Genomic DNA, 57671 nt, shown 5'->3' with positions numbered 1-57671 from the left:
TTGGCCGCCATCTCCTCGGCCAGCTCGGCGCACTCCTCCAGGTGGCGGCGGGCGGTGTCGAGGTCGCCGAGGAAGTCGGCGAAGCGGCCCAGCTCCAGGTGGGCCCTGGTGACCCCCCACAGGTGGCCGAACCGGGCATAGACCTCGATGGCCTCCTCGCCCCTGGTCAGCGACTCGCGCCGCTGGCCGTGGAAGGCGGCGACGCCGGACAGCAGCAGCCGCGCCGACGCCTCGATCAGGCCGTTGCCGACGAGCAGCGCCAGCTTCAGCGCCTCCTCCCCGCGCTCGGCGGCCAGGGCGACGTCGCCCTTGGTGCCCTCGTACATGCCGGCGATCACGAGGGTGAACGCCAGCATGAAGTCGTCGCCGGTCGCGCGGCGCAGCTCAAGGGCGCGGGCGGCCGACTCGCCGCAGGCGGCGGCGTCCTGCTGCTCGTAGGCCAGGTTGGCGTGGTGGAGCAGGGCCTCGGCGGACAGGTCGCCGAGAGTACGGGCGGCGGGCAGCGCGAGCAGGCTCTCGTACCAGCGGCGGCCCTCGGTCAGCTCGCCGAACCCGGCCCACAGCGGCATGTAGCCGCACGCGAGCCGCAGGCCCGGCTCGGCCAGACCGGACTCGACGGCCCAGGACAGGGCCTCGCGGGCGTTGCCGAGGAGGCCCTGGAGCGCGAGCAGCCGGGCGTAGCGCTCGGGCCAGGTCAGGCCGGGCGTGGCCCACACGTCGCGGCCGTGGTGGTGGGCGAGGTCGGCCAGGCCGTGCAGCAGCCGGTCGCGCAGGTGCCGGGTCTCGCCCGCCGACTCCAGCTTCCCGGCGGCGAACTGGCGGGCCGACTCCAGCAGCCGGTAGCACGAGCTGCCCTGGTCGAACAGGACGAGCGACTTGTCGACCAGGCCGCTGAGCACGTCGAGGACGTGGGCGGCGGCCAGGCTCCGCCCGGCGCAGACGGACTCGGCCAGGTCGAGGGTGAACGGCCCGCTGAACACCGCGAGCCGCCGGAAGAGCACCTGCTCCTGCGGCGCGAGCAGGTCGTGGCTCCATTCGAGGGTGGCCAGCAGGGTGCGCTGCCGGGCCGGCGCCGTACGGCCGCTCGCCGTCAGCAGCCGGAACCGGTCGTTGACCCGGTCGGAGATCTGGCGGGGGGACATCGCGGCGGTCCTGGCCGCGGCCAGCTCCAGGGCCAGCGGCAGGCCGTCGAGGGCCTGGCAGAGCCGGGCGATGTCGCGGGCGTTGGCGCCGGTGACCGCGAGCCCCGACCCGGCCGCCCGCGCCCGGTCGAGGAAGAGCTGCACGGACTCGACCCGCTCGACCTCCTCGGCCGCCTCCGCCGGGCCGGGCACCGCCAGCGGCGGCACCCGCCACACCAGCTCGCCGGGGATCTTCAGCGGCTCCCTGCTGGTGACCAGCAGCCGCAGGTCCTCGCAGGAGGTCAGCAGCCGCTCGGCCAGCTCGGCGCACGCCTCGACCAGATGCTCGCAGTTGTCCAGGACGAGCAGCGGCTTCTTGCCGCGCAGGAAGTCGACCAGCGTGTCCAGCAGCGGCCGCACGCCCTCCTCGTGCACGCCCAGCACCTTGGTGATCTCGTGGACCAGCAGGTCGGCGCGGGTCAGCCTGGACAGCTCGGCCAGCCAGACCCCGTCGGGGAAGGACGGGACCAGCCGGGTGGCGATCTGCAGCGCGCACCGGGTCTTGCCGGTGCCCCCGACGCCGCTGAGCGTCAGCAGCCTGACCTCACCGACCAGCCCGCACAACTCCTCCAGATCCCGCTCCCGCCCGATGAACCTGTCGGGCTCGGCGGGCAGGTTGTGTCTGAGCAACGTCACCATGATCCTCATGTGTCTGGACCCCAGGATTGGCACCCAGTGTGACACCGCCCTCACGAGCTGTCAGAGGTTTGCCCCAAGCGCGGGACCGGGGGCACCGACCGGGACGATCCGCAACCGCGCGTCGATCAGCAGGGTGACGTCGTGCTCGGCGATGATCCTGCGGCATTCGGCCGGGTCGGGCTCGTGCGCCGCGACCAGCCGGGCCCCCGCGCCGAGCACCATGTCGTACGCCCGCAGGTCGGCCCCGGCGACCAGGACGACATCGGCCGCGCTCACCCTGCGGGCGGTGGTGAGCCGGGCGGTGGGCTCGATCGGCCCGTCGGCGCCGAGCAGGCTGTCGAAGCCGGCCGTGCCGGGGATGCCGGTGAAGGAGTAGACCTGCCGGATGTCGGCCTCCAGGGCGATCGCGTCGGCGTCGTCCCGGTCGGTGATCATGATGCGGGCGCCGGCGGCGGCCGGTCCGCCGGGGATGGACACGACCACGCCGCCCGCGGCGAGCACGGCGTACCCGGCGACGGGGAGGTGGCAGCCGCCGCGCAGCAGCACGACCACGGGGTCGCCGGGGCGCAGGCCCCGCCGGCGCAGGCCCTGGGCCGCCTGGCGGGCGCGGACGGCCAGCGTGCCGTACGTGAGCGTGGCGCCGCTCGCGGCCTCGGCGACCGCCACGCGCGGGCCGAGAGCGGCCGCCCGCAGCAGGACCGTCTCCGTCCAACCAGTCATGGCTCAAGGGTAGGAAGGGGGCGGGCGGGCGGCATGGTCCAGAGTGTGTAAGCGGATGTGTAATCCCGTCGCGCCCATACCCGATCGCGCATGGCTTGAGCCCGCGCGGGGGCGGCGCGCGTACCTCCTGACGGCAGATCCCGGTTCCGGTTTCGGAGGTACGTCATGCATCGCAGAGTCGTCCTGCTGTCCGTCGTCGCGCTCGCCGTGGCGGGCGCGCCGGTGCCCGCGCAGGCGGGAACCACGTCCGCCCCCGGGCCCGTGGGCTGGTCGGGGGCCGGCACGTCGTCCGAGCGCAGGACCGTCACGGAGTACTGGACGCCGGAGCGCATGCGGGCGGCCAGGCCGCTCTCCGCGCCCGCGCCGCGCCGCAGGACGTCCTCCGACGGGCCGACGCAGGGCTCGCCGTGGGCGTCCCGCGGCGTCACGGGCTCCCGCCGGATCACGACCTCCTCCTGGACCGGCGGTGGCGGCGCGGCCGCCGCCACGGGCGCCGGGGGCACGGCGGCGGCCGGCCGGCAGGCGGCGCCGGTGCAGAACAGTCCCGGCCAGGCGTGGGCCGACGGGGGCGGCGTCGTCCGCACGGTCGGCCGGGTGTTCTTCACCACCGCCGAGGGAGGTACGGCCTCCTGCTCGGGCACCGCCGTGACCAGCGCCAACCAGAGCGTCGTGATGACCGCGGGCCACTGCGTCAAGCTGAACGGCGCCGCCCACCGCAACTGGGTGTTCGTCCCGGGCTTCGACGACGGCCGCCGCCCGTTCGGCACGTGGGTGGCCACCCGGGTGCTGACCACCCAGCAGTGGAACACCAACGAGGACATCAACTTCGACGTCGCCGCCGTCGTGGTCGCGCCCTTACAGGGACGCACGCTCACCGACGTCGTCGGCGGGCAGGGGGTGGCCTTCAACCAGCCCACCGGACGGCAGATGTTCTCCTTCGGCTACCCGGCCGCCGCCCCCTTCGACGGCTCTGACCTGGTGTTCTGCAGCGGGAAGGCGTTCAAGGACCCGGTCAGGACGCGCGACCAGGGGCTGCGTTGCACGATGACCGGCGGGTCGAGCGGCGGGCCCTGGTTCGAGGGGTTCGACACCTCCACCGGGCTCGGCTGGCTGAACTCCGTCAACAGCTTCAAGTACGACTTCGCCCCCGACTTCATGTTCGGCCCCTTCTTCGGCAACGAGGCCATGGCCGTCTACCAGGCCGCACAACGCTCCGGCGCCGCCTGACGACCCCTTACTCCTCCGGTTGATCCGTTTTGGTCCCCCCAACCGGTATTCCGGCCGCACGGCGGACGCTCTGATCCGGCGCACGAACGCCATCACGCCGCCAGGCGACTACCGGGGGACCACGGTGACCCACGCCCACGCCGCTCTCCACCACCGCACCCACACCCAGACCCACCCCCACGCCCATCGCCCCTTCCGTGAGCGGCGAGTTGCCCGTGCCCTTCCCAGTACCGGCGCTCCGGCCGCCGGGCCGCTGCCTGAACTTCCCCTGTGCCGTGTCCGGGGGCCGCGGGCGGGCGGCTCGTGAGCGCGGTGGACGCGGTCGTGCCCCGGCCGGTGGCGGTGCTGCGGCTGCTGGCGGGGCGGGGCGCGTTCAGGGCCGGTACGCAGGTGGCCGCGGCGGCCCCGGCGACCGTGTGGGACGGGTCCACGTTCGGCCACTTCGCCGCCGCCCTCGGGCTGTGCGGCTGGCTGCTCCTGGTCGCGGACGCGCCGGAGAAGGCGGCGCTGAAGACGCTGGCGCGGGTCAGGCGGATCGGCCCGGCGGTCTCCCGGCCGGCGGTGGCGATGGCCGCCGCGCCGGTGGCGGTGCTGCTGGCGGTGCTCGTTCCCGTGGCGGTGACCGCGCCGCTGTCCGTGGCGACCCTGTATCTCGCGGCCGGGGCGTGGTCGGCCTGCACGGGCCTGCTGATGGCGGTCTCCGGCCTGCACCGCGTGCGCGGGCGGCCCGTGCTGGACACGATGGCGTTCGGGGCGAGCGGTGGCGTGGTGCTCGCCGTCACCGCCGCCACCCTGTGGATCGGCTGGCCGCCGCAGACACACCTGCTGCTCGTCCTGGCCGGGACGGTCGCGGTGACCTGCGCGGCCCTCGCGGCGCTCCCCCGCGACTGGCTGCCGCTCCTTGGAACGGGTGCCGCCCGTGGGCGGCGGTTGCTGCGTCCCCTGGCTCGGGCCACCTGGCTGCTGGGGGTGGCCGACCTGTGTGACGCGCTCTGCTTCGCGGCCGTGTACCTGGTGCTCGGCGTCTCCGGGCGGTCGGGGCAGAGCGGCGTGCTGTACCTCGCGCTGCTTCCGGCGGTCGCGGTCTGCCAGCTCGCCATCTACCTGCTGCGGGTCGCGCAGCCCGCGACCTCGCGGCGGCTGCGCGGGCCCGCCGGGCGGGCCGGGCGGGCCCGCGCGGTCCGGCTCCTGGGCCGGGTCGAGCGGGCGGGGGCCGCCGTCGCCGTCGCGTGCGCGGTCCTGCTCGGGTGGGCGCTGCCGGACGGGCGCGCGCCGTCGCCCGGGGTGATGGGCGGGCTGGTCCTCGTCGTTCTGGCGCTGTTCCTGACCGTCATGTACGCGGCCTACCTGGTGGAGAACACGAACAACGACGTGCTCGCCGTGACGTCGGCGGGCGCGTTCGCCGGGCTGGTGGCCACCGGGTCGCTGGCGGCCGTCGTCGTGCCGTGGGCGGGGGCCGCCGGTGGCGTGGTGGCGCTCGCCCTGGGCGTCCCGGTGAAGGCCCATGTGATGCGCCGGATGCTCATCTCGCGGAACTCGGAGTGACGACATGGACGTACTGGGCATCTCCCGGGCGCACGACTCTGCGGCGGCGCTGGTGCGCGACGGCGAGATCGTGGCGTTGGCCGAGGAGGAGCGCTTCACCCGCGTCCGGCACGACGGCCGGCTCCCCCGGCGGGCGGTCGCGTACTGCCTGGAACAGGCGGGGATCGGGCTGGACGAGGTGGACCACGTCGCCTTCCACGGGCCGCGGGCCGGTTCCCCTCCCGATGGGGAGGTCAGGGAGGCCGCCGGGCACACCGGGCCGGTCGGGTACGGGGTGCACCTCGTGGAACACCACCGGGCGTACGCGGCGGGCGCGTTCTACGCGAGCCCGTTCGACTCCGCCGCCGTGCTCACCATGGACGCGGCCGGCACCTGCCTGGCCGTGGCCGACGGCGCGCGGATCAGGCACCTGCGGCACGTCGGCCGGCCCCATTCCCTGGGCGCCCTGTACGCGGCGGTCACCGGCTACCTGGGCTTCCGTCCCGGCAGGGACGAGGACAAGGTGATGGCCCTGGCCGCGTACGGCGACGACACCTACCTCCAGCCCTTCGCCGACCTGCTGCGCCTGACCCCGTACGGCGGCCACGAGCTGGACCTGAGCTGGTTCGAGCCGCACGGGGACGGCGGGCGGCACGCGGTCTCGGCGAAGTTCCTGGACGCCTTCGGCCCGCCGGGACCGCCTGCCGTCGAGACCCCCACCCAGCACTCCGCGGACGTCGCCTTCGCCCTCCAGGCCACCCTTGAGCGGGCCGCGCTGCACCTGGCCCGCTGGCTGCGCGAGACGACCGGTTCGACCCGGCTCGCGGTGGCCGGCGACGCGGCGATGAACCCGATGCTGAACGGCCGCCTGCTGGCCGAGTCCGGCTTCGAGGAGCTGTCGGTTCAGCCGGCCGCCGCCTCGCTCGGCGCGGCGCTGGAGGTGAGCGTCGGCCTGTACGGGCGTCCCCGTCCGGCGGGCGGTCAGCTCTTCGCCGGGCCCGGGTTCACCGAGGAACGCATGGAGAAGGCGCTGCGCGACGCGGGCGTGGACTACCGGCGGCCCGGCGACATCGCCCGGCACGCCGCCGCCCGGATCGCCGACGGGCTGATCGTGGGCTGGTTCCAGGGCCGGGCGGAGTGCGGGCCGCGCGGCCTGGGCAACCGGTCGCTGCTGGCCGACCCGCGCGACCCCACCTCCGCCACGCGCATGAACGCGCGGGTCAGGCGGCGGGAGCCGTTCCTGCCGCTGGCGTCGTCGTGCCTGGCCGAACGGTCCGGGGACTACTTCGCGGACGGCCGTCCCTCGCCGGTCATGTTGGTCGGGTTCGACGTGCTGGACCACCGGCGCGGCGAGGTGCCCGCGATCACGCACGTGGACGGCAGCGCCCGCGTCCAGACGGTGAGCCGCGCCGGCAACCCGGACTTCCACGCGCTGATCACCCGCTTCGAGGAGCTGACCGGCGTGCCGATGCTGGCCGGCGCCTCCTTCCGGGACGACGACGAGCCGATCGTGTGCACACCCGAGGACGCCGTCGCCTGCTACCTCAGGACGGGCGCGGACGCGCTGGCCCTCGGCCCGTTCTGGGCCGGGAAACGGCGGTCCGGCGAACCGGAACTCCAGCTGGAGGAGGCCCGATGAGCGGCACGAGGTCCCTGGTGGTGCTCGGGGCGGCGGACGGCTCGCTGTCCACCTACCGGGCGGCGTCCGGCATGGGCCTGCGGACGATCGCGGTGGACCGCTCGGCCGACGCGCCCGGCGTCGCGCTCGCCGACGAGTACCTGCCGGTCAGCACCCACGATCCTGACGCCGTCACCGCCGCGCTCGCCGGACGTGCCGACCTGGCCGGCGTGGTGGCCCCGTCCAGCGACGTCGCGGTGCCCGCGCTGCGGGCGGTGGCCGAGGCGTACGGGCTGCCGGGCCGGCTGTCGGAGACGGCGGCGCGGGCCTCGGTGGACAAGTGGGTGCTGCGCGGCCTCCTCGACGACCTGGGCGTGTCCTCCTACCCCTGGATCGTCGGCGACGACCCGGCCGACCTGGCGACGCGGGCGCGGGGGCTGCGCTTCCCCGTGGTCGTCAAGCCGGCCGACGCCCAGAGCGGGCGCGGGGTGAGCAGGTGCGCCGCCCCCGGCGACGTGCTCGCCGCCGCCGAGGAGGCCCGGCGCAGCTCGTACGGCGGGCTGGTGATGGTCGAGGAGGAGATCCGCGGCAGGTTGTGCAACTGCGAGTGCGTCGTGGACGACGGGCGCGTGGCGTTCGTCGCGACCAGCCTGCAGGAGGTGAGCCCGCCGCCGCTGGTGCTGACCATGAGCCGCCGGATGCCGGCCGGGCTGCCCGGCGAGGTCCTGGACACCACGCGCTCGATCATGGACAAGGTCTGCGCCCGCCTGGACTACCGGCGCGGCCCGCTGAACCTCGACCTCATCGTCACCCCGGACGGCCGGCCGTACGTCATCGAGCTCGGCCTGCGGACGGGCGGCAACGGCACCGACGACATGGTGCGGTCCTGCCACGGCGTCGATCCGGTGCTGGCCGCCGTGCGGGCGGCGGTGGGCCTGCCGATCGAGCTGCGGCCGCATCCGCCCCGGCCGGTCCTGTGGCAGGTGCTGACCGCCGGGCGCGCGGGCGAGCTGGTGTCGGTGTCCGGCGTGGAGGAGGCCAGGGCCCTGCCGGGGGTGGCCGAGCTGGTCCTGCTGGCCCGCCCCGGACAGCGGGTACGGCCCTACCGCGACGTCTCCGACCGGCTCGGCTGGTTCGTCGTGCACGCGTCCGGCCCGGCGGAGCTGGAGGCGGCCGCCGCCGCCGTGACGCGGACGCTGCGCTTCGAGGTGCGGGGCGATGGACGGCGTTGACGTGGCCCGCCCGGCCGGCGAGGAGGGCGATGTACGGCGTTGAGGTGGCGCGCTCGATCAACGAGGTCGGCGCCGGGGAGTGGGACGCGCTCGCCGACGGCGTGCCCTTCGTGCGGCACCACTGGCTGGTCCTGGCCGAGCGCGTGCTGGCCGAGCACCGGCCCCGCTACCTGCTGGTCCGCAAGGACGGCGGGCTCGTGGCCGCGGCGGTGTGCGCGCTGGAGCACCGGCTGCACAACCCGGTGCTGGAGTCCCGGTTCGGGCGGCTGACCAGGCGGTGGCCGTTCCTGCAGGTCCAGGCGCCGATGACGGCGACGTCCGGGCTGCTGGGCGGTGAGGGGCCGCAGCGGCGGGTCCTGCTGCGGGCGGTGCGGTCGCTGGTCAGGCGCGAGCGGCTGCTGTTCTGCGTGGTCGACCACCTGCCGTACGCCGCCGGGCAGCCGGGCTACAGCCGCCTGGGCTGGCTGCCGGAGACGCTGCTGGACCTGACGTGGCCGTCGTACGAGGCGTACCTGGACCATCTGCCGCGCAAGAGGCGGGCCGAGATCCGGCGGACGCAGCGCCGGGCCGAGCGGGAGGGCATCGAGGTCCGGCCGCTCCTCGCCGGGCCCGGCGGGGAACTGGGCCGGCTGCTGGACCGGATGGTGGCCGCGGTGGACCTGCGCCACGGGCCGCACGTCTTCTACCGGCCCGGCCTGTTCCCCGAGGCGGCCGGCGTCCTGGGGGCGGACCTGACCGTCCTGGCCGCCTACCGGCACGGCGCGCCGGCGGGCTGCGTGGCGCTGTTGCGCGACGGCGACGAGCTGGTCGCCCGGTGGATCGGGCGCGACTACGCGCGTACGGAGGGCACCGCCGTCTACCACGCGCTGCTCACGGCGTGCGTACGGGCCGCCGTCGGCTCGGGCGCGCGCAGGCTGCGGCTCGGCGGCGCGGCGTACGAGACGAAGAAGCAGTTCGGGGTGCGGCTGGAGCCGCGCAGCCGGTTGTTCGCCGCCCGCAGCGGGATGGTCACCAGGTTCGTGGGCGGGCTGGGCCACCGCCTGGACCCCCCGCAGCTCCCGCCCCCCAGCACGTGACCCGGAAAGGACGAGGGCCGGTGCGCGCCTCCTATCTCCCTTCGCTGACCCTGGACGAGTACCTGCGCCTGGTCGCGACCGTCCACCCGCAGGTGCACGCCGTGCTGGACTTCGACCGGCCGGGCGCGGCGCGGGCGCTCGGCGTGCTCGCCGCGACCAGCAGCGAGTTCGACTCCGACCACGGCGGGCGGGGCGACTCCTACCGCCGCGCCCAGCAGGACGCGCTGGTGCGCTGGACCGGCATCCGGGCGCTCCTCGGCCTGCTCACCCCCGATCCGGCGGACGGGCCGCCGCTGCTGCTGGACGTCCTCGGCGGGGACGGGACGGTCGCGCGGGCGGCCGCCGGGCGGCTGGGCAGCCTGGACGCCAAGCCGCTGATCATCACCGGCGACCTGTCCGGCCAGATGGTCGACCGGGCCCTGGCCCAGGGGTTGCCCGCGGTGCGCCAGGCCGCCCAGTTCCTGTTCCTGCGGGAGGGGTCGGTCGGCGGGGTGCTGCTGGCGTACGGGACCCATCACATCGACCCGGCCGACCGGCCGGGCGCGGTGGCCGAGGCGGCGCGGGTGACCCGGCCGGGCGGCCGGATCGTGCTGCACGACTTCGACGACTCCGGCCCCATGGCGGGGTTCTTCGCGCGGGTCGTGCATCCGCACGCGGCGGGCGGGCACGCCTACCGGCACTTCACCCGGACCGGCCTGGCCGCCCTGTTCGCGGACGCGGACCTGCCCGTACGGGTGCTCGACCTGTACGACCCGCTGATCGTCCGGGCCGGGAGCGAGGCGGCCGCCAAGGAGCGCATGTGCCGCTACGTCGCCGACATGTACGGCCTCGGCGCGTACTTCGCCGCCCTGGGGGACGTCGAGGCGGCCTGGCGGGTCCTGGAACGGCACTTCGACCACAGGACGCACCGGCACACCCCACCCCGCCCGGTCGTCTACCGGCGTGACGGGCACTACGTGGCGGAGCTCCCGAGGACGGCCCTGGTCGCCCTGGCCACGAAACCCACCGGGCGCCCCTCGGCGGGGGGCGCGTGAACCTGGCCCTCAGCGCTCGCGGTGGTCCGCCTTCCCAGCGGTCAGCCCTCCCGGCCCTCAGCGTTCCCGGCGCTCAGCCTTCGTGGTCAGCCCTCCCGGCGCTCAGCCCGCGGTCAGCGCTCGCAGGGCTTCGGGGGTGCTCGCCTGCGAAGACGCGCAGTTGGAGGGCCAGCGTGGCGTAGTAGCCGACCAGCGTGGTCAGCTCGAACAGGCCGCGCTCGCCGAGCGCCGCCGTGACCGCCCGGTAGTCCTCCTCGCTCAGCGTCCCCGCCCCGGTCAGCTCGCGGGCGGCGTGCACGGCGGCGCGTTCGGCCGGGTCGGCCAGGTCGGGCGGCCGCCCCTCGCGCAACGCGGTCAGCTCGGCGTCGGTCAGGCCGCAGGCCCGGCCCACCGCCTCGTGCGCGGCGCGCTCGAACTCGCTGCCCCAATGGGCGGCCACCACGAGGATCGCCAGCTCCCTGGCCCGGCCGGGCAGCACCGAGCCGTAGCGCACCGCCGCGCCCAGCGCCTGGAGCGCGCCGCCGACCGGCGGGCTCAGCAGCATGGCGTTGAACGGGCCGCGCAGCCGTCCGCGCTCGTCGGCGAGGGGGAAGACCTGGGGGCCCGCCGCCCGGGGGCCGCCCGTGATGGCGCGGTAGACCTCAGCCTGGGCGTCGTCGAGGTCCTCCGGGGGCAGGGCGGGCAGCCGGGCGGTCATGCGGTGCTCCTGTCTCGGCGACGGCGCGGTCACCCGGCCTCCGCGACCGGCGGACCTGCGGCGACGTCTGCCCCCGGCTGCCGGTGAGGCGGTTAGCCGTGGCCGGATCACGGAACATCCTAGGTCTCTAGCCGCGCGGCCGTCTTGGAGCCATGACCATGGAGTTCGCCACTTCCCACAGCCACCGTCCGCCGGGGCGTGCCTCGTGACCAGGACGGGGGTGTCCGGCCCGCTGCTGGTCGTGCTCGGCCTGCTGTCGGCGGTGGCGCCGCTGGCCACCGACATGTACCTGCCCGTGTTCACCGACCTGGCGGCCGACCTGGGGACGGGGGCGGCCGGCGTGCAGCTCACGCTGACCGCGTTCCTCACCGGGCTGGCGCTGGGGCAGCTCGTCATCGGGCCGCTGTCGGACCGGTTCGGCCGCCGCGGGCCCATCCTGCTGGCCACCGCGGCGGCCCTGGTCGCCTGCGTCCTGTGCGCGCTCGCGCCGGACATCCGGACGCTCGTCGCCCTGCGCTTCGTGCACGGGTTCGCCGGGTCGGCGGGCATCGTCATCGGCCGCGCGGTGGCGGCCGACCTGACGACCGGCCGGGCGGCGGCGCGGATCTTCTCGCTGCTGGCCTCCGTGGTCGGCGTCGCGCCCGTGGTGGCCCCGCTGATCGGTGGCGCGCTGTCGCCCGCCGGCTGGCGCGTGGAGTTCTGGGTGATGGCCGGGATCTCGGCCGTGATGCTGCTCGGCTCGGCGCTCGTCGTGCCCGAGACGCTGCCGCCCGGACGCCGGCACGCGGGCGGCCTGGCCGCCACCGGGCGCAACGTGCGGCGGCTGTTCGCCGACCGGGGCTATGTCGGTTACGTCTTCTCCTTCGCGTTCGGCTTCGCGGGGCTCATGGGGTACATCTCGGCCTCGCCCTTCGTCGTGCAGAACGTGCTGGGCCTGTCCACCCCCGCCTACACCGTGACGTTCGCGGCCAACGCGCTGGGCATGACGCTGACCGGCCTGGTGGGGGCCCGCCTGCTGCGCCGGTTCAGCCCGGAGGATCTGCTGCGGGCTGGGCAGGGGGCGGTGCTGGGGTTGTCGGCCGTCCTGCTGGTGATGCTGGGGGCGGGGCTGGGCGCGGTGGTGGTGCTGCCCGTGCTGTTCGTGCTGGTCAGCTCGTTCACGCTGATCATGGGGAACGCGGCGGCGCTGACGGTGGGACGAGCCCCGTACGCGACCGGCACGGCGGCGGCCGTGATGGGCGCGTTGCAGTTCGCGCTCGGGGCGCTGGTCTCGCCCCTGGTCGGCCTGGGCGGGGAGGACACCGGGCTGCCGATGGGGGGCACGCTGGTGGTCAGCGCGCTGCTCGGCATCGGCGCCCGCCTGCTCACCAGGGGCCTGCCGGAAACCGGCCCCGCCACCGCCGAGGCCCCCGCCCGCGGGTGAGACGGTCGGGGGTTCTTCGCGGTCGAGGGCCCCACGGTCGGTGGCCTTCGCGTTCAGGGCCTTCGCGGTCGGGTCAGGGGGCCGGGTGGGTGTGCAGGGCGGTGAGGAGCCAGTCGAGGGCCGGGGCTGAGGAAGCCGGGGGCGGCCAGGCGTTGATCACGGCGAGGAGCCGGAGGTAGCGCTCCCTGCGGGGGTCGTTCGCCGCTTCCAGCCTGGCCAGCAGCCGCCGCCGGAGCGCGGCGTCGTCGGGGAGGCGCAGGAGGCGCGCGTACTCCCCGGCGACCGCCGCCACGACCGGTGCGGCCTCGGGCCCGGCGGGGTCCACGCCCGCCGCCAGCGCCGCCCCCGCCCGGCCCAGCCCCAGCGACACGGCATCCCGCCGCACCCCTCCCCCGCCGTCGGCGGCACGGTCGGACGCGTGGGACGTGGTCAGGTCGCGCATCGCCGTCCGGAAGGACGGGTCCGCCATCAGCTCGGCCAGCTCCACCCACGCCTCCACCTGCTCCGGCTCGGCGTCGTCCGGCAGTTCCGGGGTCATCGACACCCTGGCTCCCGCGAGCCCCGGCTCCACGTCCGGGACGGCGGCGTCCAGGAAGTCGCCGACCAGGCGGCGGCGTTCGTCCTGCGACAGTTTCGCGAGTCTGTGCATGAGCTCCATCTCCTTGGGCCCCGAGCCGCGCCGGGCCACCGCCGTCAGCACCGCGTGCCGCAGCCGCAGCGTGCGGATCCGCACCGCCAGCGCCTCGGCGTGCGCCGCCGCGACCTGTGCGAGCGTGAGCTCCCGGTCCACGACCTTCCTGACCGTGGCCAGGTCCACGTCCAGGTCGCGCAGGGTGCGGACGAGGTCGAGGCGGGCCGCGGCGGCGGCGTCGTAGAGGCGGTAACCGGCCGGGCTGCGTTCCACCGGCGGCACGATCCCCTGGTCGGAGTAGAACCTGATGGTCTTGACCGATAGCCCGGTCCGCCGCGCCAGATCGCCGATCGTGTAGAGGGTGCCGCCGTCCATGCCTCCACCTTCGCGTCTCCCCTTGGTGGAGGCTCAAGCGCCTCCCTCGTTGCGCGGCCCCGGCCGCTGACCGTAGTGTCAGCCTCGGATCGTGACTGGCGTGATCGTAAGGTGGGACTGACCACCGGGGAGCGGTCCTGGACGTCGCCGCGCGCCTGGGTGCCCTCACTTAGACGGCTCGGGAGAAGTCATGGCTGAAGAGCACCCCCATTCCTACGGCGACCACGACGCTGCAACGGTGTCGGCCGCCTACCGCAACGCGCTCGACGTGATCGCCGCCGTGGAGCCGGGCGTGGCCGGCGCGATCCGCGCCGAGCTGGCCGACCAGCGCGCCTCACTGAAGCTCATCGCGAGCGAGAACTACGCCTCCCCGGCCGTCCTGCTCACGATGGGCACGTGGCTGTCCGACAAGTACGCGGAAGGCACGATCGGCCACCGCTTCTACGCCGGCTGCCAGAACATCGACACCGTCGAGCAACTCGCGGCCGACCACGCCAAGGCCCTGTTCGGCGCCGAGCACGCCTACGTCCAGCCCCACTCGGGCATCGACGCCAACCTGGTGGCCTTCTGGGGCATCCTGGCCCACAAGGTGGAGGCCCCGGCCCTGGCCGCCGCCGGCGCCCGGCACGTCAACGACCTGTCGGAAGACGACTGGGAGACCCTGCGCAAGGCCCTGGGCGACCAGCGGGCCCTCGGCATGTCGCTGGACGCGGGCGGTCACCTGACCCACGGCTTCCGTCCCAACATCTCGGGCAAGATGTTCCACCAGCGCTCCTACGGCACCGACCCGGAGAGCGGCCTGCTCGACTACGACGCGCTGCGCGAGACCGCCCGCGAGTTCCGGCCGCTGGTGCTGATCGCCGGGTACTCGGCCTACCCGCGGCGCATCGACTTCTCCCGCATGCGGGAGATCGCCGACGAGGTCGGCGCGGTCCTGATGGTGGACATGGCGCACTTCGCCGGGCTGGTGGCGGGCAAGGTGTTCACCGGCGTGCACGACCCGGTGCCGTACGCGCACGTCACCACGACCACCACGCACAAGTCGCTGCGCGGGCCGCGCGGCGGCCTGGTGCTGTGCCAGCGGGAATACGCCGACTCGATCGACCGGGGCTGCCCGATGGTGCTGGGCGGCCCGCTCGGCAACGTCATGGCGGCCAAGGCCGTCGCCCTGGCCGAGGCCCGGCAGTCCGCGTTCGCCGACTACGCGCGGGCGGTGGCCGCCAACGCGGTCGCCCTGGCCGAGGGCCTGGTGCGCCGGGGCGTACGCCTGGTCACCGGCGGCACCGACAACCACCTGGTGCTGCTCGACGTGTCCACGTACGGGCTGACCGGCCGGCAGGCCGAGTCGGCGCTGCTCGACGCAGGGATCGTCACCAACCGCAACGCGATCCCGCGCGACCCCAACGGCGCCTGGTACACCTCGGGCATCCGCGTGGGCACCCCGGCGCTCACCTCGCGCGGGTTCGGGACGCAGGAGTTCGACCAGGTCGCCGAGCTGATCGTCGGCGTGCTGACCGACACCACGCCGTCGGCCACCTCCAAGGCCAAGTACGACCTGCCGCAGAGCACCGCCGAGAAGACCCGCGCCGCCGCGGCCGAACTGCTCGCCGCCCACCCGCTCTACCCGGGCCTCGACCTGAGCTGAGCCTTTCGGCCGTCCCTCCGCTCCGGCCTCGGCCGGGGCGGGCCCCTCACCGCGGGTCGCGACGGGCCTGCCGTGCGAAGTAGGCGGACGCCATCCGGGTGTGGATGGGGAACGCCAGCTCGGCGGGGCCGTCGATGACCAGCCATTCGGTCGTCTCGTCCGTGGCCTCCATCGGCGGCAGCCCGGACGCGGTGACGCGCGGGCCCAGGCCGAAGATCAGCACGGTGCCGTCCGGGGCGCTGACCACGTCGAAGAGCGTGACGTCGGCGGCCTCGGCCACCACGCCGGTCTCCTCGCGCAGTTCCCGCACCGCCGCCTGCTGCCAGGACTCCCCCACGTCGATGAACCCGCCGGGCAGGGCCAGCTCGCCGCGGTGCGGCTCGACGTCCCGGCGTACCACGAGCAGGCCGTCGTCGACGGGCAGCAGCGTCACCGCGACCGGCAGGGGGTTGAGGTAGCTGGTGTTCCCGCAGGCCGCGCAGGTGCGGGGCCAGGGCTGGGCGGGGGCGAAGGCGGCGCCGCAGAAGGAGCAGTACGCGTTCCTGATCACGCCGCGATCCTAGAGCCCCCCTGGAAGAACCCGCGGCCTCCCGCCCGGCGGCGGGGTCAGCTTGCGACCGCGCGGTCCGCGCGGCCGACCAGGGGGTTGCCGCGGTGGGGCTGCCAGGCGGCGCGCAGGACGCGCAGTTCCTCCCGCACCCGGGCCGAGGAGATCCGCCGGATGTCGTCGCTCAGGTCGAGGACGGTGGCCGCGGCCTGGTCGACCTCGCCCGCGCGCAGAAGGGAGTGGGCCGCCCGCAGCCCGATCAGGGCACGGGTGCGCAGCTCGACCGGCCGCCTGGCCCGCATGGACGCGGCGAAGTGGCGGGCGGCGGTGGCGTGGTCGCCGAGCTGGGTGAGGGTCAGGCCGATCTGGTGTTCCAGGGACTCGCGCCGGTAGTTGCCCGTCCACTCCGACTCGGGCGCGGAGTCGGCGCGTTCGAGCTGGGTCTCGGTGCGGCCGAGCAGCCGGAGGGCGTCCCAGCGGGTCCCGGCGGCGGCGTGGGTCTCGGCGCGCATGCCGGTGATCCACGCCTGGGTGCGGGCGGGGCCGTGCCCGGCCAGCGCGGACGCGGCCGCCTCGGCCAGGGCCAGCGCGTCGCCGTCGTGGCCCAGTTCGGCCGCCTGGACGGCCATGCTGCGCAGGGCGGTGGCGCGCAGCAGCAGGTCGGCGGCCTCGTCGGCGAGGCGCACGCTGCTGATGTAGTAGCGCTGGGCCAGGGCGTGGGCGCCGGCGTCCATGGCCATGTAGGCGGCCAGGTAGCTCAGCTCGGCGGCGGCGGCGAACAGGTCGGGCCTGTGGCGGCCGGTCGTACCGTGCAGGAGGGGGGTGACCTCGCGGGACAGGTAGGCGGCGACCGCGGCGCGGCCGTGGCCGCCGCCGTAGAGGTCGTCCAGGTCGGCGAAGGCGCGGGTGGTGGCGCGGATGCGTTCGACGTCGCCCGCGCCCGCCCGGCGGGCCCCCGCGCGCCCCGCTGGATGACGCGCCGGACGACGTCCCGACAGAACGGATAAGCCGGATAAACCGGATAAGGCGGCCAGGGTGAACGTGCGCCGGTTGAGCAGGTCGTCCTCCCCCAGCACGGCCAGCCGGGCGACCGGGTCGCCGCGCCAGGGGTCGTCGGACCACGGCCACCCGCCCGGCTCGGGCCACCCCAGATGCGCCGGGCGCAGGTCGGGCCTGCCCAGGCGGCGGCGGAACGCCTCGATCGCCGCGCGCACCGCCTCGGGGCGCGGGATCGTGCCGGTCAGCCAGTGGCCGACCGCCGAGCGGTCGTAGTGCACGCGCTCGCCACTCTCGGCGGCGACGGCGTTGACGTGCCGCGCGGTGGCCGCGTGCGTCCACCCCGCCTGCTCGATCAACGCCGCGAGCGCCCGGTTGACGACTGGGAGGGTACGCCGGGGCGGCATCTCGTCTTCACATCGCTTCACATCGCGGTGGCCTCGACGGTCCGCCGGCCATGGCTCATCGTCAAGGGTGCGGACCGTGGCCCCCGGGTGACGGTCCTGAGCCGGTTGCGACGAGGGAGGTCTGATGGACGGGCTGGACGGCGAGGACCGGCGCGAGACCGGGCTGGAGGAGGCGGCGCACGAGGAGCTGACGACCGCGCTGGCGGGCCGCCCGCTGGTGTGCGTCGAACGGTTCAGCACGGCGTTGCGCACCGGTTACACCGGCCCGGCCTCGATCGGGGCGCTGCGCCCGGCTCTGAGCATCGGCTGCTACTCGGCCTGGGACCCGGCGCTGCCCGGCATGGTCGTCGCCGCCGAGGACCGCACCAGGACCCGCTCGGTCGCCGAGCGGCGCGCCTGGCTGCCCCGCGTCCGGCACGAGGCCGCCCGGCACCTGCTCAAGCTGGACCGCCCGCCGGTCGTCTTCACCTGGTACGACAACGCCCGGCTGCGCGAGCTGGCCGGCCCCGGCGGCGTGGTCGCGGCCATCGACGCCGACGTGCGGGCCGCGATCGAGGCCAAGCATCTGCTGGACGACCTGCTGCGGGCGGCCGGCGTGCCGGCGGTGGCCCGGGTCCCCTGCGTGCACGTCGAGCGGCTGCCCGGACTCGCCGAGCTGCGGCGCGCGGTCGGCACCGAACGGGTCGTGGTGCAGGCGGGCGGGCGGGCGGACCGGCACGGCACCGTCGTCGTCGCCGACGAGAGGGACATGCCCCGGGCTGCCCGCCTGCTGGGGCCGTACCGGGTGGCGGCGTACGTGCCGGGCTGGCCGTGCACGATCGCGGTGCTCAGCGTGCCCGGCGGCGACGGCGGCGTCCGGGTGTACGCCGACCGCCCCGCCCACACCTCGGCCGGGATCGCCGAGCTGGGCGCGGGGCCGATGCGCAGCACGGGCGACGACTGGTCGCGTCCCTGGCCGACGCCCGCCGCCGCGCTGCTCGTCGAGTGCGCCGAGCGCATCGCGTCCTGGGCCTGGCGCAGGTACGGCGCGGCCGGCCTGTTCAGCGTGGAGGCCATCCTCACGCCGGACGAGCGGGTCTACCTGTCGTCGGTCAAGTGGCGGCACCACGAGGGCACCGAGGTGTCGTCGGTCAACCAGCAGGCCGCCGGGCTGCCCCCGTTCGTGCTGGCCCACCTGTCGGTGATGCTCGGCGGGCCGGTGACCTGGCTGGGGGACGCGCACGAGTTCAACCAGCGCACGCTGCTGCGCGCGGCCCGGCCGGGCGGCCCCTTCCACGTCAGGGTCCGCCTGGACCGCGACACCCCCGTACGCGTGGTCGCCGCCCAGGGCTCCGGCGTCTACCGTCTGGACCGGTCGGGACACCTGCGGTGGGTGCGGCGGGGGGCGCACCCGTCCGACGCGCGGGCGGGTCAGGGCGAGTTCCTGCTGGCCAACCTGCCCGAACCGGACGTCGTCTGCCATCCGGGGGCCGACCTGGCCACCGTCGAGGGGGTCGCCGAGGGCGCGGCGCACCCGTTCGACGGCCCGGACGCCGTCTCCCCGGCCACCCGGCGGATCGTCGCGGCCGTCGAGAACCTGTTCGACGAGGTCAAAGAGCCCTGATCACGAGATTTCGACGAGCTGCCCGCAGGACCGATGAGTTCGCGCGCCCGCGGGAGTCCAACCCGGCGTCACCCCGATTCCGAGGAAGGACCCACACCGATGAGCACCACGCACATTCTCGACATCCCGGGCGGCCGCCTGCGCTACCACGTCCGCGGCAGCGGCCCCCTGCTGCTGCTCGTGGGCGCGCCGATGAACGCCGAGGCCTTCGTCCCGCTGGCCGAGGAGCTGGCCGGGGAGCACACCGTCGTCACGCACGACCCGCGCGGCGTGTCCGGCAGCACGCTCGACGACCCCGACCAGGACTCCACCCCGGCCCTGCGCGCCGACGACGCGATCGCGATCATGGACGCGCTCGGCGCCGAGTCCGCCGACGTGCTCGGCAGCAGCGGCGGCGCGGTGACCGGCCTGGCCCTGGTCGCCCGCCACCCCACCCGCGTGCGCACGCTCGTCGCGCACGAGCCGCCCGTGCTGGAGCTGCTGCCCGACGTGGCCCAGCGGCGCGCCGAGGTGGACGACATCATCGAGACGTTCCGCCGGGAGGGCCCGGGGGCGGCGTTCGGGAAGTTCATGGCCACCGCGGGCTTCGAGGGCGGCGAGGACGCCCCGCCCCCGCCGCCGAGCGAGTCGCCCGAGCAGGACCTGGCCGACGCCGCCCACTTCTTCCTGCACGAGCTGCGCGGCACCACCCGTTACGTCCCCGACGTCGCGGCGCTGAAGGCCGGACCGGCCCGGGTCGTCGTGGGCATCGGGGCCGAGTCGGGCGGCCTGCTCACCTACCGCACCTCGCAGGCGCTGGCCGACCTGCTCGGCACGCCGCCGGTCGAGTTCCCCGGCGAGCACGGCGGCTTCGTCGACCGGCCGAAGGAGTTCGCCGACGTGCTGCGCGAGGTGCTGGCCCGCTGACGCGGCGGGCCCACGGCGGCGCGCTCAGCCGCCGGAGGTCGCACCGGCCGGGAAGCCGCCGGTCGCGATCGGCCCCCAGCGGTCGATCGAGATCCGGATCAGCGACTTGTTCTGGCGGCGCATGGCCTCCCGGTACTCCTCCCAGTCGGGGTGCTCGCCGGCGATGCACCGGTAGTAGTCCACCAGCGCGTCGAGGGCCTCGGGCAGGTCCAGGACCTCTCCCCGTCCGTCCACCTGGACGTACGGGCCGTCCCAGTCGTCGGACAGCACGCACATCGACACGCGCTCGTCGCGCCGCACGTTCCGGGCCTTGGCGCGCTCGGGGTAGGTGGAGACCACGATCCGGCCCTCGCCGTCGAGGCCGCACGAGACCGGCGAGAGCTGGGGACGCCCGTCGGCGCGGGTCGTCGAGAGCAGGCCGTGATGCCGGGGGCGGAGGAAGTCGAGAAGTTCGGGCAGGTCGACGCGGCGGGCGGTCGCGATCCTCGGAGCCATCTGGGACGCCTTTCCTGTGCGGTGCCGGCTTCTCCTGTGCGGTGCCGGATTCGATCCTGCCATCCGGCGCGGGCCCCGCCTTCCGGGGCCCGGCCGAACGGCCCTAGGGTGTGGTTCGCCGACATGTCCCCGTACGTGCCCGAGGAAGGGAGCGGAATGCCGGAAGTCCGTCCGCTCCGGCCGGGCGATCCCGAGAGGATCGGCGACCACCGGCTGCTCGGCGTGCTCGGCTCCGGCGGGCAGGGAGTCGTCTACAAGGGCGTCGACGGCACAGGCCGCGAGGTCGCGGTCAAGCTGCTGCACAGCCACCTGACCCAGGACGACGCCGTCACCCGGGGCCTCCTGCGCGAGGCCGAGGCGGCGCGCCGGGTGGCCGCCTTCTGCACCGCCGCCGTGCTGGACGTGGGGGTGGCCGACGGGCGGCCGTACATCGTGAGCGAGTACGTCGCGGGCGACACCCTGCAGAGGCTCGTCCGGGAGTCGGGGCCGCGTACCGGGGGCGCGCTGGACCGGCTGGCGATCTCCACGCTGACCGCGCTGGCCGCCATCCACGAGGCCGGCATCGTGCACCGCGACTTCAAGCCGGGCAACGTGCTGATGGGGCCCGAGGGGCCGATCGTGATCGACTTCGGCATCGCCAAGGCGCTGGGGGCGACGACGATGGCCTCGGCGCCGATGGGGACGCCGGCGTACATGTCGCCGGAGCAGTTCGCGGGTGAGCGGGTCGGGCCGGCGTCCGACGTGTTCAGCTGGGCGGGGACGATGGTGTTCGCGGCCACCGGTCATCCGCCGTACGCCGGGGAGACGGTCGCCGCCATCCTGCACAAGGTCATGAGCGGCGTACCGGACCTGACGGGCCTGCCGGCCCGCCTGGTGGAGCCGATCCGGTCCTGCCTCGCCAAGGACCCCGCCGCCCGCCCCACCCCCGCCGCCCTCCTGCGCCACCTCATCAGCGCCCCCGGCACCCCCCACCCGGCCTCCCTCCAGACCCCACCACCTCCCCCCGCCCCGCCGAGCCCGCCGCACACACCCGCCGCGCCCGCCGCCCCTGGCCCGGCGCACTCCCCGGCGACGGCCCCTCCCCCCGCGACCGGGGCGACGGTTCCCCCTGCCGGGGCGACGGGCCCGGGGACGGTTCCGCCGCCCGGGACCGGAGCTGCGGGCCCGGGGACGGTTCCGCCGCCCGGGGCCGGGGCTACCGGGCCCGCGTTTCACGGGGAGATGACCAGGCCGGGTGCGTATCGGCGGGTCAGCCGGCGGGCCGTGATGGTCGGCGGTGCGGCGGCCGTGGCCGCCGCGGCCACGTCCGCGTTCCTCCTCCTGCGCCCCGCGAACAGCCTCGCCGACGACCCGCCCCCCGGCCCCACCGGCGACCCGACCGGCCTCCCGGCGTCGGGCACGCCGACGGCCCCCGCGACGGCCGCGACGAGCCCCGCGCCCGGCACGTCCCCGACAGCGGACCCGACTGCGGACCCCACCGGATCTCCCACGGGGTCCACCGGCCCGACCCCCGCGGCCGAGCCGTTCGGCGCGCCGGTCAGGGAGCCCGTGCCGCTGCCCGCCGGCAGTGGCGAGCCGGCCGTCCTGGCCGCCGCCGGCTCCACCGTCGTCTGCGGCACGTCCAAGGGCGTGGCGCTCGTCTGGGACCTGGCCGCGGCGCCCGCGACCGTCCTCAGGCTCGGCGACGGAGGCGCCGCCGCGACCGCCGTGGCCTGCGGCGACGGCAGGGCCGCCACCGGGCACCGCGACGGCGGGACGCGGCTGTGGAACCCGGCGGGCGGCGTCCTCGGCAGGGTGAGCGCGGCCGACCCCGTCATCGCCGTCACCACCGCCGGACGCGGCGTCGCGGTCACCCAGAAGTACGACAGCCTCAAGGACCTGCACAGCGTCGTACGCCTGTGGGACATCGCCACCGGCCGCCAGATCGGCCCCGCCGTCACCGACCACTTCCAGGGCGTCAACGGCCTGGCCTTCGGCCGGCTCGGCGGCGACGACGTGCTCGTCACCGGCGACGGCAGCAACCGCGTCCGGGTACGCCGCCTGTCTGACGGAAAGGTGACACACACCTACAAGACCGGCGAGATCGGCGGCATCGAGCTGCTCGCCTGCGGCGAGCTGGACGGCCGTCCCGTCCTGGTCTCCACCCACCTGGACGCCACCCTGCGCGTCTACGACCTGGCCACCGGCAGGCGCAGGAAGAAGTGGACGTTCAGCCGCCGCAGCCCCGACGACCGGGGGACGTCCTCCCTGGTCGTGGGCGCGCTCGGCGGCAGGCCCGTCGCGGTCGTCGCGCACGCGCCGGGTGGCGGCGAGACGGTCGTCCGCGTCTGGAACCTGGCCGACGGCAAGGTCATCGGGGAGCTGGGCCCGGGGCCGGGCGCCGAGATCCGGGCCTTGGCGCTGGCCGAGCTGGAGGGCCGTCCCGTCGTCGTGGGCGCCGGCGGCGACGCTCTCCTCAGCGCGTGGAGCCTCGGTCCCGCCTGACGCTCATCTGCGTTTAAGAATCGCGGCCTAGGGTTCGGGCTGTGCTGACGGACGAAGCGGTGGAACCCGTGCGGACGCGTCCGCGCCGGGTGTGGCGGCGGCGGCTGGCGACGGCGGTCGCGGTGCTCTTCGCGGCGGGGACGGCGGTCCGGCTCGGCGGCCTGGAGTCGGGCTTCCTGCTGGTCCCGCTGGTGTCCTTCACGCCGTACTTCGGGATCGCGGCGCTGCTGATGCTGGGGGTGGCGGCGCTGGCCCGCAGCAGGGCGGCGGTCGCGGTCATGCTGGCGGTGTGCGTGTGCCTGGCCTGGCTGGTGCTCCCGCGCGCCCTGCCCGGCGGGGCGGACGCCGCGACCGGCCGTCCGCTGCGCGTGCTGACCGCCAACCTCAACGGCGGCCGCGGCGACGCCCGCACGATCGTCGACCTGGTGCGCACGCTGAACGTGGACGTGCTGAGCCTCCAGGAGCTGACCTGGTCGGAACGCGACCGGCTGACGGCGGCCGGGCTGGAGACGCTGCTGCCGTACCAGGTCACCAAGCCGGAGACGTGGGGGCCGGTGGGCAGCGGCGTGTACGCGCGCTACCCGCTGACCGAGCGTACGGGCGTGTTCCAGCCGGTCGGGCACCACATGCCGGTCGTGGAGGCGGCGTTGCCCGGCGGTTCGGTGGAGGTGGTGGTCGTGCATCCGGTGGCGCCGGTGCCCTCGACCGTGCCGGAGTGGGAGGCGGGGGTCGGGACGCTGCCGCCCGCGTCGTCCACGGGCGCGCCGCGGATCCTGGCCGGGGACTTCAACGCCACGCTGGACCACGCCGTGTTCCGGCGGCTGCTGGGCACCGGCTACACCGACGCGGCGGCGGCCACCGGCAACGGGCTGGTGCCCACCTGGCCGATGCGCCGGATCCCGCCGCTGGTCGCCATCGACCACGTGCTCACGGACGGGCGCACGCGGGCGGTGGACGCGCGGATCCTCGACCTGCCGGGCTCGGACCACCGCGCCCTCTTCGCCGACCTGCGCGTCCAGAGCTGACCCGGCCGAACTCCGGCGCCCGGGACAGGCCGGACGCGGTCCCGCGCCCGGGCAGGCCGGGCGCAGGACAGGCACGACCCCGACCCCGACCCCGCCCCCGACCCCGGCCGCAGGCGGGGGCAGGGGGCCGGGGCGGTCAGGCGAGCCAGGCCGCCGTGTCGGCGGGCAGGCGGTCGCCGTCCAGGGCGCCGCTGGCCAGCAGGACCGTGTCGTGGGCGGGCAGCGGCACCTGGCCGGGGCCCAGGTTGACCACGCAGGTCAGGCCGGAGTCCCGGGTGAAGGCGAGCACGTCGGGGCCCAGGTCGAGCCAGGTGAGCGTGCCGTCGCCGAGCCGCTCGGCGCGGATGCGCAGCCCGTTCCTGTAGAGGTTGAGCATCGAGCCCAGATCGGCGCTCTGGGCCTCGACGGTGAGCTTGTTCCAGGCGTCCGGCTGCGGCAGCCACGGCGTGGCCGTGCCGAACCCGAACGGCGGCTCGTCGCCCGACCACGGCAGCGGCACCCGGCACCCGTCGCGCCCCTTCACCGTGTGGTTCGAGCGCCGCCACATCGGGTCCTGGCGCAGCTCGTCGGGGATGTCGTCCACCTCCGGCAGGCCCAGCTCCTCGCCCTGGTAGATGTAGATGCCGCCGGGCAGCGCCATGGCCAGCAGCGCCGCCGCACGTGCCCGGCGGTAGCCGAGCTCCAGGTCGGAGGGGGCGCCGTCCCTGCGGTCGCCGTGGTCCCAGGAGGTGTCGGCGCGGCCGTACCGGGTGACGACGCGGGCGACGTCGTGGTTGGACAGCACCCAGGTGGGCGGGGCGCCGAGCGGGGTGTGGGTGGCGAGGGTCTGCTCGATCACCTGGCGCAGGCCGGCGGGCTCCCAGGGGCAGGCCAGGAACGGGAAGTTGAAGACGGTGTGCAGCTCGTCGTGGCGCAGGTAGCGGGCCAGGCGCTCCTGGTCGGGCAGCCACACCTCGCCGACCAGGACGCGGTCGTCGTACTCGTCGTTGATCAGGCGCCAGCTCCGGTAGACGTCGTGGACCTCGTCCAGGTCCTCGTACGAGCCGGTCAGGCCGTCGGGCTTGGTGAGCAGGGCGGCGGAGTCGATGCGGATGCCGTCCACGCCGCGGTCGTACCAGAAGCGCAGCACGTCGTGGAACTCGCGGTGGACGTCCGGGTTGGTCCAGTTGAGGTCGGGCTGCCCGGGGTCGAACAGGTGCAGGTACCACTGGCCGTCGGGCACCTGGGTCCAGGCGGGGCCGCCGAAGATCGACTGCCACTCGCCGGGCTCGTCCCGGAACCAGAACCGGTCGCGCACGGACGGGTCGCGCAGCGCCTCCCGGAACCACTCGCTCGCGGTCGAGCTGTGGTTCGGCACCACGTCGATGATGATCCTGATGTTCAGCTCGTGCGCCTCGGCGATGAACTCCTCCGCCTCGGCCAGGGTGCCGAACACGGGATCGATGTCCCGGTAGTCGGCCACGTCGTACCCGCCGTCGGCCAGCGGCGACGGGTACCAGGGGTTGAGCCAGATCGCGTTCACCCCGAGCGTCGACAGGTACGGCAAACGTGCCCGCAGCCCCGCCAGGTCGCCCACGCCGTCACCGTTGCCGTCGGCGAAGCTGCGCAGGTAGACCTGATAGATCGCGGCTCCCCGCCACCACGTTTCGGACATGCTGAAGACAACTCCTTGCCATAGGTGGAGGCACTCAGCCCTTGAGGCTGCCGGCGGTGAGTCCCGCCATGATGTGCCGCTGGAAGATGAAGAAGACGATGATCGTCGGGATGCTGGCGATCACCAGGCCGCCCATGACCTGGTCCTGCGACACGGCCCCGGCGGTCTGGGCCAGGCCCACGCTGAGCGTCATCTTCTCGCTGTCGCTCATGACGAGCAGCGGCCAGATGAAGTCCTTGAACGAGGTGACGATCGTGAAGATCGACGTCACGCCGAGGATCGGGCGGGAGACCGGCAGCACCACCGACCACAGGATGCGGAACGGGCCGCCGCCGTCGATCTGGGCGGCTTCGAGCAGCTCGCGGGGGATGGAGTCGAAGAACCTCTTGAGCAGGAAGATGTTGAAGCCGTTGGCCGCGGCGGGCAGCCACAGGCCCCACGGGTTGTTCAGCAGGTCCCAGCCGAAGATCGGCACGTCGTGGATGGCGAGATAGGTGGGGATGAGCACGACCATCGGCGGGATCATCAGGGTGGCCAGCATCGCGCCGAGGATGACGTTGCCGAGCGCCGGGCGCAGCTTGGACAGCGCGTACGCGGCAGTGACGTCGACCGCCATGGTGATCAGCCAGCCGCCGCCGGCGTACACGACGGTGTTCCGCAGCAGCGTGCCGATGTCGAACAGCTCCCACGCCTCCAGGAACTTCCCGAAGTTCAGCTTCTCGGGGAAGAGCGTGGGCGGCACCTGGGCGAACTCCTCGGCCGACTTCAGCGCGCCGGTGATCATCCAGTACATCGGCAGCAGGAAGACGACCGTGAACGTCACGACCGTCGCGACCAGGACCGTCCAGTAGACGCGCCGCCCCCACCGGCTGTTGAGCTGGTGCGGGGAGATGATCGTGCGGAACTGCACCTCGATGCGCCGGGGCGGCCGCCGCCGTGCCCGGCGTCCTGCCGAGGAGGGCGCGGCGGGGCGTTGCAGGGTGGCGTTCGACATGGTCAGCTCTTCTCCTCGCGGGTCAGCCGGAGCTGCACGGCGGCGAAGGCGAGCAGGACGACCATGAGCATCATCCCCAGCGCGCCGCCCGCGCCGTAGTTGCTGTAGGTGAACGCCTGCTGGAACATCAGGAAGGCGACGGTGGCGGTGGCGTTCTCGGGGCCGCCGCCCGTCAGCAGGTACGGCTCGATGAAGACCTGCATGGTCGCGACGATCTGCAACATCAGCATGAGCAGCAGGATCAGCCGGGTCTGCGGGATCGTGATGTGCCTGATCCGCTTCCACACGCCGGCGCCGTCGAGCTCGGCGGCCTCGTAGAGGTCGGGCGAGATGTTCTGCAGCGCGGCGAGGTAGATCAGGGTCGCCGAGCCCATGTTCATCCAGGTCGAGACGAGCACCAGGCAGAGCAGCGCGGTGTCGGTGGAGTAGATCCAGTTGAGGCCGGGCAGCGAGAAGAATCCGAGGATCTGGTTGAACAGGCCGACGTCGGGGTCGTAGAACCAGCGGAAGAGCAGCACCGCGACGGCCGGGGGCAGCATGACCGGCAGGTACACCACGAACCGCAGGTAGGCCCGGCAGTGGCGGAGCTCGTTGAGCAGGATCGCCACCGCGAACGGCAGCCCGTAGCCGAGCACCAGCGCGAGGACGGTGAAGGTGAGCGTGTTCAGCCACGCGGGCCCGAAGGCGGGGTCGGCGAAGGCGGTCCTGAAGTTCTCCAGGCCGACCCACTCGGGCTCGTTGACCAGGTCGGTCTTCTGGAAGCCGAGGATGAACTCCTGGACGATGGGATACCAGGAGAACAGTACGAAGCAGAACAGCGCCCCGACCATGAACCCGTAGGCCGTCAGGTTCCTCCGCAACGCCCGGCGCAGCGGCGAGGGCGGCCTCGGCCGTCGCGCGGTTCCGGCGGTGGCAATGCTCATGGGGTGTCTCCGATCACCGACTCGACGTACCGGGGCGCCGGCGGACGCGGCGCCCCGGTCTCACGTTCCGCTCAGCCCTTGCTGGCCAGCATGGCGTTCGCCTTGGTCTCGGCGTCCGCGAGGAGCTGGTCGACGTCGGCGTCCTCGCGGCTCAGCACGGCCGACATGGCCACGTCGAGGATGGCGTAGAGCTCCTGGGCGTGCGGCGGCTCCATCTTGGGCGGGATGGTGGCCGAGGCGTCCACGTACGGCTGGTAGTTCTCCACCGGCAGGGTGGCGCTGGCCTTGCGGCCGTCCTGGATGGCCTTGCCGGTGGGCGAGGCGCCGTAGACGTCGTTGTCCGGCACGCCGACCGGGTTGCCGAGCGCCTTGCCGCGGGCGAAGTCGAAGCGGCCCTTGTCGACGGTGTTGAACCGGAAGTCCACCCAGGCCAGACCGGCCTTGACCTGCTCGGGCGTGGCCTTGGGGTTGACGAAGAACGCCTCGCCGCCGCTCAGTGACGCCTTGGCCTCGGGGAAGCCGGTGATGCCGTAGTCGGTGGAGGCGCCCTTGAACTTGTTGACCACGTCGGTGACGACGTCGGGGGCGCCGAGCATCATGCCGACCTTGCCCGAGCCCATGGCCTGCATGAGGGGCTCCCAGGCGTTGAACAGCTTGGCGCCGGTGCTCTTGTCCACCCAGCGCAGGTCCTTCAGGAACTGCAGCACGGCCTTGCCCTCGGGCGAGTTGAACGCGGCGGTCTTGCCGTCGGCCGAGACCATGTCGCCGCCGCGGCCGTACAGGGCCTGGTTGAAGTGCCAGCCGCCGGTGTTGCCGCCGGAGTACTCGCCGTAGCCGATGACGCCGCCGCCGAGCGCGGCGATCTTCTTGGCCGCCTCGCGGACCTCGTCCCAGGTCTTGGGCGGGGTGTTGGGGTCGAGCCCGGCCTTGGTGAACAGCGCCCGGTTGTAGACCAGGCCGACGCTGTAGTGCACGTTGGGGACGCCGTAGACCTTGCCGTCCTTGGTGACCAGGTCGCGGACGTCCTGGCGCAGGTCGTTCCAGTTCTTGATCTCACCGGTGTACTGCGTGATGTCGAGGCCCTGGCCCTTGCCGATCACGTCGGCGTAGTTGGTGACCGGCACCACGAACACGGTCTCCATCTGGCCGCCGGCCATCTTCGGCCCGAAGGTCTTGGGATCGAAGCAGGGCTGCTGGTCGGTGCTCTTGACCGTCACGCCGGGGTGGGCCTGCTGGAACGCGGCCACGTCGTCGTCCCAGGCCTGACGCTCCTTGGGCGCGGACTTCGCGGGCTGGCAGGCGACGGTGATGTTCACCTGCGCGGCACCTGAGGCGCTGTTCTGTGCCTGGGGCTTGGTGTCGTCGTCACTGCCGCAGGCCGCGGCGCTCATGCTCAGGCCTGCCGCCAGGAGCAGCCCCACAGTCCTGCGATAGTCCGATCTCTTCATCGATCTGACCCTTCCGAAGCTTGACGAAGCCGGGGGACGGTGAGGCGCCCCGCTGTGCGCTCACAATGGCAGATCGCTCAGATGTCCGCAATGTTTCGACATGGGATTGCAAGATAACGACTAGGTCACCGGAAGCCGCCTTCAGAGGGGGTCGCGCACCCGTCCCGTCGAGGCTCTGACCACCAGCTCCGGGTCGAACAGCAGCTCGTCGGCGGGCACCACGTGCTTGTCGATCTGCGCGATGAGCAGGTCGACGGCCGCCCGGCCCATGGCGTCGATCGGCTGGCGGACGGTGGTCAGCGGCGGGTCGGTGCAGTTCATCAGGGCCGAGTCGTCGAACCCGACCACCGAGACGTGCTCCGGCACCGACAGGCCGGCCCGGCGCACGGCCCGCACCGCGCCGAGCGCGAGCATGTCGCTGGCGCACACGATGCCGGTCACGCCCTTGGCGACCAGCCGGGCGGCGGCCGCGTGGCCGCCCTCCAGCGAGTACATGCTGTGCTCGACCAGCGCGGGATCGACCTGGTCGGCCACGGCGGCGAGCTTGCGCCGGGACGGCATGTGGTCGCGCGGCCCGAGCACCAGGCCCACCCGCTCGTGGCCCAGGCTGCGCAGATGGCCGAGGGCGATCTCGGCGGCCACCACGTCGTCGGCCGACACCTGCGGGAACCCCAGGTGCTCGACCGCGGCGTTGACCAGGACGGTGGGCAACCCGCGCTCGGAGAGCAGCTCGTAGTGCCCGTGGGAGGCGTCGGCCTGGGCGTAGTGCCCGCCGGCGAAGACGACGCCGGAGACCTGCTGCGAGAGCAGGAGGCTCACGTAGTCGGCCTCGCTGACCCCGCCGACCGTGCGCGTGCACAACACGGAGGTGAAGCCCTGCTGGGCCAGGGCGCCGCCGACGACCTCGGCGAACGCGGGGAAGATCGGGTTCTGCAGCTCGGGGAGCACCAGGCCGACCAGCCGGGCGCGGTCGCCGCGCAGGCGGGTCGGGCGCTCGTACCCGAGGACGTCGAGCGCCGTGAGCACGGCCTCCCTGGTGGCCTCCGACACGCCGGGCTTGCCGTTGAGCACCCGGCTCACGGTCGCCTCACTCATGCCGACCTTCTTGGCCACGTCTCCGAGTCGTCGGGTCATGCGCAAACTATACGACCAAATCCGCAAACACTTGCAACAGCTTGCGCCCTGCCTTGCAGCCACTGTCCACGAGAACCGCGAGTCGCGCAGGGCTCTTGAGCTGGCTCCTTCAGGACAGGCGGGATGCCAACCCACAGTCGATTATTTGCGAAATGAAGTAGAAACATTGCGTATTTCTATTGGTCAACTTAAGGTGCGGGCAACCCTCCCAGCCTGACGAGAGGTGACACCCCCCATGAAGCGCAAGCCTTCCCTCTTACGACCGCTCGCGGCGGCCGTCGCGGTCGCCCTGGCGATGATCGGCTGGACGGCCCTTCCGGCCGCGGCCGCGGGCCCGAACCTGGCGGCCGGGAAGCCCGTCACGGTCAGCAGCAGCACCGACGTGTACGGCGGCGGCAACGCCACCGACGGCAACCAGGCCACCTACTGGGAGAGCGCCAACAACGCCTTCCCCCAGTGGATCCAGGTGGACCTCGGCTCGGCCGTCAGCGTGAACCAGCTGGTCCTGAAGCTGCCCTCCACGTGGGAGTCCAGGACGCAGACGCTGACGGTGCAGGGCGGCACCGACAACCCGCCGACCACCACCCTCTCGGCCTCGGCCGTCCGCACGTTCGCCCCGGCGGCGACGATCACCTTCACCGCGGCGACCGTCCGGTACGTCCGGGTGACGGTCACCGCCAACACCGGCTGGCCCGCCGCCCAGGTCTCGGAGTTCGAGGTGTACGGCCCCGGCTCGGGCGACACCCAGGCCCCGGCCGCGCCCGGCGACCTGGCCTACACCGAGCCCGCCAGTGGCCAGATCAAGCTGACCTGGACCGCCGCCACCGACGACGTGGGCGTGACCGGCTACGACGTCTACGCCAACAACGCGCTGCGCGCCAGCGTCGCCGGGAACGTGCTGACCTACACCGACAACCAGCCCGGCACGCTCACCGTCTCCTACCACGTCAGGGCCAGGGACGCGGCGGGCAACCAGTCGCCTCCGAGCAACACCGTCACCCGGACCGGCAGCGGCGGGGGCGGCTCCAACCTGGCCGCCGGCAAGCCGATCACCGCCTCCTCCTACGTGCACACCTACGTCGCCGCCAACGCCAACGACAACAGCGTGACGACGTACTGGGAGGGCGCGGGCGGCAGCTACCCGAACACGCTCACCGTGCAGCTCGGCGCGAACGCCGACGTGTCCTCGGTCGTGGTCAGGCTCGACCCGGCGGCCGTGTGGAGCACCCGTACCCAGACCTTCCAGGTGCTCGGCCGGGAGCAGGGGGCCTCGGGGTTCACGAACCTGGTCTCCTCGGCGTCGTACACGTTCAACCCGGCCTCGGGGAACACGGTGACGGTCCCGGTCGGCGCGCGGGTGGCCGACGTGCGGCTGTCGTTCACGGCCAACACCGGGGCCCCGGCGGGACAGGTGGCCGAGCTCCAGGTGATCGGCGTGCCCGCGCCGAACCCGGACCTGACCGTGACCTCGCTGTCCTGGACGCCGCAGGCGCCGGTGGAGACCGACGCCGTCACGCTGTCGGCCGTGGTGAGGAACGCCGGCAACGCGCCGTCGGCCGCGACCGACGTCGCCTTCTCCCTCGGCGCCGCCAAGGTCGCCACCGCGAACGTGGGCGCGCTGGCCGCCGGCGCCTCCGCGACCGTGACCGCGAACATCGGCGCCCGGGACGCCGGCAACTACCCGGTCACCGCCAAGGCCGACGACGCCGGGACCGTCATCGAGCAGAACGAGTCCAACAACTCCCTCACCGGCCCGTCCCCGCTGGTGGTCAAGCCGGTGGACACCTCCGACCTCGTCGCCTCGCCGGTCTCCTGGACGCCGGGCAACCCGGCCGGCGGCAGCACGGTCACGTTCTCGGTCGCGATCAAGAACCAGGGCACGGTCGCCTCGGCGGCGGGCGCGCACGGCGTCACGCTGACCGTCGCGAACGAGGCGGGCACGGTCGTCAGGACCCTCACCGGCTCCCACAGCGGCGCGATCGCCGCCGGCGCCACCACCGCGCCCGTCGCCCTGGGCACCTGGACGGCCGCCAACGGCAGGTACACGGTGAAGACCGTCATCGCGAACGACGCCAACGAGCTGCCGGTCAAGCAGGCCAACAACACCAGCACCCAGCAGCTCTTCGTGGGCCGCGGCGCGAACATGCCGTACGACACCTACGAGGCCGAGGACGGCGTGACCGGCGGCGGCGCGCAGGTCGTCGGCCCGAGCAGGGACGTCGGCACGGTGGCCGGCGAGGCGTCGGGCCGCCGCGCGGTGACGCTGAACCAGAACGGCTCCTACGTCGAGTGGACCACCAAAGCCGACACCAACACCCTGGTCACCCGCTTCTCCATCCCGGACGCCCCGGGCGGCGGCGGGACGAACTCGACCCTGAACATCTACGTCGACGGCGCCTTCCACAAGGCCATCGACCTGACCTCGAAGTACGCCTGGCTGTACGGCGCGGAGGCGAGCCCCGGCAACTCGCCCGGCGCCGGCCCGGCCCGGCACATCTACGACGAGGCCAACGTCATGCTGAACACCACCGTCCCCAAGGGCAGCACGATCAGGCTGCAGAAGGACCCGGCCAACACCACGACCTACGCCATCGACTTCGTCAGCCTGGAGCAGGTCTCCCCGGCCGCGAACCCCGACCCCGCGCACTACGCCGTACCGGCCGGGTTCTCCCAGCAGGACGTGCAGAACGCCCTGGACAAGGCGCGCCAGGACAGCAACCTGACCGGCGTCTACCTGCCCGCCGGCACGTACCAGACGACGGGCAAGTTCCAGGTGTACGGCAAGGCCGTCAAGGTGGTCGGCGCGGGCCCCTGGTACACCAGGTTCGTCTCGCCCTCCGGCCAGGACGGCACCGACGTCGGCTGGCGCACCGAGGCGTCGTCGAACGGCTCGACGTTCGCCGGGTTCGCCCACTTCGGCAACTACACCTCGCGCATCGACGGCCCCGGCAAGATCTTCGACCTGTCGAAGGTCTCGAACATGACGATCGACAACATCTGGGTCGAGCACCAGATCTGCATGTTCTGGGGCACGAACGTCGACCACGTCACGATCAGGAACTCGCGGATCAGGAACACCTTCGCCGACGGCGCGAACTTCACCAACGGCAGCACGAACAACCTGATCACCAACGTCGAGACCCGCGCCACCGGCGACGACAGCTTCGCGCTGTTCGCGGCGATCGACAACGTCAACGCCGACCAGTCGGGCAACGTCTTCGAGAACATCAGCTCGCTGCTGACCTGGCGGGCCGCGGGCGTCGCGGTGTACGGCGGCCAGAACAACGTCGTGCGCAACGCCTACATCGCCGACACCCTCGTCTACTCGGGCATCACGATCAGCTCGCTCGACTTCGGCATCCCGATGCGGGACTTCGGGCCGGGCCAGACGAAGTTCGAGAACATCTCGCTCGTGCGCTCCGGCGGGCACTTCTGGGGACAGCAGACGTTCCCGGCGCTGTGGATCTTCTCCTCGTCCAAGAAGTTCACCGCGATCCGGGTGACCGACGTGGACATCGTGGACCCGACCTACAGCGGGATCATGTTCCAGACCGGCTACTCCAGCCCGAGCACGCCACTGAACCCCGTCACCGACACGGTGTTCACGAACGTGTCGATCTCGGGGGCGCGCAGGAGCGGTGACGCCTTCGACGCCAAGTCCGGCTTCGGCATCTGGGTGAACGAGCTGCCCGAGCCGGGACAGGGCCCGGCGGTCGGCTCGGCCACGTTCAACGGTCTGCGGCTGAGCGGCAACGCCACCGACATCCGCAACACGACGAGCACGTTCACGCTCAACGTGAACTGAGCCGTCCCGACGTGCCGTTCGGGTCCGCGGGGGCCCGGACGGCACGTCCGCGATATGACCAAAGTGGTATGGAAGCCGCGTGGACAACTTTAAAGTTTCTTTACATAATCCGATGAACCCGCTGGTCGCGGGCCCGCGCTCGGGCGACGAAAGGGTTGTCCACCATGAAGCGAACGCGCCGTCTCCTCGTCGTGCTGCTGGCCTCCGTCCTGGCGGCACTGGGCGTCCTCGTCGTCCAGACCTCCGCCCAGGCGGCCAACCTCCTCACCAACCCGGACTTCGAGACCGGGTCCCTGTCGCCGTGGTCGTGCACCGGCGGGCTGGGGTCCGTGGTCTCCACCCCGGTCCACTCCGGCACCAAGGCGCTGGCCGCGGCGGCCAGCGGGTCCGACACCGCGCAGTGCACCCAGTCGGTGTCGGTGCGGCCGAGCACGACGTACACGCTGAGCGCCTGGGTGCGCGGCAGCTACGTCTACCTCGGCGTCACCGGCGGCTCCTCCTCGTGGACCTCGTCGGCGACGGCGTACACGCAGCTCAGCGTGTCGTTCACGACGACGGCGAACCAGAGCACCGCCGTCATCTTCCTGCACGGCTGGTACGGGCAGGGCACCTACTACGCCGATGACGTCAACTTCGACGGCCCCGGCGGCACCGCCACCCCCACAGTCACCCCCACAGTCACCCCGACAGTCACCCCGACCGTGACGCCGACGGTGACCCCCACCGTGACCCCGACCGTCACGCCCACCGTGACGCCCACGGTCACCCCGACCGTGACCCCGACCGTGACCCCCACCGTGACGCCCACCGACACCACCTGCCCGACCAAGCCGCGCCCGGCCGGCAAGGTGATCCAGGGCTACTGGGAGAACTGGGACGGCGCCATCAACGGCGTGCACCCGCCGCTCGGCTGGATCCCGATCACCGACCCGCGCATCAAGCAGCACGGCTACAACGTGATCAACGCCGCGTTCCCCGTCATCCGCTCCGACGGCACCGTGCTGTGGGAGGACGGCATGGACGCCACCGTCAAGGTCGCCACCCCGGCCGAGATGTGCCAGGCCAAGGCCGCGGGCGCGACGATCCTCATGTCCATCGGCGGCGCGGCGGCCGGCATCGACCTCGGCTCCAGCGCCGTCGCCGACCGCTTCGTGGCGACCGTCGTGCCGATCCTGAAGAAGTACAACTTCGACGGCATCGACATCGACATCGAGACCGGCCTGACCGGCGGCGGGAGCATCACCCAGCTCTCGGCCTCGCAGTCGAACCTCATCCGGATCATCGACGGCGTGCTCGCCCAGATGCCGGCCGGGTTCGGCCTGACCATGGCGCCGGAGACGGCGTACGTGACGGGCGGCAGCGTGACGTACGGGTCGATCTGGGGCGCGTACCTGCCGATCATCAAGAAGTACGCCGACAACGGCCGCCTGTGGTGGCTGAACATGCAGTACTACAACGGCAGCATGTACGGCTGCTCCGGCGACTCCTACTCCGCCGGCACCGTGCAGGGCTTCACCGTGCAGACCACCTGCCTGAACAACGGCCTGACCATCCAGGGCACGACGATCACCGTCCCCTACGACAAGCAGGTTCCCGGCCTGCCCGCGCAGCCGGGAGCCGGCGGCGGGTACATGGCGCCCTCGCTGGTGTCGCAGGGCTGGAACGCCTTCAACGGCCAGCTCAAGGGCCTGATGACCTGGTCGATCAACTGGGACGGCTCGAAGGGCTGGACGTTCGGGGACAACGTCAGAGGTCTGCAGGGTCGCTAGGGACAGGACGCGGCGGCCTCCCGGCGCGCCAGGGGCGCCGGGAGCGCCGCCGCGTCCGCAAGGTAACGCCAGGTAACGCTTGGCTGTGAATCCGTCCCACTGGTTTGCCGCGTTTGCGGGTGCATGGAAGCCTCTAGGCAAAAAGCGCCGAGGACCAGGTGGGGATTCAGGTGTCAAGAGTTAGCGGGGGGACGGTGTCGCGGCGTTCCGGCCGGTTGACCGCCTGCGTGATGGGGTTCGCCGCCCTGGCCGTGCTGGCCGCCGGATGCTCCCTCGGCGCCACCGCCGGCCAGGAGACCACCGGCGCACAGCCGCCGCAGGCGTCCCCGCCCGCCGCCACCGCGAAGGCCCAGAAGCCGCCGCCCGTGGAAGCCGACTGGCCGCGCTGGGGGCTGACCCACACCGGCGTCAGCGCCAACAACATCACCCCGCGCCTGGAACAGGACGTCGCCCGCGCGCTGTCCGAGACGCCGATGCTGCAGAACCAGCACATCATGGGCTTCGGCGCGCTCAACCCCGAGCCGCGCCGGGGCGACTACTTCTGGGAGGACCTCGACAGCCGGACGAACTTCATGCGGGAGTCCGGCGGCACCGGGATCATCACGCTGTGCTGCGCCCCCGACTGGATGAAGGGCGGCCCCGAGGGCCCGACCGAGGAGTCGGCCTGGAAGGAGCACCTGGAGGACGCGCCGTACCCGGAGTACTTCGACGAGTTCGCCAAGCTGGCGGCGACCGTGGCCGAGCGGTACCGGGACGTGAAGTACTTCATGGTCTGGAACGAGTTCAAGGGCTTCTGGCGTGACCACAAGAAGCCCGCGGACTACAAGGGCTACACCCAGCTGTACAACAAGGTGTACGACGCGGTGAAGGCGGTCCGTCCCGACGCCAAGGTCGGCGGCCCGTACCTGGGCTTCGACAGCGACAGCAAGGGCGACACCGAGCTGCGCGGCCCGTGGGGGGCGGTCAACCAGCACGCCCTCGACGCCTTCGAGTACTGGTTCAAGAACAAGAAGGGCGCCGACTTCGTCGTCGTGGACGGCGCCTCCCCCACCGAGACCCACGAACTGCTGCCGGACGCGTTCGGCGCCCTGGCCAAGTTCAGCGCGATCACCAAGTGGCTGCGCGAGAAGACCGGCGACCTGCCGGTGTGGTGGTCGGAGTGGTACTTCGTGCCCGAGGACGGCACCGTCTGGGACGAGCCCATGCGGCTGGCCGTGCAGGCCGCCTCGATGATGGAGTTCGCCAAGAGCGGCGCCAGCACGGCCCTGTACTGGAACCCGCAGGCCAAGGACGGCGAGTGCAGGGCCTGCATGTGGGAGCCGCGCACGGGCGCGCTGATGCCGACGGGCAAGCTGGTGAGCGACTTCACCCGGTGGTTCCCGGCGGGCGCGCAGATCGACCCGGTCACCTCCTCCGACCCGCGGGTGCGGGTGCTGGCCCAGCCGCAGCGGCTCCTCGCGGTCAACACGGTCGACAAGCAGGTCACCACGACGGTGGACGGCAAGGAGCTGACGCTCAAGCCGTACGAGATCAAGTGGAGCGACCGCTAGCTGTTCTGCCCCGTGCGGTGATCATACGGGCGTGATGGCGGTCCGGTATGACGGCCGCCATTGATCCGGCTGACTCGCCTTGACACGATGCGCAAGATTCCGAGTAAATCTGCTGAGGGAACTTGCGCATGTTGAAGCTCCGACCAGGGCTGAGCGCGCTCGTCGTGATCGCGACGCTCGGCCTGACCACCCCGCCCTCGACGGCGGCCCCGCTCGGCGCGCCCGCCTGCGCGCCCGACACGACCGTCACCACCGACTCGGGCCAGGTGTGCGGGATCGCGGGCGAGGGCCTGCGCTCCTGGCTCGGCATCCCGTACGCCGCGCCGCCCGTCGGCGACCTGCGCTGGACGCCCGCGCGCCGGCCCACACCGTGGCCCGGCGTGCTCTCCGGCACCGGGCGGGGCAGCCCGTGCCCGCAGGCGGAGCTGCTCGGCTCCCCCTCCGAGGACGAGGACTGCCTCAAGCTCAACGTCGCCGCCCCCGCCGGGGCGCGGAAGCTGCCCGTCATGGTGGAGTTCCACGGCGGCGGCTTCCGGTACGGCTCCCCGTCCGACGGCTCCTACCTGGCCAGGGCGGGGAACGTGGTGCACGTCGGCGTGGGCTACCGGCTGGGCGTTCTCGGATTCCTGTCACACCGGGCGTTCGGCCCGAACGCCGGCAACTACGCCCTGTCCGACCAGCAGGAGGCGCTGCGCTGGGTCCGGCGCAACATCGCCCGCTTCGGCGGCGACCCCGCCAACGTGACGATCTTCGGGGCCAGCGCCGGCGGGTCCAGCGTCTGCGCGCACACGGCGTCGCCGACCGCCAAGGGCCTGTTCGAGAAGGGGATCGTGCAGAGCGGCGAGTACAACTCGCTGCTCGGCGCGAACACCTTCTGGCAGCCGCAGGACTGCAAGGCCGAGCTGCCCACGCAGGCCGAGGCGCAGGCCCAGGGCGCCAGGTTCGCCACCGCGCTCGGCTGCGAGCAGGCCGCCGACCCGGGCGCGTGCCTGCGGGCCCAGCCGGTCAAGGCGCTGCTCGACCAGTCCTCCGACGGGCTCGGCCCGGACCGCGGGACGATCGCGCCCATCGTGGACGGCCGCACCCTGACCATGTCGCCGTCGCGGGCGTTCGCCAAGGGCAGGGTGAACAGGGTCTCGCTCATGCACGGTGTGGGCCGCGACGAGGTCCAGCTCCCGTCCGCCGACACCCCGGCCGAGTACGAGACCCTGGTCCGCCAGCAGTACGGCGCCCTCGCCCCCGAGGTTCTCGCCCGCTACCCGCTGGCCAGGTTCCCGGCGCCCGCGGCGTTCATCGCGTACCGGACGATCGTGGCCGACAGCAACTCGGTCTGCCCGGCGCTGCTCAACGACGAACGGCTGGCCGCGCACCTCCCGGTGTACGCCTTCCAGGTGGACAACACCGACGCGCCCCCGCTGTTCTTCCTCGACCAGACCAAGCCGAACGGCGCCTTCCACGTCAGCGAGATGCCCTTCCTGTACTCCGACGTCAAGGACCTGGACGCCAACCAGCGCTCCTTCGGCGCCCAGCTCGTCGCCCAGTGGACGGGCTTCGCCCGCACCGGCGACCCGACCGCGGAGGGGACCCCGCTCTGGTCCCGCTACACCCGCGCCGACCCCGCCGTCATGTCCCTGGCCCCGGCCGGTGACAGCCAGCTGACGCGGGAGATCGCCAGGCAGCACCAGTGCGCGTTCTGGAACAAGGAGGCGACGTCATGATCCGGCTGTTGACCGCGCTCTGCCTCGCGCTGTTGCAGGGGCCCGCCCCCGCGCAGGCGGCGGCCGGGGGCGACTGGCCCATGTGGCAGCAGAGCCCGCTGGGCTGGCGGCACAACGCGGCCGAGCGGGCGATCAACCCGCGCACGGTCGGCGGCCTCGCGCTGAAGTGGGCCTTCGCCTACCCCAAGGAGGCCGGCACGCCGCGCAGCCAGCCCGCCGTCGTGGGCGACACCGTGTACTTCGGCTCCCCCGAAGGCAAGCTGTACGCCAGGGACGCCGCCACCGGCGCCGCCCGCTGGGAGTTCGACCTGACGACCGTCGGCACCGGCCGCACCCAGGTCCAGGACGGCCCGGCCGTGGCCAGGGGCAAGGTGTACTTCGGCGACGTGCGCGGCTGGTTCTACGCCGTCGACCAGCGCACCGGCCGCCTGGCCTGGGCCCGCAGGCTCGACGACACCGTCACGGCGATCGTGACCAGCTCGCCCCTGGTCTTCGGCGACCGGGTCTACGTCGGCGTCTCCAGCGGCGAGAACATCATCGGCAAGGAGCACGCCTGCTGCACCTTCCGCGGCCACCTCGACGCCATGGACGCCGACACCGGCCGCCCGATCTGGCGCTTCAACACCGTGCCGAAGGCGCGCCAGGACGGCACCTGGCCCAACGGCGTCCCCCGGTACGCCCCCTCGGGCGGCGGCGTGTGGGGCTCCCCCGCCCTCGACCCGCTCACCCGCACCCTGTACGTCGGCACCGGCCAGAACTACACCGGCAGCGCCGGCCACTACGACTCGGTGCTGGCCCTGGACATCGACACCGGCCGGCCGCGCTGGACCCGGCGGATGACCGACGTGGACACCTGGCGGCTGGAGTGCTCGCTGCCCACCCCCGAGGACCGCCAGTACTGCCCCAACTTCCCCGACGGCACCGCGCTCGACTTCGACCTCGGGGCCGCGCCCAACGTGTTCAGGACCGGCGGGCGCACCCTGGTCGGGATCGGGCAGAAGGCGGGCGTGTACCACGTGCTCGACGCCCGTACCGGGAAGGTCGTCTGGCAGCGGCAGCTGTCGAAGCCGATGCCCGGCGGCGGCCTGTCCGGCGTCCAGTGGGGCACCTCCTTCGACGGGGAACGCCTGTACGTCGCCACGTACATGGCCCGGCCCGGCACCCTGTTCGCCCTCGACCCGGCGACCGGGCATCTGCTGTGGGAGACGCCCAACCCGGCCGACGGCTGCGCCACCGGCGGCGCCGCCCAGTACCCGCAGGTGTGCCAGCTCGGCCACACCCCGGCCGTCTCCAGCACGCCCGGCCTGGTGTGGGAGGGCAGCATGGACGGCAAGATGCGGGCCTACTCGGCGCGCACCGGCGAGGTGGTGTGGGCCTACGACACCATGCAGGAGGTGCAGGGCGTCAACGGGCTGACCGGGCGCGGCGGGGCCGTCTCGGGCGGCGGCGGGGCCGTGGTGTCGCACGGCATGCTGTACGTCCAGTCCGGGTACTCCTTCACGCCGTACCCGAACCCGTACGGGTCGGTGTTCCTGGCCTTCAGCCTTCCGTAGGGCAGCCTTCCGTAGGGCAGCCTTCCGTAGGGCAGCCTTCCGTAGGGCAGCCTTCCGTAGGGCAGCCTTCCGTAGGGCAGCCTTCCGTAGGGCCCGCCGGGGCGGTCGAGCCGCGTACCACCAGCTCGGTCGCCAGCTCCACGTGGTGGGAGTCGATCCGCTCGCCGGCCGCCAGCCGCAGCGCGGTGCGCAGGGCCGCCCGGCCCATCTCGCGCAGCGGCTGGCGCACGGTGGTCAGCTGCGGCGAGGCCATCCGCGCGATCTGGGTGTCGTCGAAGCCGACGATGCTCAGGTCCTCCGGGATGCGCAGGCCGCGCGACCTGGCGGCCTCCATGACCCCGAGCGCGATCTCGTCGCAGCCGGCGAAGATCGCGGTCGGGGGCCGCGGCAGGTCGAGCACGCTCGCGCCGTTGACCAGGCCGTCCTGGTAGTGGAAGTGGGCGGTGCGGACGTAGCCGGGCGGCTCGGGCGCGCCGGCCGCCTCCAGCGCCGCACGGTAGCCGTGCAGGCGGGCCTGGTTGCAGGCCGAGGTCGGCGGGCCGCCGATGTAGGCGATGCGGCGGTGGCCGAGGGAGAGCAGGTGCTGGGTCGCGGTCAGGCCGCCGGCGAAGTTCGTCGAGCCGACGCTGGTCACGCTGGTGGTCGGCAGGTTGAGCGGGTCGATCACGACCAGCGGCAGCCGGGCCCGCGACAGCGCCCCGAGCTGCGCGCCGGTCAGCTCGCTGGTCACCACGATGAGCGCCCGCCGCCCGGCGGCGACCAGGTCGCGCGCCCAGCCGCCGGTGCGCTGGTGGCTCTTCCTGATGCTGACGACGACCGACGTCTCCAGCTCGTCGCCGGCCTCGATCGCGCCGTGGATGATCTCGGTGGAGTAGGCGTTGAGGTCGTCGTCGAACTGCACCTCGACCGTGGCGGGGCCGCCCGCCTCGCCGCGGCGCGGCGTGGCGGGCACGTAGTCGTGCTGCTGGAGCAGCGACTCCACCAGCGAACGGGTCGCCGGGGCCACGTCGCTGCGGCCGTTGAGCACCTTGGAGACGGTGGCGACGGACACGCCGGCCGAGGCCGCGACGGTGGCCAGCGTGGCGCGCCTAGGAGCCGGCATCTGTTCCTCCTCGGATCTCCACGGGGGTGACCAGCCGCCTGCCGGCGCCGACCGGCCGCGCCGGCCCGGTCAGCCGGACCACGCCGCGGCACGGCAGGTCGGCGGCGGACGTGCCGACGAGCACCTCGACGTCTCCGGGCTCCACCACGCGCCGCAGGTCACGCCCGGTGAAGGCGGTCCTGTCGGTGTGCACGAGGAAGGAGACCCGGCTGCTCGCGCCCGGTTCGAGGCGGACCCTGGCGAAGCCGGTGAGCTGCTTCACCGGCCTGGCGACCTGGGCGAGGACGTCGTGCAGGTAGAGCTGCACGACCTCGTCGCCGGCCCGGTCACCGGTGTTGGCGACGGTGACCGAGACGGTGAACTCGCCGTCGGCCGGCACCTCGTCGGCGCTGAGGCGCAGGTCGCCGACCTCGAAGGAGGTGTAGGAGCGGCCGTGCCCGAAAGGGAACAGCGGGGTGGGATCGAGGTTGCTGATGCCCTTGCTGTCGACTCCGAGCGGGGGCTGCAGGTAGGTGCCCGGCTGCCCGCCAGGATGGCGGGGTATCTGCACGGGAAGCTTGCCTCCAGGCTGGACACGACCGGTCAGTATACCGGCGATCGCCCCGCCGCCCTCCTCCCCGGGCATGAACGCCTGGACCAGCCCGGCGGCTCCGGCGTGCACCTCGCCCAGCGCGTAGGGGCGGCCGGAGACGACCACCACGACGACCGGCGTGCCGGTCGCGAACAGCTCGGCCAGCAGGTCGGCCTGGAGGCCGGGCAGCCGCAGGTCCTCGGCGTCGCAGCCCTCGCCCGACGTGCCCTGGCCGAACAGGCCGGCCAGGTCGCCCACGACGGCCACGCACAGGTCGGCCTCGCGGGCGGCGGCGGTCGCCGCGGCGAAGCCGGACCGGTCGCCGCCCTGCACCGCGCACCCCGGCTCGTAGGTGATCTCGGCGCCGGACAGCTCGGCGCGCAGCGCGTCGAGCACGGTCGGGGCCTCGACGCCGAGCCCGAGCCCGGGGTGGCGGGGCAGCACGTGGTTGGGGAAGGCGTAGCAGCCCATGAACGTGCGCGGGTCGTCGGCGCACGGGCCGACGACGGCGACCCGGCCGAGGCCGGCCCGCAGCGGCAGCGCGGTCCCGGCGTCGAGCAGCACGATCGAGCGTTCGGCCAGCTCGCGGGCCAGGGCGCGGTTGGCGGCCGAGTCCAGCTCGGCGTTCTCCGCACCGGCGACCGAGCCCTCCGGCGTCCAGCCGGGGTCGAGCAGGCCGAGCTGCACCTTCTGGGTGAGCAGCCGGCGCGCTGCGCGGTCGACCAGCGACTCGGGAAGCTCGCCCCGGCGCACCCGCTCGACCAGGCCGGCGCCGAAGCCGAGCGTGTCGGGCAGCTCGACGTCCACGCCCGCGGCGAGCGCCTGCGCCCCCGCGTCGCCGGGGTCGGCGGCCACCTGGTGCATGGTCGCCAGGAACGGGACCGCCCAGTAGTCGGACACGACGGTGCCGGTGAAGCCCCACTCCTCGCGCAGCAGCTCGGTCAGCAGCCAGGAGTCGACGGCGGCGGGCACGCCGTCCACGTCGGAGTAGGAGTTCATCACCGAACGGGCGCCGCCCAGGGTGACGGCCGCCTCGAACGGCGGCAGGATCATGTCCATCAGCTCGCGGCGGCCCATCGGCACCGGGCCGTGGTTGCGGGCGGCCCGTGAGGCCGAGTACCCGGCGAAGTGCTTGAGCGTGGCGATCACGCCGGCCTTCTCCAGGCCGCGCACGTACGCCGCGCCGAGCATCGAGACGAGGTACGGGTCCTCGCCCATCGTCTCCTCGACCCGGCCCCACCGGTAGTCGCGCACCACGTCGAGCACCGGGGACAGGCCCTGGTGCACGCCCACGGCGCGCATGTCCCGCCCGATGGCCGCGGCCATGCGCTCGACCAGGTCCGGGTCGAAGGTGGCGGCCCACGCGATGGCCGCCGGGTAGACGGTGGCGCCGTAGGTGGTGAAACCGGTCAGGCATTCCTCGTGCACGACGGCCGGGATGCCGAGCCTGGACAGGCCGACGACCTCGCGTTGCAGGCGCACCACCTCGGCGGCGCCCTCGGCCACCGTCACCGGGACGCTGCCGAACACGCGGGTCAGGTGGCCGAGCCCGTGCCGCGCGGCCTCTCCCAAGGGGACGGTGCCCGAGGCGGCGAAAACGTCCTGCATCGGGGCCACGTTGTGGGTGCCGGTGGCGTCCGGGTCGGGGACGGGGGGCTCCTCCCCGTGCGCCATGTCGTTGCCCACCCACCGGCTGCCGAGCTGGGCGACCTTCTCCTCCAGCGTCAGCTCCTGAAGGAGGGCCTCGACCCGCTCGGCCACGGGAAGCGCCGGGTCCAGCCACGGACCGAGGACCCGATCCGCCGGGGTCCGATCTAGAGCCGTCATGAACTGCACTCCTTCAAGAGTTCCTGCCGCAAATTTTCGAAACATTTCGAGGCCATGCCCGCCACCTGCACAATGCCGCAAAGCTGATGGAATGGCCAGCTAGTTGCCCGCGCGACAGTACTACACGGGCCCAGCGCCCGCCCAGAGCCGGTTTCCCCGGTAAGGGTCTTGACACGGTAATGGTCGAAATCTAGATTGACGTGCCGCGCGGTCATGTCGCAAATGTTTCGACGAGTTCACTCAAGGGCGAGTGGACGAGCGGCATTGGGGGGTTGCCGATCCGACCGCGGGGCCAACGCGTCCCAAGGACAACCGAGCCGCGGCCAGGCCACGGCATTCGAGTACGGAGATCAGCGTGGAGACCAGGTCAACCTCTCGCCGCACCTTCCTCAGCCTCTCCATGGGGCTGCCCCTGGGAGCCGCGCTCGCCGCCTGCGGCACGTCCGGCCCCACCCGCGCGGGTGGCGGCAGCCCGACCGGAGGTGGCGGCGGCGGCGCCAAGGCCACCTACTGGTACCTGTCGGTCGAGCCGCAGGAAGGCGTGCGCCGCCGGGCGATCGAGCGCTTCAACAAGGCGAACCCCGGCACCCCGATCGAGGGCACGCCGTTCCAGAACGACGCCTACAAGACCAAGATCAAGACCGCCATCGGCGCCGGCCAGGCCCCCACGCTGATCTGGGGCTGGGGCGGCGGCACGCTGCGCAGCTACGTGCAGGCCGGCCAGGTCGAGGACCTGACGTCGTGGTTCGCGGAGAACGCCGCCGTCAAGGACCGGCTGTTCCCCTCCTCCTTCGGCGCGGCCACGGTCGACGGCAAGATCTACGCCATGCCGTGCGAGACCGTGCAGCCGATCGTCCTGTACTACAACAAGGAGGTCCTGGAGAAGGTCGGCGTGCAGCCGCCGACGACCTGGGGCGAGATCATGGACATCGTGCCCAAGATCAACGCCAAGGGCATCGCGCCGTTCTCGCTCGGCGGCCAGTCGCGCTGGACGAACATGATGTGGCTGGAGTTCCTGTTCGACCGGATCGGCGGCCCCGAGGTGTTCCAGGCGGTGTTCGAGGGCCAGAAGGACGCCTGGTCCAACCCCGCCGCCCTCGACGCCCTGACCAAGATGCAGGACCTGATCAAGGCGAACGGCTTCATCAAGGGCTTCTCCTCCATCACCGCCGACTCCAACGCCGACCAGGCGCTGCTCTACACCGGCAAGGCCGCCATGATGCTGCACGGCGGCTGGACGTACGGCGGCATGAAGAACGACGGCGGCGACTTCGTCCCCGGCGGCCACCTCGGCTACATGAACTTCCCGCCCGTGGACGGCGGCAAGGGCGACCCGAGCAACACCGTCGGCAACCCCGGCCAGTACCTGTCGATCTCCGCCAAGGCCACCCCCGAGCAGAAGGAGCTCGCCAAGAAGTTCTTCACCAGCGGCGTGCTCGACCAGACCGAGGTCAAGGAGTGGGCGGACACCGGCGCCGTCCCGATCGTCAAGGGCGCCGACGCGGCCTTCGCCTCCTCCCCCGACGCCGACTTCCTGAAGTTCGTCTACGGCATCGCCAGCAACGCCCAGACCTTCGCCCAGTCGTGGGACCAGGCGCTCAGCCCGACCGCGGCCGAGGTGCTGCTGGACAACATCGCCAAGCTCTTCCAGCTGTCCATCTCGCCGCAGCAGTTCCAGACGAACATGAACGCGGTCATCGGCAAGTGAGCGTGATCCCTATCCCCGCCGGGCGGGGGACGCCGGCGGCCGCCGGGCGAGGGGGCCGCGGCTCCCTGGCCTGGCTGGCCGTCCCGGCGTTGCTGTTCTTCGTCGCCTTCGGCGTGATCCCGCTGATCGGCGTCCTCGTCCTCAGCTTCACCTCCTGGGACGGGCTCGGCGACATCGGCTTCGCCGGCCTGTCCAGCTGGCAGGCCGTGCTCTCCGACCCCGGGCTGCCGCACGCCCTGTGGGTGACGTTCCTGGTGATGGCCGCGTCCTGGGCGCTGCAGACGCCGGCCAGCATCCTGCTCGGGGTGTTCCTGGCCGGTCAGCAGCGCTACCGCGCCTTGTTGTCGGTGTTCTACTTCATCCCGCTGCTGCTCAGCTCGGCCGCCATCGCCATCGCCTACAAGTCGCTGCTCGACCCGAACTTCGGGCTCGGCGCCGGGCTCGGCCTCGACCTGCTGGCCCAGGACTGGCTGGGCGAGCCCGTCCTCGCCTTCAGCGTGGTGATCTTCGTGGTGTCGTGGCAGTTCATCCCGTTCCACTCGCTGATCTACCAGGGCGGCGTGCGGCAGATCCCGCGCTCGATGTACGAGGCCGCCCAGCTCGACGGCGCGGGCCGGGTCCGCACGTTCTTCAGCATCACGCTGCCGCAGCTCAAGTACACGATCATCACGTCCTCGACGCTGATGGTGGTCGGGTCGCTGACCTTCTTCGACCTGATCTTCGTGCTGACCGTGGGCGGGCCCGGCGACGCCACGCGGGTGCTGGCCCTCGACATGTACAAGCGGGGGTTCCAGGCCAACCTGATGGGCCCGGCCAGCGCGATCGCGGTCATCCTCGTCCTCGTGGGCCTGGCGCTGGCGCTGCTGCTGCGCCGTCTGGGCGGCCGCGACGCCTCGGCGAGCCAGCTGGAAGGGGCCTGACATGGCGACGACGCTGACCGAGCCGGCACGGCGGGCCGCCGGCGCGTCCCCGCGGGCGGGCGGGCCGGCCGCGGCCCGGCGCAACTGGGTGGCCGGGGTGGCCGGGTGGATCTGGCTGGCGATCGTGGTGGTGCCGATCTACTGGATCGTCATCACCAGCTTCAAGGAGCAGCGCTCCTACTACGCCTCCAACCCGCTGGCGCCGCCGTCGGAGCCGACGCTCGGGGCGTACAAGGTGGTGCTGGAGTCGGACTTCCCGCTGTACTTCCTCAACAGCCTCGTCGTCACCCTCGGCGCGGTGGTCCCGGCCGTCGGGGTGTCGTTCATGGCGGCGTACGCGATCGTGCGGGGCGGCGGGCGGTTCCTGCGCGGGGTGAACTCGCTGTTCCTCATGGGGCTGGCGATCCCGCTCCAGGCCACGATCATCCCGATCTACCTGATCATCATCCGGCTGCACCTGTACGACTCGCTGCTGGGCATGATCCTGCCCTCCATCGCGTTCGCGATCCCGCTGTCGGTGCTGGTGCTGTCCAACTTCATCAGGGACGTGCCCAAGGAGCTGTTCGAGTCGATGCGGCTGGACGGCGCCACCGACTGGGGCCTGCTCTGGCGGCTGACGTTCCCGCTGACCCGCCCGGCCGTGGTCACGGTGACGATCTACAACGCGCTGACGATCTGGAACGGCTTCCTGCTGCCGCTGATCCTGACCCAGAGCCCGGACAAGCGCACGCTGCCGCTGGCGTTGTGGACGTTCCAGGGCCAGTACAGCGTGAACGTGCCCGCCGTGCTCGCCTCGGTCGTCCTGACCACGCTGCCCATCCTGATCCTGTACGTGGTGGGCCGCCGTCAGCTGCTCAGCGGGCTGACCGCGGGCTTCGGCAAGTGAGCGACGGTCCTCCCCCGCGCGGGAGGACCGTCCATCGCCGCGCGCACCAGGGCCTCGGCGTCCCTGGCCAGGACGGCGCGCGCCCGCGGACGGCGAGCCGACGGCGCGGCGGACAGCGGAGCCAGCAGCCGCACCTCGACGGCCAGCCGCCGGGTCGCGGTCACCCGCAGCACCGAGGCGAGCAGCGAGTCCTCGCCCACGTAGCAGGCGCGGGTGGAGGGCCGGTCGCCCTCGCGGTAGCGCAGGGTCGCGGGCCGTACGACGGCGCCGGCGTCGACCGCCGCCTGGAACACCGCCGGGCGGAAGTCGCCCATCCCCTGCCCGCACCACGTGGTGCCCTCGGGGAAGGCCACGACGGTGTCGCCCGCCCGCAGCGCCCCGGCGACCGCGGCGACCGCCGAGGGCAGGGCGGACAGGCGTTCCCTGTCGATGAACAGCGCGCCCGAGCCCGCGGCCAGCGTCCGGACGACCGGCCAGGCGGCGATCTCGCGCTTGGCCAGCGGGCGTGAGGGCAGCGCGGCCGCGATGACCAGCGGGTCCAGCCACGACACATGATTGGCCACCACCAGCGCCCCGGCCTCCCCACCTGCCTCCGAACCCCCGGCCAGGTCCCGTGGTTCCTCGGCGACGAGTTCCAGGCGGACGCCGAGGGCGCGCAGCATGAGCCGGGCCCACGTCCCGGTGGCGCGCGCCCGTACGTCGGCGCGCACGTGGCGGGCCGTCAGCGCGACCGGCACCCCGGCCAGCACCACCAGGACCGCGGCGAGCAGCCGCAGCGCCCGGCGCGCCATCCCCGCGCCCAGGACCGCGGCCCGCACGCACATGTCCGGCGTGCACGGGCCCGTACGCAGCCACGGGCCGGTCACGGCGTCCCGCCCAGGAAGTGGCGCAGGTAGCGGGTGTTCACCTGGGCCATCGACAGCAGCACGAAGAAGTCGGCCGTGCCGAAGTCCCGGTCGTGCGCGGGCGGCCCGCACACCCACGCGCCCAGCCGCAGGTAGCCGCGGAGCAGGGCGGGCGCCACGAACCGGTCGGAGCGCGGCGCGCCGTCGCCCGGCCAGGGCACGAGCGGCGTGACCCGGTACTCCTCGGGACCGAGCGGCACCCGCGCGGCCACGCCGGCCGCCAGCGCGCCGCCGTCGTCGAGCGGCACCGAGCAGCAGCCGGCCAGCCACTGGTGGCCGCCGCTCACCATGTACCGGGCGATCCCCGCCCACATCAGCGCGACCACCGCGCCGTCCCGGTGGTCCGGATGAACGGTGGTACGTCCGGCTTCGACCAGGTTTTTCCTGATGGGAGCGAGGGCGCGCAGGTCGAACTCGGTGTCGGAGTAGAGCCGGTCGGCCCGTCCCGGCGGCAGCAGCCGGTACGTGCCCACCACCCGCCGCCCCTCCCGTACCAGGAGGTGGTCGCAGTAGGCATCGAACCTGTCCACGTCGAGGCCGGAGACCGGGCTGTCGAGCCGCGCCCCCATCTCCTCGGCGAAGACCTCGTACCGCAGCCGCTGGGCGGCCTGGAGGTCGGCGGGGCTCGTGGCCATCCCGACCGTGTACCGGCTCGTGTCAAGAGAGATCGTCATGGGCGCGAGTCCTTCCCTGAAAGCGTCTCGCGACCATGTCGTCATGCCGACATGACGGCCGGCTCTCTCGGCGGGGGCACCCAGGCGTCGGAGCGGTGAACTAGCTCGCGGCCTCCCTCTCGCGGTCGCGGCGGTTGGCGTACAGGCTGGTCAGGGTCACCGTGGTCAGGACGACGACGATCACGCCGAGCGAGGCGAGCGTCGGGATCTGCGGCATCCAGTCCCAGACGCCGTGCGCCCAGTGCAGGATGAGCTTGACCCCGATGAAGGCCAGGATGACGCTCAGCCCGTGGTTGAGGTGGCGCAGCTTGGCCAGGACGCCCTGGAGCACGAAGTACAGCGCCCGCAGGCCCATCAGCGCGAACGCGTTGGTGGCGAAGACCAGGAACGGGTCCTCGGTCACGCCGTACACGGCGGGCACCGAGTCCACGGCGAAGACGATGTCCGTGCCGAGGACGGCGATCGCGGCCAGGGCCAGCGGCGTCAGGGCCAGCCGGCCGCCCTCGCGCACGGCCAGCCGGGAGCCGCGGTAGTCGTCGGTGACCGGCACGAAGCGGCGCACCAGCCGGACGCTGCGCATGGAGGAGATGTCCACCTGCTGCTCGTGGCCGCCGAGCACGTCCTTGAGGATCTTGCCGGCGGTGACGATGAGGATCGCGCCGAACAGCAGGAACGCCCACGTGCCGCTCTGCAGCGCGGCGGCGCCGAGCCAGATGAAGATCCCGCGCAGGACGAGCGCGCCGACGATGCCGTACAGCAGGACCTGCCGGGCCAGCGCGGGCGGGACCGCGAAGGCCGCCAGCAGCAACATGAACACGAACAGGTTGTCCACCGACAACGACTTCTCCACCACGAACCCGGTGAAGAACTCCACGGCGACGCCGCCGCCGTGGGCGGCCCACAGGTAGAAACCGAAGATCACCGGCAGGATCAGGTAGAAGACCGACCAACCGGCCGCCTCGCGCATGCGGACCTCGTGCGGGCGCCTGGTCAGCAGCAGATCCAGGCCCAGCAGCAGCACGAGCCCGGCGATCGCGACCAGCCACAGGGTGGGCGTGGCGATGGTGGTCAGGGCGGGGGCAGCCTGGGATATGCCCGTGGGCATGGGTCCTCCTCGAACGCGCGTCATCGTTCGAGGTCTCCTTCGCCCGTGCGCCGATCGCGCGGGCGGCCGCCCGGGGACGTCAGGGACGTCCGTACTGACCGGGCCGGCGCTTGCGAAGTACTCCCCTCGGCTACCTCAGCCTAGGCGATGTCACGACATGTCACCACCTGTTGGCTCCCGCGATCCGCGCGGGCCCACGCCGGGCCGGGCGGCCCCTTCCCGGAGGGAGACGGGACGGTCACCGGCCGCCACCCTGACTCGGGGTCGGAAAAGCGCTGACTGCGCCATTTACCGTTAGGAAACTTTCCTTTATATTTGGGAGCATCCCCCAGCATGAAGGAACGGTGACATGCGCAGAGTATGGACCTTCTTAGCCATGGCGGCGGTCTCCGTCGCCACCGTCGTCGCGCTCTCCCCGCCGGCCTCGGCGCACGGTTACATCTCCGACCCGCCGAGCCGCCAGGCCAACTGCGCGGCCGGCAAGGTCAAGAACTGCGGCCAGATCATCTGGGAGCCGCAGAGCGTCGAGGGCCCCAAGGGCCTGCGCAACTGCAGCGGCGGCGACGCCCGGTGGGCGCCACTGGACGACGACAGCAAGGCCTGGCCCGCCGCGACCGTGGGTGACACGGTCAACTTCAAGTGGCTCATCGAGGCCCGGCACGCGACCAGCACGTGGGAGTACTACGTCGGCGGCACCCGGATCGCCCTGTTCAACGACCACGGCAGGGAACCGGGCGCGACGGTGACGCACTCGGTCAGCCTGGGCGGCCGTACCGGACGCGTCAAACTGCTGGCCATCTGGAACATCGCCGACACCGAGAACGCCTTCTACAACTGCGTCGACCTCCAGGTCGGCCCCGGCGGCCCCACTCCGACGCCCACTCCGACGCCCACTGCCACGCCCACTGCCACGCCCACCCCGACCCCGACCCCCACGCCCACGGTGACCCCGACCCAGGGTCCGGCCGGCAACTGGACCGCGGGGACCGCGTACAAGTCGGGTGACCAGGTGGTCTACAACAACGTCACCTACCGCTGCGTGCAGCCGCACACGGCGCTGCCCGGCTGGGAACCGCCGAACGTGCCCGCCCTGTGGCAGCGGGTGTGATCGTCTGACTCCGGTGCACGAAAGGGGTGCGGTCGGCCAGAATCGGGCCGACCGCACCTTCTCTTCTGGAAGGCACCGATGAAACAACTTCTCCTCGTCCTCACCGTCGTCGTGGTGGCGGCGGCCGTCTGGGGCGGCGTCCTGCTGCTGTCGGCCACGGCCGACGAGGGGCAGGGCAGGCAGCGACTGGCGGTGGCGCCCTCGGTCGTGCGCGAGAGCGTGATCGTCGACGGCGGCGGTCAGGTCGTCGGGAAGCTGGACGCCGACTGCGCGACCGGCCGGTTCCCGGCCTTCTGCCATCGGGTGCGCGCCGAGCTGACCGCGCTCGACCCGCGCCTGCTCACCCGGGGCGGCCTGGTGGTCGCGACGACCCTCGACCCGCGGGCTCAGCAGGCGGCGCAGCGGGCCGTCGAGGCCCGCGTCCGGCCCGGTGACACCCCTGTCGCCGTCGAGGCCATGGTGGCGCCGGGCAGCGGCGAGATCAGGGCGCTGGCCGCCAGCAAGGGCGACGGGGCGCACGGGTTGTCGCAGGGCTCGACGGCGATGGCGTACACGCTGGCCGCGGCGCTGTCCGGCGGCTTCCGCTACGACGACGGCTTCCCCCGATCCCGCTCCTACCAGGCCGCCGGCCAAGAGTCCTTCACCAACTGCAAGGGCCAGAACGTGGGCGATCCCGCCTTCACCTTCACCGACCCCGGCGGCGGGAGCGGCGGCGCGTTCACCACCCTGCGCTCGGGCGCCCGCGCCGCCCCGAACACCTTCTTCATGCGGCTGGAGGAGCGGATCGGTCTCTGCGCGACCGTGCGCGCCGCGCAGCGGCTCGGCCTCTCCCGCTTCGACGGGATGCCTCTGGTGGAGTACGAGGCGTTCACGCTCGGCGCCAACGAGACGGACACCGTCACCGTCGCCGCGACCTACGCCACGCTGGCCGCCCACGGCCTGCGCTGCGCGCCGCGGGCGGTCAAGGAGGTCCGCGACGACTCCGGCAAGGTGCTGCACGCCCTCGGCCCCCGTTGTGAGCAGGCGCTGGACGCCGCCGTCGCCGACGCGGTGACGGGCCTGCTGCGCACCGACGGCCTCGGCCGGGACGCGGCGGGCCTGGCGAGCAGGATCCCCGACTACAAGTCGACCTGGTACGCCGGTTACACCCCCGACCTGGCCGCCGCCGTCAGCCTCGGCTTCACCGGCGTGCCGCCGACGCCCGCGCTGACCGACGTCCCCATCGGCGGACGCCGGCACGACGTCGTGGACGGCACCACGATCCCCGGCCCGATCTGGCGGGCCTCGATGACCGAGGCGCTGCGCGGGGTCCCGGAGACCCGGTTCCCGGAACCGGACACGACCCGCTTCGGCGGCTGCCGCCTCGCCTGCCCGAAGTAGGAGTCCCGCGGTCAGCGGGCGAGGAGTTCGGCCAGGCGGTTCATGGAGTGGGCGCCGCCCTTGGGGCCGTCGGCGCGCACGATCGCGTCCCGGGCCTCGACGGACGGGTGCACCGACCGGGCCACGTACCGGGTGCCGCCGCCGGTCTCCTCCAGCCTGACGGTCTCCAGGGCCACCTCGCCCGGCGTGCCCTCGAACTCCCACGTGCGCACGTACCGCTCCGGCGGCACGACGGCATGGTAGACGCCGCTGAAGGCGTACTCCCCGCCACGGGCGTCGATGTTGACGAATCGCCACCGGCCGCCCGGCGCGACCTCCATGGCCTCCACCCGGGTGTCCAGCCAGTGGGGGCCCCACCAGCGCGGGATCAGCGCCGGGTCGGTGACGGCCCGGAACACGACGTCCCTGGGGGCGTCGAAGGCCCGGATCATGATGATGTCCTGGCGGCCGGGTTCGATGACGAATTCGGTCTCACCCATGGTCACGTCCTTCCTGGCTGCGCCGGAGGTTCCTGATCTCCTGGTCGAGCCGGTCGAAGCTGCCGGTCCAGCGGTCGCGGTAGCGGTCGATCCACGCGGAGGCGCCCTCCAGCGGCGCCGTCTCCAGGCGGCACGGCCGCCACTGCGCGTCGCGTCCGCGGCTGATCAGCCCCGCCCGTTCCAGCACCTTCAGGTGCTTGGACACGGCCTGCAGGCTCATGTCGAAGGGCTCGGCCAGCTCGTTGACCGTGGCCTCGCCGTCGGCCAGCCGGGCGAGGATGGCCCGCCGGGTGGGGTCGGCCAGGGCGGCGAAGGTGAGGCTGAGCTGGTCGTCGGGCATCGGTGCGTACGTTCCTTCCAGGGCGGCGCCGACCCTAATGGTCCACGATCGCGCCGCAGGAGACGTTCACGGTCGCCGACGTCATGGTCCTGGCCCGGTCGGAGGCGACGAACGCCGCCACGTCGCCCACGTCGGCGAGGGTGGCGAGCCGTCCGAGGAGGGTGGGCTCGCGCAGCTCCGCCTCCAGCGCGTCCTTGCCCGGGTACGAGGCGGGGATGCTCTCCGGCACGCCACCGGTGATCAGGGTGACCACGCGCACGCCCTGCCGCCCGGCCTCGCACGCCCACTGGCGGCGGATGCCCTCCATGGTGTCCAGCGACACCTTGAACCCGCCCAGCCCCGGCTGCGTCTGCGGTCCGCCGCCGCCGAACAGCAGGACGACGCCCGACCCGGTCATGTGCCGCACGGCCGCCCTGATGGTGAGGAACTGGGTGCGCGCGGCGACCTGGATCGGCCGCAGGAAGTCCTCGACGGAGATCTCGGCCAGCGGACGCTGCACGTCCTGGACGGAGACGGCGTTGAACGAGACGTCGATGCGGCCCTCGCGGGCGGCCACCGAGCCGGTGAACGCGTCCACGGCCTGCTCGTCCAGCGCGTCCACGAGGGCCGTCTCCGCCGTGCCGCCGGCCGCGCGGACGTCGTCGGCGACCTTGTCGAGCGGGGCCCGGGTGCGGCCGGCCAGGAAGACGCGGGCGCCCTCACGGGCGAAGGCGCGGGCCACCGCGCCGCCGATCGAGCCTCCTCCGCCGTAGATCACCGCGACCTTGTCCTGAAGAAGCATCTCCACCTCCTTGTTCAACCCTTTGGTTTATCAACCTATAGGTTGATTACGCGGCCGTGTCAAGAACTGGACACTTCTGAAGGCTCTACCCGATCTTGTCAGGACCCCGGGGCGGTGTTACCTCTTGCGGGACGGGCGTCAATCGCGCGTCTTCTGTACCCAGGAGGAACTGTGTCGAATGGACCCTGGTTACGCAGTGCCGTGATCGCCCTCACGGTCACCGCTGCTGCCCTCCCCATGACCGGCGCCGCGCGGGGCGAACCCGGCGGACAGGCCCCGATCGTCCACGACTTCCAGGCCGAACAGCACGGCAGGCCGGACCTGGACAACCGGCAGGGCCGGGTCCCGCCGCCCGCCGGGGTCGCCGCGCGGGCCGCGGGCGCCGAGATCCGCTGGAACGCCCTCGGCACCCCCGCCGTCGTCACCGGCGCGGCGCCGCTCGCCGAGGGCCTGGGCGAGGACCCCGAGAAGGCCGCCCGCGCCTACCTGGCCGCCAACGAGCCGCTGTTCGGCCTGTCGGCGGAGGAGGTCGCCGGGCTGGAGAAGGTCGCGGTCAACCCGCTCGGCGCCGGTCACGCCGTGCTCCTGCGCCAGAAGTTCGGCGGGCTGCCCGCGGGGGTGGACGGGCTCGTCGCGGTCGGCGTCGTGCACGGGAAGGTGCGCCACGTGACCTCCTCGCTCGCCCGCGAGCAGGCCGCGCCCCCGGCCGCCGCGATCAGCGAGGCGCGGGCCCTGGAGATCGCGGCCCGCGACGGCGGCATCGACCTGGCCACGGCGACGACGAAGCAGGTCACGAAGGTGGCCGTGCCCGCGCCGGACGGCGTGCACAGCGCGTACCAGGTGGTCCTGATCGGCGGCGGGGAGGGCGAGGCCGCGGCCTACACCACCCACGTGGACGCGGTCAGCGGCGGCATCCTCACCCGCGAGAACCTGGTCGACCAGTTCGACCCCGAGAACCCGCGCTGGGCCGCCTTCCCGGCCAACCCGCCCGGCGACTACTCCTCCACCGACACCCGGCGGACCTGGTGCCAGGCGGCCAGCCCCGGCTGCGACCTCGCCACCGGCGGCGACCCGGCGACCGGCCGCCCCTGGGACGTCGACCACGCCACCGGCACGCCGACCCTGACCAGCGCGGGCAACGCCACCCGGACGTACGAGAACCGCGCGAACGGCGACCCGTTCACCGTCGGCACCCGCGCGAACGCGCCCTCCCCGGACCGCCGCTACGTCTACCCGTGGCGCAACACCTGGTACCGGGCCAAGTGCGACCCGGCGACGTTCGACCAGCCGGGCGAGGCGGACCTGGAGGCGGCGATCGCCAACCTCAACGTCATGCACAACCGCATGCACGACTGGTCCTACCGGCTCGGCTTCACCGAGTCCGCCTGGAACATGCAGGTGGACAACGGCGACCGCGGCGGGCTCGGCAACGACCCCGAGCAGGGCAACGCCCAGGCGGGGGCGCGCGTGTCGTCGGTACGCGACAACGCCAACCAGATCACCGGCCCCGACGGCGTCGCCCCGATCACGAACATGTACCTGTGGCAGCCGATCGCCGGTTCGTTCTACTCCCCCTGTGTGGACGGCGACTACGACATGTCGGTCATCGGCCACGAGTACACCCACGCCATCTCCGGCCGCATGATCGGCGGCCCGAACGCCGGCTGGAGCGGCGCGCAGGCGGGCGCCATGAACGAGAGCACCTCCGACCTGTTCGCCATGGAGTACCTGAACGAGTACGGCTTCCGCTCCTCCGGCGCGACCCCGTACGTGATCGGCCCGTACGTCACGGGCGACCGCGCCCGCGGCATCCGCAACTACGACATGTCCAGGTCGCCGCTGAACTACAGCGACATCGCCTACGACCTGGTCGGCGCGCAGGTGCACGCGGACGGCGAGATCTGGACCGCCACCCAGTTCGACGTCCGCGAGGCGTTCGTCAAGCGGTACGGCAAGGGCACGCCCGCCCGGCAGCGCGACTGCGCCGACGGCAAGGTGGCGGTGGACCGGTGCCCGGGCAACCGGCGGTGGGCGCAGCTCTCGTACGACGCCCTGCTGCTGATGGCCTCCGGCGCGGTCAGTTACGTCGATCACCGGGACGCGATCCTGGCCGCCGACGCCATCCGCTTCGACGGGGCGAACCAGGACATCCTGTGGCGGGCGTTCGCCGAGCACGGCCTAGGCAAGGGCGCGGCCAGCAACGGCCCGAACGACCCCGACCCGACGCCGAGCTTCGCCGACCCGGCCGGCCGCAACGGCCTCCTCCAGCTCAAGCCCCTCGGCGAGGCCAAGGACGCGGCCCTGCGGCTCTACGTGGGCGACTACGAGGGCCGCGCGGTGCCGGTCGCCGACACCGACCCGGCCACGCCGCTGGGCGACACCGTGGAGATGACGCCGGGCACGTACCGGTTCGTGGTGGCGGGGGCCGGGTTCGGGCACACGCGGCTGACGTTCCCGGTGGTGGCCGGGGTGAAGCTGCCGCTCCCGCTGTCGCCGCCGCGCAACCTCGCCTCGGCCGCGGCGGGCGCGACGGCGGCCGGCGACGGCGTCAACCAGGCCCGGCTGATCGACGACACCGAGGCCACGAACTGGGCCTCGCGCACCGGCGCGCCGGCCGGCCGGTCGGTCGTCGTGGACCTGGCGGGCGACCGCCCGGTCACGGTGCGCAGGGTCCAGGTGAGCGCGATGCTCCGGCCCGACGTCGGCGACGCCGCCGACCCGGGCGGGCAGAACAGGTTCTCGGCGCTGCGCGCGTTCGAGGTGCTGGCCTGCGCCGCCGACTGCGCCGACCCGGCGAGCTTCCGGAAGGTCTACACCAGCCCGGCGGACGCGTTCGACGCCACGTTGCCCCGGCCGCGCGGCGCGGACCTGCTGGTGCGCTCCTTCCGGGTGCCGCCGACCAGCGCCACCCACCTGATGTTGCGGGTGGTCAGCAGCCAGTGCACCGGCAACCCGCGTTACGCGGGCGAGCAGGACGCCGACCCCGGCTCCGCGACCGACTGCGCCACGGCGAGCCCGGCCCGCGAGCAGGTGCGGGCCGCCGAGTTCCAGGCGTACGCCCACTGACCCGGCGGCGGTCCGGCTGACCGACCGGCCCGCCGCTCCCAGGAGCGGGCCGGGCGGTCAGAGACCGGCCCGTCGCCCGTGGGAACGGGCCGGGCGGTCAGCTCGTGGGAACGGGCAGGGCGGTCAGAACGGGTAGTGCGCCTGTTCGGTCGCCAGGGTGATCCAGCGGGTGTTGCTGAACGCCTCCAGGCCCCACCGGCCGCCGAAGCGGCCGTACCCGGAGGAACCGGCCCCGCCGAACGGCGCCTGCGGCTCGTCGCCCACGGACTGGTCGTTGACGTGCACGATGCCGGTCCGCAGGCGGCGGGCCACGCGCAGGCCGTGGGTGCCGTTCTCGGTGATGATCCCGGCGGTCAGGCCGTGCTCGGTGTCGTTGGCCAGGGACACGGCCTCGTCGTCGGTGGCGAAGGTGTCGACCACGCACACCGGGCCGAACGCCTCGCCGTAGTACAACCTGGCGTGTTTGGACACGCCGGTCAGCACCGTGGCCGGGTGCACCGCGCCCTCAGGCTCGCCGCCTCCGGCCAGCACGGTCGCGCCCTTGTCGACCGCGTCGGCGACCAGGCCGGCCACCCGCGCCGCGGCGTCCGCGCTGACCAGGGGCCCGATCACCGTCTCCGGCCGGGACGGGTCGCCGGAGGGCAGCGCGCGCACCTTGTCCGCGAACCTGCGACCGAACTCCCCGGCCAGCGACTCGTGCACCAGCACGCGATCGCCCGACATGCAGATCTGGCCCGCGTTCATGAAGACGCCGAAGGCGGCGGCGTCCACGGCGTGGTCGAGGTC

Annotated in this window: 44 protein-coding genes and 1 riboswitch (2 of these 45 running past the window's edge); of the genes, 23 read left to right on the top strand and 21 right to left on the bottom strand. The window is 73.1% G+C overall.

Going from position 1 to position 57671, the window contains the following annotated elements:
- Both ACIA8R_RS44505 and ACIA8R_RS44500 read right to left on the bottom strand, forming a co-directional pair.
- Positions 1-1829: the 5' portion of a LuxR C-terminal-related transcriptional regulator gene (locus ACIA8R_RS44505; RefSeq protein WP_397043761.1), read on the bottom strand. 616 nt of this gene lie to the left of the window's left edge; the window shows 1829 of its 2445 coding nt (coding positions 1-1829); its start codon is at positions 1827-1829; its stop codon lies beyond the left edge, outside the window.
- A gap of 51 nt (positions 1830-1880) precedes the next feature.
- The gene (locus tag ACIA8R_RS44500; protein WP_357707948.1) at positions 1881-2540 is read right to left on the bottom strand and encodes an AMP-binding protein; all 660 of its coding nucleotides are present in this window, start codon (positions 2538-2540) and stop codon (positions 1881-1883) included.
- Positions 2541-2705: 165 nt separating this feature from the next.
- Here ACIA8R_RS44500 and ACIA8R_RS44495 point away from each other — a divergent pair, with 165 nt between their 5' ends.
- The 6 genes from ACIA8R_RS44495 to ACIA8R_RS44470 all read left to right on the top strand — a co-directional run bounded on the left by ACIA8R_RS44495 (position 2706) and on the right by ACIA8R_RS44470 (position 10251).
- Positions 2706-3767 (top strand): trypsin-like serine peptidase, encoded by a 1062-nt coding sequence (locus tag ACIA8R_RS44495; protein WP_397043759.1) that lies wholly within the window; start codon positions 2706-2708, stop codon positions 3765-3767.
- 270 nt (positions 3768-4037) lie between these two features.
- Positions 4038-5312 carry a hypothetical protein gene (locus tag ACIA8R_RS44490; RefSeq protein WP_397043757.1) on the top strand — a complete coding sequence of 425 codons (1275 nt, stop codon included), beginning with the start codon at positions 4038-4040 and terminating at the stop codon, positions 5310-5312.
- A gap of 4 nt (positions 5313-5316) precedes the next feature.
- Positions 5317-6930, top strand: coding sequence for a carbamoyltransferase (locus tag ACIA8R_RS44485; RefSeq protein ID WP_397043755.1), 1614 nt, complete (start codon positions 5317-5319; stop codon positions 6928-6930).
- On the top strand, positions 6927-8141 hold the full coding sequence (locus ACIA8R_RS44480) for a hypothetical protein (RefSeq protein WP_357707944.1): 1215 nt from the start codon (positions 6927-6929) through the stop codon (positions 8139-8141). Before ACIA8R_RS44485 ends, ACIA8R_RS44480 begins: the two co-directional genes overlap by 4 nt.
- A 29-nt stretch (positions 8142-8170) precedes the next feature.
- Positions 8171-9217, top strand: coding sequence for a GNAT family N-acetyltransferase (locus tag ACIA8R_RS44475; protein ID WP_364087269.1), 1047 nt, complete (start codon positions 8171-8173; stop codon positions 9215-9217).
- Between the two features lie 20 nt (positions 9218-9237).
- Complete coding sequence (locus ACIA8R_RS44470; protein ID WP_397043752.1) at positions 9238-10251, top strand: class I SAM-dependent methyltransferase; 1014 nt, start codon at positions 9238-9240, stop codon at positions 10249-10251.
- Positions 10252-10324: 73 nt separating this feature from the next.
- Here the strand turns inward: ACIA8R_RS44470 and ACIA8R_RS44465 are convergent, their stop codons facing one another.
- A complete protein-coding gene (locus ACIA8R_RS44465) occupies positions 10325-10948 on the bottom strand; it encodes a carboxymuconolactone decarboxylase family protein (protein WP_364087265.1) in 624 nt (207 codons plus the stop codon).
- A 205-nt stretch (positions 10949-11153) separates the two neighbouring features.
- Here ACIA8R_RS44465 and ACIA8R_RS44460 point away from each other — a divergent pair, with 205 nt between their 5' ends.
- A complete protein-coding gene (locus ACIA8R_RS44460; protein ID WP_397043750.1) occupies positions 11154-12371 on the top strand; it encodes a multidrug effflux MFS transporter in 1218 nt (405 codons plus the stop codon).
- A gap of 73 nt (positions 12372-12444) precedes the next feature.
- Here ACIA8R_RS44460 and ACIA8R_RS44455 read toward each other — a convergent pair whose 3' ends face one another.
- Positions 12445-13377 carry a MerR family transcriptional regulator gene (locus ACIA8R_RS44455; protein ID WP_357707937.1) on the bottom strand — a complete coding sequence of 311 codons (933 nt, stop codon included), beginning with the start codon at positions 13375-13377 and terminating at the stop codon, positions 12445-12447.
- Between the two features lie 81 nt (positions 13378-13458).
- Positions 13459-13545, top strand: a riboswitch (ZMP/ZTP riboswitch).
- A 22-nt stretch (positions 13546-13567) separates the two neighbouring features.
- Here ACIA8R_RS44455 and ACIA8R_RS44450 point away from each other — a divergent pair.
- Positions 13568-15022 (top strand): glycine hydroxymethyltransferase, encoded by a 1455-nt coding sequence (locus ACIA8R_RS44450; RefSeq protein ID WP_357707935.1) that lies wholly within the window; start codon positions 13568-13570, stop codon positions 15020-15022.
- A 46-nt stretch (positions 15023-15068) separates the two neighbouring features.
- On the opposite strand, the gene ACIA8R_RS44445 is transcribed toward ACIA8R_RS44450, so the two are convergent.
- Both ACIA8R_RS44445 and ACIA8R_RS44440 read right to left on the bottom strand, forming a co-directional pair.
- Positions 15069-15572 (bottom strand): NUDIX domain-containing protein, encoded by a 504-nt coding sequence (locus ACIA8R_RS44445; RefSeq protein ID WP_357707934.1) that lies wholly within the window; start codon positions 15570-15572, stop codon positions 15069-15071.
- Positions 15573-15628: 56 nt separating this feature from the next.
- Complete coding sequence (locus ACIA8R_RS44440; RefSeq protein ID WP_397043748.1) at positions 15629-16972, bottom strand: hypothetical protein; 1344 nt, start codon at positions 16970-16972, stop codon at positions 15629-15631.
- 124 nt (positions 16973-17096) lie between these two features.
- Here ACIA8R_RS44440 and ACIA8R_RS44435 point away from each other — a divergent pair, with 124 nt between their 5' ends.
- Together ACIA8R_RS44435 and ACIA8R_RS44430 are read left to right on the top strand one after the other, a co-directional pair.
- The gene (locus tag ACIA8R_RS44435; RefSeq protein ID WP_397043746.1) at positions 17097-18575 is read left to right on the top strand and encodes a hypothetical protein; all 1479 of its coding nucleotides are present in this window, start codon (positions 17097-17099) and stop codon (positions 18573-18575) included.
- Positions 18576-18674: 99 nt separating this feature from the next.
- Positions 18675-19481 carry an alpha/beta hydrolase gene (locus tag ACIA8R_RS44430; protein ID WP_357707930.1) on the top strand — a complete coding sequence of 269 codons (807 nt, stop codon included), beginning with the start codon at positions 18675-18677 and terminating at the stop codon, positions 19479-19481.
- A gap of 24 nt (positions 19482-19505) precedes the next feature.
- Here the strand turns inward: ACIA8R_RS44430 and ACIA8R_RS44425 are convergent, their stop codons facing one another.
- A complete protein-coding gene (locus ACIA8R_RS44425; protein ID WP_357707929.1) occupies positions 19506-19976 on the bottom strand; it encodes a PPOX class F420-dependent oxidoreductase in 471 nt (156 codons plus the stop codon).
- A gap of 156 nt (positions 19977-20132) precedes the next feature.
- On the opposite strand from ACIA8R_RS44425, the gene ACIA8R_RS44420 reads away from it, so the two are divergent.
- Complete coding sequence (locus tag ACIA8R_RS44420; protein ID WP_397043743.1) at positions 20133-22460, top strand: WD40 repeat domain-containing serine/threonine protein kinase; 2328 nt, start codon at positions 20133-20135, stop codon at positions 22458-22460.
- 41 nt (positions 22461-22501) lie between these two features.
- A complete protein-coding gene (locus tag ACIA8R_RS44415; protein ID WP_397043741.1) occupies positions 22502-23485 on the top strand; it encodes an endonuclease/exonuclease/phosphatase family protein in 984 nt (327 codons plus the stop codon).
- A 136-nt stretch (positions 23486-23621) separates the two neighbouring features.
- Here the strand turns inward: ACIA8R_RS44415 and ACIA8R_RS44410 are convergent, their stop codons facing one another.
- The 5 genes from ACIA8R_RS44410 to ACIA8R_RS44390 all read right to left on the bottom strand — a co-directional run bounded on the left by ACIA8R_RS44410 (position 23622) and on the right by ACIA8R_RS44390 (position 29638).
- Positions 23622-25139 carry a glycoside hydrolase family 13 protein gene (locus ACIA8R_RS44410; protein ID WP_397043739.1) on the bottom strand — a complete coding sequence of 506 codons (1518 nt, stop codon included), beginning with the start codon at positions 25137-25139 and terminating at the stop codon, positions 23622-23624.
- 34 nt (positions 25140-25173) lie between these two features.
- Entirely contained in the window at positions 25174-26133 is a 960-nt protein-coding gene (locus ACIA8R_RS44405; protein WP_364087246.1) for a carbohydrate ABC transporter permease, read from the bottom strand.
- 2 nt (positions 26134-26135) lie between these two features.
- A complete protein-coding gene (locus tag ACIA8R_RS44400) occupies positions 26136-27056 on the bottom strand; it encodes a sugar ABC transporter permease (protein ID WP_357693562.1) in 921 nt (306 codons plus the stop codon).
- A gap of 71 nt (positions 27057-27127) precedes the next feature.
- On the bottom strand, positions 27128-28504 hold the full coding sequence (locus tag ACIA8R_RS44395) for an extracellular solute-binding protein (protein ID WP_357693564.1): 1377 nt from the start codon (positions 28502-28504) through the stop codon (positions 27128-27130).
- Positions 28505-28645: 141 nt separating this feature from the next.
- Positions 28646-29638, bottom strand: a complete 993-nt coding sequence (locus tag ACIA8R_RS44390) for a LacI family DNA-binding transcriptional regulator (RefSeq protein ID WP_397043736.1) — start codon at positions 29636-29638, stop codon at positions 28646-28648.
- 235 nt (positions 29639-29873) lie between these two features.
- On the opposite strand from ACIA8R_RS44390, the gene ACIA8R_RS44385 reads away from it, so the two are divergent.
- The 5 genes from ACIA8R_RS44385 to ACIA8R_RS44365 all read left to right on the top strand — a co-directional run bounded on the left by ACIA8R_RS44385 (position 29874) and on the right by ACIA8R_RS44365 (position 40033).
- The gene (locus ACIA8R_RS44385; RefSeq protein ID WP_397043735.1) at positions 29874-33443 is read left to right on the top strand and encodes a discoidin domain-containing protein; all 3570 of its coding nucleotides are present in this window, start codon (positions 29874-29876) and stop codon (positions 33441-33443) included.
- 164 nt (positions 33444-33607) lie between these two features.
- Positions 33608-35212 carry a carbohydrate binding domain-containing protein gene (locus tag ACIA8R_RS44380; RefSeq protein WP_397043733.1) on the top strand — a complete coding sequence of 535 codons (1605 nt, stop codon included), beginning with the start codon at positions 33608-33610 and terminating at the stop codon, positions 35210-35212.
- A gap of 194 nt (positions 35213-35406) precedes the next feature.
- Complete coding sequence (locus ACIA8R_RS44375; protein ID WP_364087238.1) at positions 35407-36762, top strand: xylan 1,4-beta-xylosidase; 1356 nt, start codon at positions 35407-35409, stop codon at positions 36760-36762.
- A 128-nt stretch (positions 36763-36890) separates the two neighbouring features.
- Positions 36891-38480, top strand: a complete 1590-nt coding sequence (locus ACIA8R_RS44370) for a carboxylesterase/lipase family protein (RefSeq protein WP_397043731.1) — start codon at positions 36891-36893, stop codon at positions 38478-38480.
- The gene (locus ACIA8R_RS44365) at positions 38477-40033 is read left to right on the top strand and encodes a PQQ-binding-like beta-propeller repeat protein (RefSeq protein ID WP_397043729.1); all 1557 of its coding nucleotides are present in this window, start codon (positions 38477-38479) and stop codon (positions 40031-40033) included. Before ACIA8R_RS44370 ends, ACIA8R_RS44365 begins: the two co-directional genes overlap by 4 nt.
- Here ACIA8R_RS44365 and ACIA8R_RS44360 read toward each other — a convergent pair.
- Both ACIA8R_RS44360 and ACIA8R_RS44355 read right to left on the bottom strand, forming a co-directional pair.
- A complete protein-coding gene (locus ACIA8R_RS44360) occupies positions 40020-41135 on the bottom strand; it encodes a substrate-binding domain-containing protein (RefSeq protein WP_397043728.1) in 1116 nt (371 codons plus the stop codon). The two genes, ACIA8R_RS44365 and ACIA8R_RS44360, sit on opposite strands and share 14 nt — an antisense overlap.
- Positions 41122-43533, bottom strand: coding sequence for a glycoside hydrolase family 3 N-terminal domain-containing protein (locus ACIA8R_RS44355; RefSeq protein WP_397043726.1), 2412 nt, complete (start codon positions 43531-43533; stop codon positions 41122-41124). Before ACIA8R_RS44355 ends, ACIA8R_RS44360 begins: the two co-directional genes overlap by 14 nt.
- A gap of 355 nt (positions 43534-43888) precedes the next feature.
- Here ACIA8R_RS44355 and ACIA8R_RS44350 point away from each other — a divergent pair, with 355 nt between their 5' ends.
- The 3 genes from ACIA8R_RS44350 to ACIA8R_RS44340 are packed head-to-tail and all read left to right on the top strand — an operon-like array spanning position 43889 to position 47047.
- Positions 43889-45241 (top strand): extracellular solute-binding protein, encoded by a 1353-nt coding sequence (locus ACIA8R_RS44350; RefSeq protein WP_357693582.1) that lies wholly within the window; start codon positions 43889-43891, stop codon positions 45239-45241.
- A complete protein-coding gene (locus tag ACIA8R_RS44345; protein ID WP_364087228.1) occupies positions 45238-46161 on the top strand; it encodes a sugar ABC transporter permease in 924 nt (307 codons plus the stop codon). Before ACIA8R_RS44350 ends, ACIA8R_RS44345 begins: the two co-directional genes overlap by 4 nt.
- Position 46162: 1 nt before the next feature.
- The gene (locus ACIA8R_RS44340; RefSeq protein WP_364087226.1) at positions 46163-47047 is read left to right on the top strand and encodes a carbohydrate ABC transporter permease; all 885 of its coding nucleotides are present in this window, start codon (positions 46163-46165) and stop codon (positions 47045-47047) included.
- On the opposite strand, the gene ACIA8R_RS44335 is transcribed toward ACIA8R_RS44340, so the two are convergent.
- The 3 genes from ACIA8R_RS44335 to ACIA8R_RS44325 form a co-directional block, all read right to left on the bottom strand.
- Positions 47008-47913: a lysophospholipid acyltransferase family protein gene (locus tag ACIA8R_RS44335; RefSeq protein WP_397043724.1), complete on the bottom strand. Its 906-nt coding sequence runs from the start codon at positions 47911-47913 to the stop codon at positions 47008-47010. The two genes, ACIA8R_RS44340 and ACIA8R_RS44335, sit on opposite strands and share 40 nt — an antisense overlap.
- The gene (locus ACIA8R_RS44330) at positions 47910-48626 is read right to left on the bottom strand and encodes a GNAT family N-acetyltransferase (RefSeq protein ID WP_397043722.1); all 717 of its coding nucleotides are present in this window, start codon (positions 48624-48626) and stop codon (positions 47910-47912) included. Before ACIA8R_RS44330 ends, ACIA8R_RS44335 begins: the two co-directional genes overlap by 4 nt.
- 100 nt (positions 48627-48726) lie before the next feature.
- Entirely contained in the window at positions 48727-49731 is a 1005-nt protein-coding gene (locus ACIA8R_RS44325; protein ID WP_364087220.1) for a TerC/Alx family metal homeostasis membrane protein, read from the bottom strand.
- Between the two features lie 349 nt (positions 49732-50080).
- Between ACIA8R_RS44325 and ACIA8R_RS44320 the strand changes: the two genes are divergently transcribed.
- On the top strand, positions 50081-50839 hold the full coding sequence (locus ACIA8R_RS44320; RefSeq protein ID WP_397043720.1) for a lytic polysaccharide monooxygenase: 759 nt from the start codon (positions 50081-50083) through the stop codon (positions 50837-50839).
- Between the two features lie 78 nt (positions 50840-50917).
- Positions 50918-52219 (top strand): hypothetical protein, encoded by a 1302-nt coding sequence (locus tag ACIA8R_RS44315; RefSeq protein ID WP_397043718.1) that lies wholly within the window; start codon positions 50918-50920, stop codon positions 52217-52219.
- A gap of 11 nt (positions 52220-52230) precedes the next feature.
- Here ACIA8R_RS44315 and ACIA8R_RS44310 read toward each other — a convergent pair whose 3' ends face one another.
- The 3 genes from ACIA8R_RS44310 to ACIA8R_RS44300 are packed head-to-tail and all read right to left on the bottom strand — an operon-like array spanning position 52231 to position 53819.
- Positions 52231-52698 carry an SRPBCC domain-containing protein gene (locus tag ACIA8R_RS44310; protein WP_364087213.1) on the bottom strand — a complete coding sequence of 156 codons (468 nt, stop codon included), beginning with the start codon at positions 52696-52698 and terminating at the stop codon, positions 52231-52233.
- A complete protein-coding gene (locus ACIA8R_RS44305; RefSeq protein ID WP_364087210.1) occupies positions 52691-53038 on the bottom strand; it encodes a metalloregulator ArsR/SmtB family transcription factor in 348 nt (115 codons plus the stop codon). The genes ACIA8R_RS44310 and ACIA8R_RS44305 overlap by 8 nt, the downstream gene beginning before the upstream one ends.
- Positions 53039-53072: 34 nt before the next feature.
- Entirely contained in the window at positions 53073-53819 is a 747-nt protein-coding gene (locus ACIA8R_RS44300) for an SDR family oxidoreductase (protein WP_364087208.1), read from the bottom strand.
- Positions 53820-53990: 171 nt separating this feature from the next.
- On the opposite strand from ACIA8R_RS44300, the gene ACIA8R_RS44295 reads away from it, so the two are divergent.
- The gene (locus tag ACIA8R_RS44295) at positions 53991-56885 is read left to right on the top strand and encodes a M36 family metallopeptidase (protein ID WP_397043715.1); all 2895 of its coding nucleotides are present in this window, start codon (positions 53991-53993) and stop codon (positions 56883-56885) included.
- Positions 56886-57008: 123 nt separating this feature from the next.
- Here the strand turns inward: ACIA8R_RS44295 and ACIA8R_RS44290 are convergent, their stop codons facing one another.
- A protein-coding gene (locus ACIA8R_RS44290) for an aldehyde dehydrogenase family protein (RefSeq protein WP_397043713.1) crosses the window boundary here: on the bottom strand, positions 57009-57671 show its final stretch. It continues 798 nt past the right edge of the window; the window shows 663 of its 1461 coding nt (coding positions 799-1461); its start codon lies beyond the right edge, outside the window; the stop codon is at positions 57009-57011.

Source organism: Nonomuraea sp. NPDC051191, from assembly GCF_044455665.1.
Lineage (GTDB): Bacteria > Actinomycetota > Actinomycetes > Streptosporangiales > Streptosporangiaceae > Nonomuraea.
Note: the sequence above shows the minus strand (reverse complement) of the source record. Positions and strands in the feature narration are given on the sequence as shown.

What these genes read in the sequence shown, in the direction of transcription:
- ACIA8R_RS44500 (WP_357707948.1), bottom strand. Translation starts at nt 2,540, where the DNA reads ATGACTGGTTGGACGGAGACGGTCCTGCTGCGGGCGGCCGCTCTCGGC.
- ACIA8R_RS44495 (WP_397043759.1), top strand. Translation starts at nt 2,706, where the DNA reads ATGCATCGCAGAGTCGTCCTGCTGTCCGTCGTCGCGCTCGCCGTGGCG.
- ACIA8R_RS44485 (WP_397043755.1), top strand. Translation starts at nt 5,317, where the DNA reads ATGGACGTACTGGGCATCTCCCGGGCGCACGACTCTGCGGCGGCGCTG.
- ACIA8R_RS44480 (WP_357707944.1), top strand. Translation starts at nt 6,927, where the DNA reads ATGAGCGGCACGAGGTCCCTGGTGGTGCTCGGGGCGGCGGACGGCTCG.
- ACIA8R_RS44475 (WP_364087269.1), top strand. Translation starts at nt 8,171, where the DNA reads ATGTACGGCGTTGAGGTGGCGCGCTCGATCAACGAGGTCGGCGCCGGG.
- ACIA8R_RS44465 (WP_364087265.1), bottom strand. Translation starts at nt 10,948, where the DNA reads ATGACCGCCCGGCTGCCCGCCCTGCCCCCGGAGGACCTCGACGACGCC.
- ACIA8R_RS44455 (WP_357707937.1), bottom strand. Translation starts at nt 13,377, where the DNA reads ATGGACGGCGGCACCCTCTACACGATCGGCGATCTGGCGCGGCGGACC.
- ACIA8R_RS44450 (WP_357707935.1), top strand. Translation starts at nt 13,568, where the DNA reads ATGGCTGAAGAGCACCCCCATTCCTACGGCGACCACGACGCTGCAACG.
- ACIA8R_RS44440 (WP_397043748.1), bottom strand. Translation starts at nt 16,972, where the DNA reads ATGCCGCCCCGGCGTACCCTCCCAGTCGTCAACCGGGCGCTCGCGGCG.
- ACIA8R_RS44435 (WP_397043746.1), top strand. Translation starts at nt 17,097, where the DNA reads ATGGACGGGCTGGACGGCGAGGACCGGCGCGAGACCGGGCTGGAGGAG.
- ACIA8R_RS44430 (WP_357707930.1), top strand. Translation starts at nt 18,675, where the DNA reads ATGAGCACCACGCACATTCTCGACATCCCGGGCGGCCGCCTGCGCTAC.
- ACIA8R_RS44425 (WP_357707929.1), bottom strand. Translation starts at nt 19,976, where the DNA reads ATGGCTCCGAGGATCGCGACCGCCCGCCGCGTCGACCTGCCCGAACTT.
- ACIA8R_RS44420 (WP_397043743.1), top strand. Translation starts at nt 20,133, where the DNA reads ATGCCGGAAGTCCGTCCGCTCCGGCCGGGCGATCCCGAGAGGATCGGC.
- ACIA8R_RS44410 (WP_397043739.1), bottom strand. Translation starts at nt 25,139, where the DNA reads ATGTCCGAAACGTGGTGGCGGGGAGCCGCGATCTATCAGGTCTACCTG.
- ACIA8R_RS44405 (WP_364087246.1), bottom strand. Translation starts at nt 26,133, where the DNA reads ATGTCGAACGCCACCCTGCAACGCCCCGCCGCGCCCTCCTCGGCAGGA.
- ACIA8R_RS44400 (WP_357693562.1), bottom strand. Translation starts at nt 27,056, where the DNA reads ATGAGCATTGCCACCGCCGGAACCGCGCGACGGCCGAGGCCGCCCTCG.
- ACIA8R_RS44395 (WP_357693564.1), bottom strand. Translation starts at nt 28,504, where the DNA reads ATGAAGAGATCGGACTATCGCAGGACTGTGGGGCTGCTCCTGGCGGCA.
- ACIA8R_RS44390 (WP_397043736.1), bottom strand. Translation starts at nt 29,638, where the DNA reads ATGACCCGACGACTCGGAGACGTGGCCAAGAAGGTCGGCATGAGTGAG.
- ACIA8R_RS44385 (WP_397043735.1), top strand. Translation starts at nt 29,874, where the DNA reads ATGAAGCGCAAGCCTTCCCTCTTACGACCGCTCGCGGCGGCCGTCGCG.
- ACIA8R_RS44380 (WP_397043733.1), top strand. Translation starts at nt 33,608, where the DNA reads ATGAAGCGAACGCGCCGTCTCCTCGTCGTGCTGCTGGCCTCCGTCCTG.
- ACIA8R_RS44370 (WP_397043731.1), top strand. Translation starts at nt 36,891, where the DNA reads ATGTTGAAGCTCCGACCAGGGCTGAGCGCGCTCGTCGTGATCGCGACG.
- ACIA8R_RS44365 (WP_397043729.1), top strand. Translation starts at nt 38,477, where the DNA reads ATGATCCGGCTGTTGACCGCGCTCTGCCTCGCGCTGTTGCAGGGGCCC.
- ACIA8R_RS44360 (WP_397043728.1), bottom strand. Translation starts at nt 41,135, where the DNA reads ATGCCGGCTCCTAGGCGCGCCACGCTGGCCACCGTCGCGGCCTCGGCC.
- ACIA8R_RS44355 (WP_397043726.1), bottom strand. Translation starts at nt 43,533, where the DNA reads ATGACGGCTCTAGATCGGACCCCGGCGGATCGGGTCCTCGGTCCGTGG.
- ACIA8R_RS44340 (WP_364087226.1), top strand. Translation starts at nt 46,163, where the DNA reads ATGGCGACGACGCTGACCGAGCCGGCACGGCGGGCCGCCGGCGCGTCC.
- ACIA8R_RS44330 (WP_397043722.1), bottom strand. Translation starts at nt 48,626, where the DNA reads ATGACGATCTCTCTTGACACGAGCCGGTACACGGTCGGGATGGCCACG.
- ACIA8R_RS44325 (WP_364087220.1), bottom strand. Translation starts at nt 49,731, where the DNA reads ATGCCCACGGGCATATCCCAGGCTGCCCCCGCCCTGACCACCATCGCC.
- ACIA8R_RS44320 (WP_397043720.1), top strand. Translation starts at nt 50,081, where the DNA reads ATGCGCAGAGTATGGACCTTCTTAGCCATGGCGGCGGTCTCCGTCGCC.
- ACIA8R_RS44315 (WP_397043718.1), top strand. Translation starts at nt 50,918, where the DNA reads ATGAAACAACTTCTCCTCGTCCTCACCGTCGTCGTGGTGGCGGCGGCC.
- ACIA8R_RS44310 (WP_364087213.1), bottom strand. Translation starts at nt 52,698, where the DNA reads ATGGGTGAGACCGAATTCGTCATCGAACCCGGCCGCCAGGACATCATC.
- ACIA8R_RS44305 (WP_364087210.1), bottom strand. Translation starts at nt 53,038, where the DNA reads ATGCCCGACGACCAGCTCAGCCTCACCTTCGCCGCCCTGGCCGACCCC.
- ACIA8R_RS44300 (WP_364087208.1), bottom strand. Translation starts at nt 53,819, where the DNA reads ATGCTTCTTCAGGACAAGGTCGCGGTGATCTACGGCGGAGGAGGCTCG.